53 protein-coding genes and 1 riboswitch are annotated in these 52,009 nt (G+C 72.5%); of the genes, 43 read left to right on the forward strand and 10 right to left on the reverse strand.

The features are described 5' to 3' along the window. The 6 genes from ACPZVR_RS17470 to ACPZVR_RS17495 form a co-directional block, all read left to right on the forward strand. A partial coding sequence (locus ACPZVR_RS17470; RefSeq protein ID WP_436700931.1) for a hypothetical protein occupies nucleotides 1–671 on the forward strand: 671 nt, incomplete at its 5' end. A 228-nt stretch (nucleotides 672–899) separates the two neighbouring features. After that, nucleotides 900–1,856: an NAD(P)/FAD-dependent oxidoreductase gene (locus ACPZVR_RS17475; RefSeq protein WP_436700982.1), complete on the forward strand. Its 957-nt coding sequence runs from the start codon at nucleotides 900–902 to the stop codon at nucleotides 1,854–1,856. A gap of 2 nt (nucleotides 1,857–1,858) precedes the next feature. Further along, the gene (locus tag ACPZVR_RS17480) at nucleotides 1,859–2,326 is read left to right on the forward strand and encodes a pyridoxamine 5'-phosphate oxidase family protein (protein WP_436700932.1); all 468 of its coding nucleotides are present in this window, start codon (nucleotides 1,859–1,861) and stop codon (nucleotides 2,324–2,326) included. Nucleotides 2,327–2,340: 14 nt separating this feature from the next. Then, nucleotides 2,341–2,541: a ferredoxin gene (locus tag ACPZVR_RS17485; protein ID WP_436700933.1), complete on the forward strand. Its 201-nt coding sequence runs from the start codon at nucleotides 2,341–2,343 to the stop codon at nucleotides 2,539–2,541. Continuing rightward, nucleotides 2,538–3,449: a 3-oxoacyl-ACP reductase gene (locus ACPZVR_RS17490; RefSeq protein ID WP_436700934.1), complete on the forward strand. Its 912-nt coding sequence runs from the start codon at nucleotides 2,538–2,540 to the stop codon at nucleotides 3,447–3,449. Before ACPZVR_RS17485 ends, ACPZVR_RS17490 begins: the two co-directional genes overlap by 4 nt. A 2-nt stretch (nucleotides 3,450–3,451) precedes the next feature. Then, nucleotides 3,452–4,219: a glucose 1-dehydrogenase gene (locus tag ACPZVR_RS17495; protein ID WP_436700935.1), complete on the forward strand. Its 768-nt coding sequence runs from the start codon at nucleotides 3,452–3,454 to the stop codon at nucleotides 4,217–4,219. A gap of 11 nt (nucleotides 4,220–4,230) precedes the next feature. On the opposite strand, the gene ACPZVR_RS17500 is transcribed toward ACPZVR_RS17495, so the two are convergent. After that, nucleotides 4,231–4,842: a TetR family transcriptional regulator gene (locus ACPZVR_RS17500; RefSeq protein ID WP_436700936.1), complete on the reverse strand. Its 612-nt coding sequence runs from the start codon at nucleotides 4,840–4,842 to the stop codon at nucleotides 4,231–4,233. A 149-nt stretch (nucleotides 4,843–4,991) separates the two neighbouring features. Between ACPZVR_RS17500 and ACPZVR_RS17505 the strand changes: the two genes are divergently transcribed. Genes ACPZVR_RS17505 through ACPZVR_RS17515 form a run of 3 tightly spaced genes read left to right on the forward strand, consistent with a single transcriptional unit; the run spans nucleotide 4,992 to nucleotide 8,189 of the window. Continuing rightward, complete coding sequence (locus ACPZVR_RS17505; RefSeq protein WP_436700937.1) at nucleotides 4,992–6,287, forward strand: glycosyltransferase family 4 protein; 1,296 nt, start codon at nucleotides 4,992–4,994, stop codon at nucleotides 6,285–6,287. A gap of 1 nt (nucleotide 6,288) precedes the next feature. After that, the gene (locus ACPZVR_RS17510; RefSeq protein ID WP_436700938.1) at nucleotides 6,289–7,038 is read left to right on the forward strand and encodes a class I SAM-dependent methyltransferase; all 750 of its coding nucleotides are present in this window, start codon (nucleotides 6,289–6,291) and stop codon (nucleotides 7,036–7,038) included. Further along, nucleotides 7,035–8,189: a prenyltransferase gene (locus ACPZVR_RS17515; protein WP_436700939.1), complete on the forward strand. Its 1,155-nt coding sequence runs from the start codon at nucleotides 7,035–7,037 to the stop codon at nucleotides 8,187–8,189. The genes ACPZVR_RS17510 and ACPZVR_RS17515 overlap by 4 nt, the downstream gene beginning before the upstream one ends. Here ACPZVR_RS17515 and ACPZVR_RS17520 read toward each other — a convergent pair. Then, the gene (locus ACPZVR_RS17520; RefSeq protein WP_436700940.1) at nucleotides 8,160–8,837 is read right to left on the reverse strand and encodes a class I SAM-dependent methyltransferase; all 678 of its coding nucleotides are present in this window, start codon (nucleotides 8,835–8,837) and stop codon (nucleotides 8,160–8,162) included. The genes ACPZVR_RS17515 and ACPZVR_RS17520 overlap by 30 nt on opposite strands. Nucleotides 8,838–8,928: 91 nt before the next feature. On the opposite strand from ACPZVR_RS17520, the gene ACPZVR_RS17525 reads away from it, so the two are divergent. Further along, nucleotides 8,929–10,959: an acyl-CoA dehydrogenase family protein gene (locus ACPZVR_RS17525; RefSeq protein WP_436700941.1), complete on the forward strand. Its 2,031-nt coding sequence runs from the start codon at nucleotides 8,929–8,931 to the stop codon at nucleotides 10,957–10,959. A gap of 12 nt (nucleotides 10,960–10,971) precedes the next feature. Here the strand turns inward: ACPZVR_RS17525 and ACPZVR_RS17530 are convergent, their stop codons facing one another. Further along, nucleotides 10,972–12,225, reverse strand: a complete 1,254-nt coding sequence (locus ACPZVR_RS17530) for an alpha/beta hydrolase fold domain-containing protein (protein ID WP_436700942.1) — start codon at nucleotides 12,223–12,225, stop codon at nucleotides 10,972–10,974. A gap of 67 nt (nucleotides 12,226–12,292) precedes the next feature. On the opposite strand from ACPZVR_RS17530, the gene ACPZVR_RS17535 reads away from it, so the two are divergent. Next, complete coding sequence (locus ACPZVR_RS17535; protein WP_436700943.1) at nucleotides 12,293–13,729, forward strand: WS/DGAT/MGAT family O-acyltransferase; 1,437 nt, start codon at nucleotides 12,293–12,295, stop codon at nucleotides 13,727–13,729. Here ACPZVR_RS17535 and ACPZVR_RS17540 read toward each other — a convergent pair. Then, complete coding sequence (locus tag ACPZVR_RS17540) at nucleotides 13,683–14,606, reverse strand: alpha/beta fold hydrolase (RefSeq protein WP_436700944.1); 924 nt, start codon at nucleotides 14,604–14,606, stop codon at nucleotides 13,683–13,685. The two genes, ACPZVR_RS17535 and ACPZVR_RS17540, sit on opposite strands and share 47 nt — an antisense overlap. A 33-nt stretch (nucleotides 14,607–14,639) precedes the next feature. On the opposite strand from ACPZVR_RS17540, the gene ACPZVR_RS17545 reads away from it, so the two are divergent. The 5 genes from ACPZVR_RS17545 to ACPZVR_RS17565 are packed head-to-tail and all read left to right on the forward strand — an operon-like array spanning nucleotide 14,640 to nucleotide 19,264. Beyond that, the gene (locus ACPZVR_RS17545; RefSeq protein ID WP_436700945.1) at nucleotides 14,640–16,799 is read left to right on the forward strand and encodes an acyl-CoA dehydrogenase family protein; all 2,160 of its coding nucleotides are present in this window, start codon (nucleotides 14,640–14,642) and stop codon (nucleotides 16,797–16,799) included. Continuing rightward, nucleotides 16,796–17,320 carry an FAS1-like dehydratase domain-containing protein gene (locus ACPZVR_RS17550; protein WP_436700946.1) on the forward strand — a complete coding sequence of 175 codons (525 nt, stop codon included), beginning with the start codon at nucleotides 16,796–16,798 and terminating at the stop codon, nucleotides 17,318–17,320. The genes ACPZVR_RS17545 and ACPZVR_RS17550 overlap by 4 nt, the downstream gene beginning before the upstream one ends. Further along, nucleotides 17,317–17,706 carry a Zn-ribbon domain-containing OB-fold protein gene (locus ACPZVR_RS17555; protein WP_436700947.1) on the forward strand — a complete coding sequence of 130 codons (390 nt, stop codon included), beginning with the start codon at nucleotides 17,317–17,319 and terminating at the stop codon, nucleotides 17,704–17,706. Before ACPZVR_RS17550 ends, ACPZVR_RS17555 begins: the two co-directional genes overlap by 4 nt. Then, on the forward strand, nucleotides 17,703–18,095 hold the full coding sequence (locus tag ACPZVR_RS17560; RefSeq protein ID WP_436700948.1) for a MaoC family dehydratase: 393 nt from the start codon (nucleotides 17,703–17,705) through the stop codon (nucleotides 18,093–18,095). Before ACPZVR_RS17555 ends, ACPZVR_RS17560 begins: the two co-directional genes overlap by 4 nt. Then, nucleotides 18,092–19,264, forward strand: a complete 1,173-nt coding sequence (locus tag ACPZVR_RS17565) for a lipid-transfer protein (protein ID WP_436700949.1) — start codon at nucleotides 18,092–18,094, stop codon at nucleotides 19,262–19,264. Before ACPZVR_RS17560 ends, ACPZVR_RS17565 begins: the two co-directional genes overlap by 4 nt. A 59-nt stretch (nucleotides 19,265–19,323) precedes the next feature. Here ACPZVR_RS17565 and ACPZVR_RS17570 read toward each other — a convergent pair whose 3' ends face one another. Together ACPZVR_RS17570 and ACPZVR_RS17575 are read right to left on the reverse strand one after the other, a co-directional pair. Next, nucleotides 19,324–20,670: an HNH endonuclease signature motif containing protein gene (locus ACPZVR_RS17570; RefSeq protein ID WP_436700950.1), complete on the reverse strand. Its 1,347-nt coding sequence runs from the start codon at nucleotides 20,668–20,670 to the stop codon at nucleotides 19,324–19,326. 379 nt (nucleotides 20,671–21,049) lie between these two features. Then, nucleotides 21,050–21,541 (reverse strand): cupin domain-containing protein, encoded by a 492-nt coding sequence (locus ACPZVR_RS17575; protein WP_436700951.1) that lies wholly within the window; start codon nucleotides 21,539–21,541, stop codon nucleotides 21,050–21,052. A gap of 83 nt (nucleotides 21,542–21,624) precedes the next feature. Continuing rightward, a riboswitch (FMN riboswitch) is annotated at nucleotides 21,625–21,754 on the forward strand. 89 nt (nucleotides 21,755–21,843) lie between these two features. Here ACPZVR_RS17575 and ribD point away from each other — a divergent pair. Genes ribD through ACPZVR_RS17610 form a run of 7 tightly spaced genes read left to right on the forward strand, consistent with a single transcriptional unit; the run spans nucleotide 21,844 to nucleotide 26,918 of the window. Beyond that, nucleotides 21,844–22,914, forward strand: a complete 1,071-nt coding sequence (ribD, locus tag ACPZVR_RS17580; protein ID WP_436700952.1) for a bifunctional diaminohydroxyphosphoribosylaminopyrimidine deaminase/5-amino-6-(5-phosphoribosylamino)uracil reductase RibD — start codon at nucleotides 21,844–21,846, stop codon at nucleotides 22,912–22,914. Then, nucleotides 22,914–23,537, forward strand: coding sequence for a riboflavin synthase (locus tag ACPZVR_RS17585; protein ID WP_436700953.1), 624 nt, complete (start codon nucleotides 22,914–22,916; stop codon nucleotides 23,535–23,537). Before ribD ends, ACPZVR_RS17585 begins: the two co-directional genes overlap by 1 nt. Continuing rightward, complete coding sequence (locus ACPZVR_RS17590; RefSeq protein ID WP_436700954.1) at nucleotides 23,534–24,808, forward strand: bifunctional 3,4-dihydroxy-2-butanone-4-phosphate synthase/GTP cyclohydrolase II; 1,275 nt, start codon at nucleotides 23,534–23,536, stop codon at nucleotides 24,806–24,808. Before ACPZVR_RS17585 ends, ACPZVR_RS17590 begins: the two co-directional genes overlap by 4 nt. 1 nt (nucleotide 24,809) lies before the next feature. Continuing rightward, nucleotides 24,810–25,298, forward strand: a complete 489-nt coding sequence (ribH, locus tag ACPZVR_RS17595; RefSeq protein WP_436700955.1) for a 6,7-dimethyl-8-ribityllumazine synthase — start codon at nucleotides 24,810–24,812, stop codon at nucleotides 25,296–25,298. Nucleotides 25,299–25,343: 45 nt separating this feature from the next. After that, the gene (locus ACPZVR_RS17600) at nucleotides 25,344–25,607 is read left to right on the forward strand and encodes a phosphoribosyl-ATP diphosphatase (RefSeq protein ID WP_436700956.1); all 264 of its coding nucleotides are present in this window, start codon (nucleotides 25,344–25,346) and stop codon (nucleotides 25,605–25,607) included. Nucleotides 25,608–25,618: 11 nt separating this feature from the next. Next, nucleotides 25,619–26,461: an ATP phosphoribosyltransferase gene (hisG, locus tag ACPZVR_RS17605; RefSeq protein WP_436700957.1), complete on the forward strand. Its 843-nt coding sequence runs from the start codon at nucleotides 25,619–25,621 to the stop codon at nucleotides 26,459–26,461. A gap of 1 nt (nucleotide 26,462) precedes the next feature. After that, complete coding sequence (locus ACPZVR_RS17610) at nucleotides 26,463–26,918, forward strand: PH domain-containing protein (RefSeq protein WP_436700958.1); 456 nt, start codon at nucleotides 26,463–26,465, stop codon at nucleotides 26,916–26,918. Between the two features lie 84 nt (nucleotides 26,919–27,002). Here ACPZVR_RS17610 and ACPZVR_RS17615 read toward each other — a convergent pair whose 3' ends face one another. Both ACPZVR_RS17615 and ACPZVR_RS17620 read right to left on the reverse strand, forming a co-directional pair. Next, nucleotides 27,003–27,557 carry a uridine kinase family protein gene (locus ACPZVR_RS17615; RefSeq protein ID WP_436700959.1) on the reverse strand — a complete coding sequence of 185 codons (555 nt, stop codon included), beginning with the start codon at nucleotides 27,555–27,557 and terminating at the stop codon, nucleotides 27,003–27,005. Beyond that, nucleotides 27,535–28,773 (reverse strand): amino acid deaminase/aldolase, encoded by a 1,239-nt coding sequence (locus ACPZVR_RS17620; protein ID WP_436700960.1) that lies wholly within the window; start codon nucleotides 28,771–28,773, stop codon nucleotides 27,535–27,537. The genes ACPZVR_RS17615 and ACPZVR_RS17620 overlap by 23 nt, the downstream gene beginning before the upstream one ends. 34 nt (nucleotides 28,774–28,807) lie before the next feature. Here ACPZVR_RS17620 and ACPZVR_RS17625 point away from each other — a divergent pair, with 34 nt between their 5' ends. The 10 genes from ACPZVR_RS17625 to ACPZVR_RS17670 all read left to right on the forward strand — a co-directional run bounded on the left by ACPZVR_RS17625 (nucleotide 28,808) and on the right by ACPZVR_RS17670 (nucleotide 40,128). Next, entirely contained in the window at nucleotides 28,808–29,359 is a 552-nt protein-coding gene (locus ACPZVR_RS17625; protein WP_436700961.1) for an SseB family protein, read from the forward strand. A gap of 271 nt (nucleotides 29,360–29,630) precedes the next feature. Beyond that, a complete protein-coding gene (gene infC / locus ACPZVR_RS17630) occupies nucleotides 29,631–30,296 on the forward strand; it encodes a translation initiation factor IF-3 (RefSeq protein WP_408899614.1) in 666 nt (221 codons plus the stop codon). A gap of 27 nt (nucleotides 30,297–30,323) precedes the next feature. Then, entirely contained in the window at nucleotides 30,324–30,518 is a 195-nt protein-coding gene (gene rpmI, locus ACPZVR_RS17635; RefSeq protein WP_028654205.1) for a 50S ribosomal protein L35, read from the forward strand. 44 nt (nucleotides 30,519–30,562) lie between these two features. Beyond that, the gene (gene rplT, locus ACPZVR_RS17640) at nucleotides 30,563–30,961 is read left to right on the forward strand and encodes a 50S ribosomal protein L20 (protein ID WP_436700962.1); all 399 of its coding nucleotides are present in this window, start codon (nucleotides 30,563–30,565) and stop codon (nucleotides 30,959–30,961) included. A gap of 16 nt (nucleotides 30,962–30,977) precedes the next feature. Next, nucleotides 30,978–31,751, forward strand: coding sequence for a TrmH family RNA methyltransferase (locus ACPZVR_RS17645; RefSeq protein WP_436700963.1), 774 nt, complete (start codon nucleotides 30,978–30,980; stop codon nucleotides 31,749–31,751). After that, nucleotides 31,748–32,785, forward strand: a complete 1,038-nt coding sequence (locus ACPZVR_RS17650; protein WP_436700964.1) for a sensor histidine kinase — start codon at nucleotides 31,748–31,750, stop codon at nucleotides 32,783–32,785. Before ACPZVR_RS17645 ends, ACPZVR_RS17650 begins: the two co-directional genes overlap by 4 nt. Before the next feature lie 4 nt (nucleotides 32,786–32,789). After that, on the forward strand, nucleotides 32,790–33,389 hold the full coding sequence (locus ACPZVR_RS17655; RefSeq protein WP_436700965.1) for a DinB family protein: 600 nt from the start codon (nucleotides 32,790–32,792) through the stop codon (nucleotides 33,387–33,389). 47 nt (nucleotides 33,390–33,436) lie between these two features. Next, on the forward strand, nucleotides 33,437–34,561 hold the full coding sequence (gene pheS, locus ACPZVR_RS17660) for a phenylalanine--tRNA ligase subunit alpha (RefSeq protein WP_436700966.1): 1,125 nt from the start codon (nucleotides 33,437–33,439) through the stop codon (nucleotides 34,559–34,561). A gap of 1 nt (nucleotide 34,562) precedes the next feature. Then, the gene (pheT, locus tag ACPZVR_RS17665) at nucleotides 34,563–37,046 is read left to right on the forward strand and encodes a phenylalanine--tRNA ligase subunit beta (RefSeq protein ID WP_436700967.1); all 2,484 of its coding nucleotides are present in this window, start codon (nucleotides 34,563–34,565) and stop codon (nucleotides 37,044–37,046) included. Nucleotides 37,047–37,056: 10 nt separating this feature from the next. Continuing rightward, nucleotides 37,057–40,128: an ATP-binding protein gene (locus ACPZVR_RS17670; RefSeq protein WP_436700968.1), complete on the forward strand. Its 3,072-nt coding sequence runs from the start codon at nucleotides 37,057–37,059 to the stop codon at nucleotides 40,126–40,128. Nucleotides 40,129–40,143: 15 nt separating this feature from the next. Here the strand turns inward: ACPZVR_RS17670 and ACPZVR_RS17675 are convergent, their stop codons facing one another. Then, nucleotides 40,144–40,977, reverse strand: a complete 834-nt coding sequence (locus ACPZVR_RS17675; protein ID WP_436700969.1) for an ABC transporter permease — start codon at nucleotides 40,975–40,977, stop codon at nucleotides 40,144–40,146. Next, complete coding sequence (locus ACPZVR_RS17680) at nucleotides 40,977–41,996, reverse strand: ATP-binding cassette domain-containing protein (protein ID WP_436700970.1); 1,020 nt, start codon at nucleotides 41,994–41,996, stop codon at nucleotides 40,977–40,979. The genes ACPZVR_RS17675 and ACPZVR_RS17680 overlap by 1 nt, the downstream gene beginning before the upstream one ends. Nucleotides 41,997–42,097: 101 nt before the next feature. Here ACPZVR_RS17680 and argC point away from each other — a divergent pair, with 101 nt between their 5' ends. The 10 genes from argC to argH are packed head-to-tail and all read left to right on the forward strand — an operon-like array spanning nucleotide 42,098 to nucleotide 51,671. Continuing rightward, entirely contained in the window at nucleotides 42,098–43,153 is a 1,056-nt protein-coding gene (gene argC / locus ACPZVR_RS17685; RefSeq protein WP_436700983.1) for an N-acetyl-gamma-glutamyl-phosphate reductase, read from the forward strand. Then, the gene (locus tag ACPZVR_RS17690; protein WP_436700971.1) at nucleotides 43,150–43,551 is read left to right on the forward strand and encodes an ACT domain-containing protein; all 402 of its coding nucleotides are present in this window, start codon (nucleotides 43,150–43,152) and stop codon (nucleotides 43,549–43,551) included. Before argC ends, ACPZVR_RS17690 begins: the two co-directional genes overlap by 4 nt. Nucleotides 43,552–43,580: 29 nt before the next feature. Then, on the forward strand, nucleotides 43,581–44,741 hold the full coding sequence (gene argJ / locus ACPZVR_RS17695; RefSeq protein ID WP_436700972.1) for a bifunctional glutamate N-acetyltransferase/amino-acid acetyltransferase ArgJ: 1,161 nt from the start codon (nucleotides 43,581–43,583) through the stop codon (nucleotides 44,739–44,741). Further along, nucleotides 44,738–45,679 carry an acetylglutamate kinase gene (argB, locus tag ACPZVR_RS17700; RefSeq protein ID WP_436700973.1) on the forward strand — a complete coding sequence of 314 codons (942 nt, stop codon included), beginning with the start codon at nucleotides 44,738–44,740 and terminating at the stop codon, nucleotides 45,677–45,679. Before argJ ends, argB begins: the two co-directional genes overlap by 4 nt. Next, nucleotides 45,676–46,881 carry an acetylornithine transaminase gene (locus tag ACPZVR_RS17705; RefSeq protein WP_436700974.1) on the forward strand — a complete coding sequence of 402 codons (1,206 nt, stop codon included), beginning with the start codon at nucleotides 45,676–45,678 and terminating at the stop codon, nucleotides 46,879–46,881. The genes argB and ACPZVR_RS17705 overlap by 4 nt, the downstream gene beginning before the upstream one ends. Further along, entirely contained in the window at nucleotides 46,878–47,807 is a 930-nt protein-coding gene (gene argF / locus ACPZVR_RS17710; protein ID WP_436700975.1) for an ornithine carbamoyltransferase, read from the forward strand. The genes ACPZVR_RS17705 and argF overlap by 4 nt, the downstream gene beginning before the upstream one ends. Next, on the forward strand, nucleotides 47,807–48,331 hold the full coding sequence (locus tag ACPZVR_RS17715) for an arginine repressor (RefSeq protein ID WP_436700976.1): 525 nt from the start codon (nucleotides 47,807–47,809) through the stop codon (nucleotides 48,329–48,331). The genes argF and ACPZVR_RS17715 overlap by 1 nt, the downstream gene beginning before the upstream one ends. A 1-nt stretch (nucleotide 48,332) precedes the next feature. Continuing rightward, nucleotides 48,333–49,763, forward strand: a complete 1,431-nt coding sequence (gene argG / locus ACPZVR_RS17720) for an argininosuccinate synthase (RefSeq protein WP_436700977.1) — start codon at nucleotides 48,333–48,335, stop codon at nucleotides 49,761–49,763. A 1-nt stretch (nucleotide 49,764) separates the two neighbouring features. Beyond that, nucleotides 49,765–50,247 (forward strand): NUDIX hydrolase, encoded by a 483-nt coding sequence (locus ACPZVR_RS17725; RefSeq protein ID WP_436700978.1) that lies wholly within the window; start codon nucleotides 49,765–49,767, stop codon nucleotides 50,245–50,247. Further along, nucleotides 50,244–51,671, forward strand: coding sequence for an argininosuccinate lyase (argH, locus tag ACPZVR_RS17730; protein ID WP_436700979.1), 1,428 nt, complete (start codon nucleotides 50,244–50,246; stop codon nucleotides 51,669–51,671). Before ACPZVR_RS17725 ends, argH begins: the two co-directional genes overlap by 4 nt. Nucleotides 51,672–52,009: the final 338 nt, after the last annotated feature.

The raw sequence follows: 52,009 nt of genomic DNA on the forward strand, positions 1-52,009 counted from the left end.
AGCAGATCGACGCGGCGTCCGACCCGTCCGCCGACCCGCCCGCCGACCCGCCCGCCGCCCGGGAGCCCGGCCTACTGGCGCGCCCGCGCACGACCCGCGTCCTGATCGCGGTCCTGGCGCTGGTCACCCTCGCGCTGGTCGCGGAGTTCGCCCTGCTCCTCGTCGACCGGCTCGGCGACGACGACGAGCCGTCGGAGCGGGTCAGCGACACCACCGGCCTCAGCGTCCCGGACGGGCGCCCGGTCGTCGTGCCCGCCCTGCAGTGGCGCGACGGCGTCGAGGCGGCCGCGAAGGCCGCCCAGGAGCTGGTGTCGGTCGACTACAGCAAGTACGACGAGGAGGTGGCCCGGGCGGTCGAGCTGACCACCGACCGCTACGAGCAGGACTACCTCAAGACGATCGGCGACGTGAAGGAGCAGGGCATCGCCCAGGAGCTCAAGGTCCAGGCCAGCGTCGTCGCCCAGGGTGTCGTCCGCGCGAACCGGACCCGGCTCGAGGCGCTGGTCTTCCTCAACCAGGTCGTGGAGCGCAAGCGCGACGGGGAGAAGGAGACCGTCGTGACGCCGTACCGCGTGCTGGTCACGATGGTGAACACCGACCACGGCTGGCTCGTCGACCGACTCGACACCGACGACGCCACGGTGCCGGCAGAGCAAGACAAGACCGAATAGTCGTGTCTCCCACGCCCCCGCCTGCTACGCGACGTTTCCGACTCGATCTGGCTGCGTTGGCGTCGCTCGACGTGCGATCCAGCATGCCGTCGCTCCGCCGCCTTGCCAGATCGGCCGGAAACGCCGCTCGCTACGGCGGCGACGTGCGAGACACGACTAGGTAGAACACGTTACAGTTCCGTCGTGGCCACCTCAGGAGAGAGCATCGTCGAGTGTGATCTAGCCGTGGTGGGCGCGGGCCCGACGGGTCTGTTCGCCACCTACTATGCAGGATTCCGCGGGATGCGGGTAGCACTGATTGACTCGCTGCCCGAGCTCGGCGGCCAGATCACCGCCATGTACCCCGAGAAGGCGATCCTCGACGTCGCCGGCTTCCCGAGCGTCAAGGGCAGGGACCTGGTCGAGGGGCTCGCCGCCCAGGCGCTCAGCGCGAAGCCGGAGCAGCTGCTCGGCTGCACGGCCACGGACCTCACGCTCGACGACGACGGGCTGACGCTGCGTCTCGACGACGGCACCGCGGTCCGGGCCAAGGCCCTCGTCATCACCGCCGGGATCGGCAAGTTCAGCCCCCGGCCGCTGCCGGCCGCCGAGGGCTGGGTCGGCCGGGGCGTCGAGTTCTTCGTCCCGAGCTTCGAGCCCTACCGCGACCAGGACGTGGTCATCGTCGGTGGCGGCGACAGCGCCTTCGACTGGGCCGTCCATCTCGAGTCGATCGCGCGCTCGGTGACGCTCGTGCACCGGCGCGACGCCTTCCGCGCCCACCAGCGCACCGTCGACCAGGTCCGGGCCTCGTCGGTCGGCATCGTCACCAGGGCCGAGGTCGCCGCGCTGCGCGATGCCGACGGCGGGACCACGGGTCCGCTCGCCGAGGTCGAGCTGACCGTCGACGGCGAGGCGCGCCGGCTGCCCGCCCAGGCCGTCGTCGCCGCGCTGGGCTTCATCGCCGATCTCGGGCCGCTGCAGCAGTGGGGCTTGGAGACGCAGCGCCGCCACATCGTCGTCGACCCGTCGATGCGGACCACGCTCCCGCGGGTGTTCGCCGCGGGCGACATCACCGAGTACCCCGGCAAGGTCCGGCTGATCGCCGTCGGCTTCGGCGAGGCCGCCACCGCCGTCAACAACGCGGCGGTGGTCATCGACCCGACCGCCCACGTGTTCCCCGGACACTCCTCGGAAGGGAGCTGAGCATGAGCGCCGGCCGCGACCAGGTCAAGCTGACCGAGGAGGAGGTGCAGGGCCTGCTCCGCGAGAACCTCAAGGTGCAGGTGGCGGCCAACGGCCGCGACGGCTTCCCGCATCTCACGACCCTGTTCTACGTCGTGCAGGACGGGAGGATCGCGTTCTGGACCTACGGCCGCAGCCAGAAGATCCTCAATCTCGACCGCGATCCACGCGTCACCGCGCTGGTCGAGGACGGCACCGACTACTTCGAGCTGCGCGGCGTCTCCATCGAGGGCCGTGCCGAGATCGTGCGCGACCACGACCGCATCCTCGAGATCGGCAAGGCCGTGTCCGTGCGGATGTTCGGCGTCGACTCGTTCGAGGCCCTCGGCGAGATCGGGGCCCAGACCGTGGAGAAGCAGGCGACCAAGCGGGTGGGCGTGATCATCCACCCCGAGCGGGTCGCGTCCTGGGATCACCGGAAGATGACGTGAAAGGCAACGTGTCCATGAAGATCAAGGTCGACTTCGACCTGTGCGAGTCCAACGGCCTGTGCGAGGCGATGGCGCCTGAGGTGTTCGAGCTGGACGACGACGACTTCCTCCAGCTGCACACCGAGCACACCACCGACGAGAACATCGACAACGTCAAGCGTGCCGTGGCGGCCTGCCCGCGCGCCGCCATCACCCTCGTGGAGGACGACGCGTGAGCAGCACCAGCAGCACGAGCCTGGACGGCAAGGTCGCCGTCGTCACCGGCGCCGGCGCCGGACTCGGTCGCGCCGAGGCCGTCGCGCTGGCCCGCGCCGGTGCCCGGGTCGTCGTCAACGACCTGCCGGGCGCCGGGGACGAGGCGGCCGAGGAGATCCGCTCCTTCGGGGGAGAGGCGGTCGTCGTACCCGGGGACGTCAGCGAGCGCGCCACGGCCGACGCCATGCTCGCCGCCGCGGTCGAGCGCCTCGGCGGTCTCGACATCGTGGTCAACAACGCCGGCATGACCCGTGACCGGATGCTGTTCAACCTCGGTGACGACGAGTGGGACGCGGTCATCGCCGTCCACCTGCGCGGCCACTTCCTGCTCTCGCGCAATGCCGCCGCCTACTGGCGGGGCAAGGCCAAGGAGAGCGCGTCGGGCACGGTCTACGGCAGCATCGTCAACACCGCCTCCGAGGCCTTCCTCGGCGGCTCGCCCGGTCAGGCCAACTACGCAGCCGCGAAGGCCGGCATCGCGGCGCTGACCCTGTCCACCGCCCGCGGACTGGCGCGGATCGGCGTGCGCGCCAACGCGATCTGCCCGCGCGCCCGCACCGCGATGACCGCCGAGGTGTTCGGCGAGGACCAGTCCGGCAAGGCCGTCGACCCGTACTCGCCCGAGCACGTCGCGCCCGTGGTCGCCTACCTCGCCTCGCCGGCCGCCGAGCGGATCACCGGCCAGGTGCTCGTCGTGTACGGCGGGATGGTCGCCCTCGTCGCCGCCCCGGTGGTGGAGCAGCGCTTCGACGCCGCTGGCGACGTCTGGTCGGCCGACGACCTCGACAAACAGCTCGGCGGCTTCTTCGCCGACCGGGACCCGAACGTCGGCTTCGCGGCCGACTCGATCATGAAGCTGACGGTGTAGCCATGACCGACTCGAACGGACGGCTGGACGGCAAAGTCGCGATCGTCACCGGTGGCGCGATGGGTCAGGGCGCCGCGATCGCGCGGGCCTACGTCGCGGAGGGAGCCCGGGTCGTCATCGCCGACGTCGCCAAGGAGCAGGGCCAGGCGCTGGCCGACGAGTTGGGCGGCGCCGCCCACTTCGCGCACCACGACGTCAGCGACGCCGCCTCCTGGGCGAGCGTCGTGGACGACGCGAACGCCCGCTTCGGCGCGGTCGACGTGCTCGCCAACAACGCCGGGATCCTGCGCTTCGGTGACATCGAGCGGATGCCGGCCGACGAGGTCGAGCTGCTGTGGCGGGTCAACCAGCTCGGCTGCTTCCTGGGCATGCAGGCGGTCACCCGGACCATGCGCCGAGGAGGCGGCGGCTCGATCATCAACGCCTCGTCGGTCGAGGGCCTGGCCGGCATGCCGTCGTGCACCGCGTACGCCGCCACCAAGTGGGCGATCCGCGGCATGACCAAGTGCGCCGCGATGGAGCTCGGGCCCAAGGGGATCCGGGTCAACTCGGTGCACCCCGGGATGATCGACACCCCGATGACCCGGGTCCACGGCGGCGACGCCGCGATGGAGTACGGCGCCAGCAAGGTGCCGCTGCGCCGGGTCGGCACCCCCGAGGACATCGCGCCGGTCTACGTCTTCCTCGCCAGCGACGAGTCGTCGTACCTCAACGGCGCCGAGATCGCGGTCGACGGCGGCGTCACCTCGACCCACGCCTTCGGGGCCTGAGGGTCCCGGGATCAGTCGCGGAGGATGAGGTGAACGGCCGTCTCCATGTGCGCCGCGGTCTCCGCGGCCGTCGAGCGGCCGGTCACCCACGCCACCAGCGCGGAGAGCCACACGTCGCCGATGACGCGTGCGATGGCGACGTCCTCGTCGGTGAGCGCGCCCTCGTCGGGGACCCCGCCGTGCATCGCGTGGGTGACGATCGAGGTCATCGCCATGCCGACGACGTGGATCTCGTTGGTGACACTGCTGTCGGCGAACATGAAGGCCCGGGTGAGCGCCTCGGTGAGCTTGGGGTCGCCCTGCATGCCGCGGGCCATCCGCTTGAGGACGTAGAGCACCCGCTCGGCCTGCGTGTCGCCGGGGATGTCACGCTCGCCGAGACGCGCCGACGCCTCGTCGAACTGGCGGCCGAGGGCGGAGACCAGCAGGTGGATCTTCGAGGGGAAGTACCGGTAGAGCGTGCCGAGGGCGACGTCGGCCCGCTCGGCGACCGCCCGCATCTGGACGGCGTCGAAGCCGCCGGACTTGGCCAGGTCGTAGGTCGCGTCGAGGATTCGCTTGCGGCGCTCCCGCTGTGCGGCCGATCCGAGATCGTCGGACGTGGACGGGTTCGCGATGGTCACGAGAGGTCCCCCTGCGGTGCGGTGAAGAGTCGGGTCGATATGGACCCAGTGGATAGGCTACCGGCAAGTAGCGCATAATTTGGAACACGTTCCACTACGTTTTCGTTTCGGACTGCTCCCCGGGAGCAAGGCCTTGGGGAGAGGTACCTGTGCGGATCGCGATGCTGTCCTACCGCAGCAAGACCCACGTCGGCGGGCAGGGGATCTATATCCGGCGACTGACCCGCGAGCTCGCGGCGCTGGGTCACACGGTCGAGGTCTTCTCGGGCCAGCCCTACCCCGAGCTCGACGAGGGCGTCACCCTCACCAAGGTGCCGAGCCTGGACCTCTACCGGCCGGGCGACGAGTTCCGCAACCCGCGCCCGCGCGAGTTCCGCGACCTGGTCGACGTCGAGGAGTGGCTGCGGATGCGCAGCGGCGCCTTCCCCGAGCCGCTCACCTTCAGCAAGCGCGTCGTGAAGCTCCTCGAGGAGCGCCGCGACGACTTCGACATCGTCTTCGACAACCAGACGCTGGCGACCCCGCTGCTGGGTGTGGAGGACCGCGCGGGGGTCGGGCTGCCGCTCGCGGCCACCATCCACCACCCGATCACGATGGACCGCCGCATCGAGCTTGCGGCCGCGCCGTGGGCCAGGCGCAAGCCGCGTTCGCGGGTGCGCTTCGAGTTCCCGAAGGTCGGCGTGTGGCGCTGGTACTCCTTCCTCGACCAGCAGAAGCGCACCGCGCCGCGGCTGCGCCGGGTGATCGTGCCCTCGGAGTCCTCCCAGCGCGACGTCGTGCGCGAGTTCGGCGTCGACCCGGCGCGGATCGAGACGATCCTGCTCGGCGTCGACGACCGCTTCGTCCCGCCGAGCCGCCCGCGGGTGCCCGGTCGCATCCTGGCCATGGCCAGCGCCGACGCCCCGCTCAAGGGGATCTCGGTGCTGCTGGAGGCCTTCGCCAAGCTCGTCGTCGAGCGCGACCTGGAGCTGGTGCTCGTCACCAAGCCCAAGGAGGGCGGGGTGACGGAGAAGCTCATCGACAAGCTGGGCATCGCCGAGCGGGTCGCCTTCGCCAACGGCCTCACCGACGACGAGCTCGTCGCCCTGATGGGCTCGGCCGAGCTGGCCTGCGTCCCCTCGCTCTACGAGGGCTTCTCGCTGCCGACCGCCGAGCTGATGGCCTGCGAGACCCCGCTCGTCGTGTCCCGCGCCGGCGCGATCCCCGAGGTCGTCGGCCCGGACGGGCTGTGCGCGGACGTCGTCGAGCCCGGCGACGTGGGAGCGCTGACCACCGCCCTGGCCGGCCTGCTCGACGACCCCGAGCGACGCGCCGAGATGGGGGCCGCCGGGCGGCGCCGGGTCAAGGAGCTGTTCAGCTGGAGCGCCGTCGCGGTGAGCACCGCGGCCGTGCTGGAAGACGTGATCGCCGAGTACCACGCGGAGAGCAAGGCCGAGGAGAACTGAGATGCTGACTGTTGACTTCGACCGGCTGGGCCTGCAGCCCGGCGACCGCGTCCTCGACATGGGCGCGGGTGCCGGGCGGCACAGCTTCGAGATGTACCGCCGCGGCGCCGACGTGGTCGCCTTCGACCTCGACGCCGAGGAGCTGGAGGGTGTGCGCGACCTGTTCGTCGCGATGAAGGAGGCCGGCGAGGTCCCCGCGGGCGCGGAGGCCGACGTCAAGCAGGGCGACGCGCTCGCGCTGCCGTTCGCCGACGGCGAGTTCGACCGCATCGTGTGCTCGGAGGTGCTCGAGCACATCCATGACGACGTGGCGGCGATCCGCGAGCTGATCCGGGTGCTGCGACCGGGCGGCGCGCTCGCCGTGACGGTGCCGCGCTGGCTGCCCGAGGTGATCAACTGGCGGCTGTCGGCCGACTACCACAACGCCGAGGGCGGTCACATCCGCATCTACACCGACCACGAGCTGATCGACAAGGTCACCAAGGGCGGTCGGTTCAACGACGGCACTCCCGGCGACGCGATGCTGTTCGAGGGCAAGACCCACACCCACGGCCTGCACACGCCGTACTGGTGGATCAAGTGCGCGGTCGGCGTCGAGAACGACGACCACCCGCTCGCGAAGGCCTACCACAAGCTGCTGGTCTGGGAGATCATGAAGCAGCCCACGGCCCTGCGCTGGGCCGGCCGGGTGCTCGACCCGATGATCGGCAAGAGCATGGTCCTCTACTTCCGCAAGCCGGAGGTGGCATGAGCCGGGGCACGACGCCCGAGGTGGCGCTGAGCCGCCTGCCGTACGTCGACGGGGTGCTGTCGGCCCAGCAGGTGGCCGACACGGCGGCGGCGATCGCGGCCATGCAGGAGCCGTGGGGCGCCGTGCCGTGGACGACCGGCGAGCACGTGGACATCTGGAACCACGTCGAGGCGGCCATGGCCATGCTGGTCGGCGGGCAGGTCGAGGCCGCCGAGCGCGCCTACGCCTGGATCCCGACGATGCAGCGCGCCGACGGGTCGTGGCCGATGAAGATCGTCGGCGGCGCCGCGGAGGACGAGCGCGGCGAGGTCAACATGTCGGCGTACTTCGCCGTGGGACTCTGGCACCACTGGCTGGTGCGCCGCGACATCCGGTTCGTCGAGCGCTACTGGCCGTCCGTGCGGGCCGGCCTCGACTTCGTCGTCTCGCTGCAGGAGCCGTTCGGCGGCATCCGCTGGACCCCGGTCGACGACTTCTGCCTGCTGACGGGCAACTCGAGCATCTACCACTCGCTGCGCGCCGGTGTCGCGCTCGCCGACCTGATGGACGATCCGCAGCCCGAGTGGGAGCTCGCCGGCGGCCGGCTGGGCCACGCCGTGCGTACCCATCCGGACCGGTTCGCGGACAAGTCCACCTACTCGATGGACTGGTACTACCCGGTCCTCGGCGGCCCGGTGCGCGGCGACGCCGCGCGCGAGCTGCTCGCGCGCCGGTGGGACGAGTTCGTCGTTCCCGGCCTCGGCATCCACTGCGTCGACACCAACCCCTGGGTGACGGGAGCCGAGACCTGCGAGCTGGCGATGGCCCTCGACGCCCTCGGTGACCCGGAGTCGAGCCGCCGGGCGCTGGAACTCGTCGCTGACATGCAGCACCTGCGCGAGTCCGACGGGCGCTACTGGACCGGCTGGGTCTACGCCGATGCCGACCGGCCCGCGCCGGAGGGCGAGCCGCGCGACGTCTACTGGCCGCACGAGCACACCACCTACACCGCCGCCGCCGTCATCCTCGCCGTCGACGCCCTGGGGGAGACCTACGGGCACGCCACGCCGGGCTCCGGGATCATGCGCGGCACGTCCCTCGCCCCGCACTTCGACGAGATCGCGCTCGAGTGCGCGTGCCCGTCAGCCGAGCGGGTCTCCGGCCGCGCCTGAGACCCGCTGGAGGACCCGCAGCGATCCGACGACGTCGACCTCGGCGAAGGCGCCGCTGGCCAGGGCCGGCAGGTAGATCTGCTCGTACGGCGGTCGTCCGCCGTCCGCGGGGTCGGGGAAGACGTCGTGGATGGCGAGAAGGCCATCGGCCTGCACCCAGTGCGCCCACCCCCGGAAGTCGTCGCGAGCCGGCTCCTCGCCGTGCCCGCCGTCGATGAAGAGCAGTGACAACGGCGTGCGCCAGTGGGCGGCCACGGTGGTGGACCGGCCGACGATCGCGACGACGTGGTCCTCGAGGCCGGCCCGGGCGATGTTCTTGCGGAACTGGCCCAAGGTGTCCATCAGCCCGAACTCGGGGTCGACGACGCTGGCGTCGTGGTGCTCCCAGCCGGCCTGGTTCTCCTCGGAGCCGCGATGGTGGTCGACGGTGAAGACGACCGCCGCGGTGCCCGACGCGCGGGTGACCTGCCGCGCGGCGGCGCCGAGGTAGATCCCGGACTTGCCGCAGTAGGTGCCGACCTCCAGTGCGGGGCCGTGCGGGAGCCGCTCCAGCGCGATCCGGTGGAGCAGGGCGCCCTCGTCCTCGGGCATGAAGCCCTTGGCGCGCCGGGCGTGGTCCAGCAGGTCGGACGGCATGGTGTCGGGCATCCGGACACTCTAGTAGAGTTAGAACACGTTCTAGTTGGTGGTCGAGGCGCTGCCGCGGGACGAGTCAGCGTTTCGAGACCAGGGGGCATCCATGTCGATCGGCATCACCGACGAGCAGGTCGAGCTCGCCGACAGCCTGCGCAAGTGGGCTGCGAGCCTGTCTCCGGTGGCGGCGGTGCGGGCGGCGGAGGCCGACGCGCGCGCCGACTTCGCGGCGATCTGGTCGGCGGCCGAGGAGATGGGCGTCGCGGCCATCGCCGTCGCGGAGACCGCCGGCGGTGGCGGCGGCACGGTGCTCGACCAGGCGGTCGCGCTGGAGGCGTGCGCCCACGAGCTGGTCCCCGGCGGACTCCTCGGCGCCGCGATCGGCGCCCTGCTGACGGCCCGCCCGGGCCGGTTCGGCGTCCAGGTGCACCCCGACGGCGTCGTCTGGGACGGCGGTGCCGCCGACGAGCAGCTGCTGCTCGGTGCCGGCGGGGGAGCCGTCACCCCCGAGCCGGGCATCGACCTGAGCGCTCGGCACGGCCGGGTCGTGGACGGTCCGGCGGAAGCCGAGGCGGACGTCCGTCGCCGGCTGCTCGCCGTCACGCTGGCCGCCGCCGAGGCGGCCGGCGTGGCCCGCTGGTGTCTGGAGACGGCCGTCGACTATGCCAAGGTCCGCGAGCAGTTCGGTCAGCGGATCGGCGCCTTCCAGGCCGTCAAGCACCTGTGCGCCCAGATGCTCGAGACGGCCGAGGCGGTCACCGCCGCCGCCTGGGACGCGGCCGCCGCCGCGGACGCGGGTGACGAGGTGCAGTGGTCCTTCGCCGTCGACGTCGCCCACGTCACCTGCTTCGACGGCGCCGTCGAGGTCGCCAAGGCCTGCATCCAGGTCCTCGGCGGCATCGGGTTCACCTTCGAGCACGACGCGCACCTCTACCTGCGCCGTGCCCTCACCCTGCGTGCCCTCGCGGGATCGGCCGACGACGCGGCCGAGCGGGTGACCGCCGCCGCGGTGGCCGGCGTGCGCCGTCGCGTCGACGTCGACCTCGGTGGCCGGGACGCGGCGATCCGCCCGGAGGTCCGCGCCGTCGCCGAGCGGATCGGGGCGCTGCCGGAGGAGGAGCGGCGGGCGGCCCTGGTCGACGCCGGCTACCTGTCGCCGCACTGGCCGGCGCCCTACGGCCGGGGTGCGGACCCGGCGCTGCAGATCGTGATCGACCAGGAGCTGGCCCGCGCCGGTGTCGCACGCCCGGACCTGGTGATCGCGGGCTGGGCGGTCCCGACGATCCTCGCCCACGGGACCGACGCCCAGCGCGAGCGCTACGTCCGGCCGTCCCTCCTCGGCGAGCTCACCTGGTGCCAGCTGTTCTCCGAGCCCGGCTCCGGCTCCGACCTCGCCTCCCTGCGCACCCGCGCGGTCCGGGTCGAGGGCGGCTGGTCGCTGACCGGCCAGAAGGTGTGGACCTCCGTGGCCGAGCGTGCCGACTGGGGCATCTGTCTGGCCCGCACAGACGCGGACGTCCCCCAGCACAAGGGGATCACCTACTTCCTCGTCGACATGCGCTCGGCCGGCATCGAGGTGCGGCCGCTGCGCGAGATCACCGGCGAGGCACTGTTCAACGAGGTGTTCCTCGACGACGTCTTCGTGCCGGACGAGTGCGTGGTCGCGGAGCCCGGCGACGGCTGGCGGCTGGCGCGCACGACGCTCGCCAACGAGCGCGTCGCGATGGCGAGTGCTCGGCTGACCAAGAGCGTCGAGCGCGCTGTCGAGCTCGCCGGCACCCGCGACCTCGGGCCGGTCGACCGGGTGGCCGTCGGCCAGCAGGTCGCCCTCGCCACGGTCTGCGCGCTGCTCGGCATCCGCACCACCCTGCGCGCCCTCGGCGGCCACGGGCCGGGCGCCGAGTCGAGCGTCGCCAAGCTGCTGGGCGTCCGCAGCCGCCAGGACTCCTCCGAGCTCGTGGTCCGGCTCCAGGGCGACGACCTCGCCCTGCTCGGCGGCCTCGGCAAGGAGGCCGGCGACCCGCTGGCCGCCGACGTCTGGGAGCAGCTCAACACCCGCTGCCTGTCCATCGCCGGCGGCACCACGCAGATCCTGCGCAACGTCGCCGGCGAGCGGATCCTCGGCCTGCCGCGCTAGCCGTCGCCGGCCTCAGGTCGCGGCGGCGGGCTCGCGCTCGCGCCGCCACCCGTTCCAGTGCCAGTGCAGGAACCGGTCGGTCGCCCGGACGAGATGCTGGGAACGGATCGACGGGAAGATGTCGAAGGCGTGCTGCGCCCCCGGCAGCTCGGCGTAGGTCACCGTGCGCCGCGACGTCGCCCGCAGCGCCGCAACGAAGGCCCGCGCCTGCCCGGGGTCGACGAGCGTGTCCCGGGAGCCGTGCACGACGAAGAAGTCGGGCGCCTCGGGAGTGACGCGCAGCAGGGGGCTCGCCTGCTCGAAGACGGCCCGCTCCGAGCGGGGTGAGCGCTTGAAGACGATCGGGGCGAGGAACCTGTCCCGCATCAGCTCGGCGGTGCGCAGCCCGCTCGCGCCGGCGAGGTCGTAGACGCCGTAGTAGGGGACGGCGGCCTGGACGCTGGTGTCCGCCGACTCGAAGCCGGGCTGGAACTCCGGCGCGTTCGGCGTGACGGCGGCGAGCGCGGTCAGGTGGCCGCCCGCGGAGCCGCCGGTGATCGCGATGTAGCCGGGGTCGCCGCCGTACTCCGCGATGTGCTCCTTGATCCAGGCGATGGCGGCCTTCACGTCGACGATCTGGGCCGGCCACGGGTCGCGCGGTGCGAGCCGGTAGTTGATCGCGACGCACACCCAGCCCTTCGCCGCCAGGTGCTGCATCAGGGGCAGGCCCTGCTGGTCCTTGTTGCCGATCGTCCAGCCGCCGCCGTGCACCTGGAGCAGCACGGGCGCACCGGAGGCCGGCGTGACCTCGGAGGTGTAGACGTCCAGCAGCCCGCGGCGTCCGTACGGTGCGAAGGGGATGTCGCGGTGCACCTCGACGCCCGCCCTGCGCGCCGCGGCCCGGAAGGCGAAGGGGTTCGCGAGCCGCCGCCAGGGGGTGGCCAGCTCGGCCGGCGTGGGCTTCGCGTCGAGCTGCTCGACGTAGTCGACGCCCAGGCCGGCGACCAGCGCCTCCTCGGCGTCGGTGACGGCCTGACGGCTCTGCCGGATGAGGTGGATGAGCCCGGCTCCGGTCATGCCGGCGAGCGCGAGGCCCCGCCAGTCGCGCCGCGACCGGGTCGCGTGGGCCGCGGCGTCGGCGGCGGTGAGGCCGAGGAGGTGGGGCGCGAGCTCGCCGGTGAGCCAGCCGGCGAAGAAGGCCGGGATGCCGGCGCGGAAGCCGGGCAGCGGGCGGATGGCGTTGGCGGTCAGCGCCGCGGCGACGAGCTGGCGGCCCACGAATCCCATGACCGGAGCGTATCCGCCTCGTTGTGAGAAACTGGTACTCGTTCTAGTTTTTCATGGGGGTAGGCGGATGGATCGGCTGTCGGGACTGGATGCGAGCTTCCTCTACCTGGAGACGCCCGCCCAGCTGATGCACGTGTGCGCGGTGATGGTGCTCGATCCGGCCACCATGACCACGGCGTACTCCTTCGCCGCGATGCAGCGCGAGATCGAGATCCGGGTGCGCGACGTGCCCGGGTTCACGCGGAAGGTCCGTGGCGTGCCCCTCGGGCTGGACCACCCGGTGTGGGTGCGCGACCGGGACTTCGACATCGAGCGGCACGTGCACCGGTTGGCGCTGCCGACGCCGGGTGGGTACGCCGAGCTCATGGACCTGTGCGCCCACCTGGCCTCCCTGCCGCTGGACCGCTCCCGTCCGCTGTGGGAGATGTGGGTGATCGAGGGCTACCGACCCGACGGCGCGGAGGGCGGTGGGGGCGAGAAGGTCGTCGTGTTCGCGAAGATGCACCACGCGACGGTCGACGGCGTGTCCGGCTCCAACCTGATCTCCCACCTGTGCTCGCTCGAGCCCGACGCGCCGCCCCTGGTGCCCGAGAACGCGCCGCACCCCCGCGACCCGGGGCGCGGTGAGCTGCTGGGCCGGGCCGTGATCGGCACCGCCACCCGGCCCGTGACGCTGGTCAAGGTGCTCAAGCCGTCCGCGCAGCTGGTGACCAGGAGCATCGGTCGAGCCCGGAGGGGCACGGCGATGGCGGCACCGTTCTCCGCTCCGCGGACGTCCTTCAACGGCACCATCACCTCCCACCGGTCGATCGCGGTGACGGATCTCGACCTCGACGAGATCCGGCGGATCAAGAAGGTCACCGCGACCACGGTCAACGATGTCGTCCTCGCGATCTGCGGTGGGGCGCTGCGGGCCTACCTCCACGAGCGCGACGAGCTGCCCGACTCCTCGTTGCTGGCCACGGTCCCCGTCAGCGTCCGCGACACCTCGCGGCGCGCGACCGGCGCCAACAAGGTCTCCGCGCTGTTCACCAAGCTCGGCACCGACCTCGAGGACCCGCTGGAGCGCCTGCGCATGCTCGCCGAGCGCAACCGGCATGCCAAGGAGCACCACAACGCGATCAGCGCCGACGCGCTCCAGGACTGGGCGGAGTTCGCCGCGCCCCGGACCTTCGGCCTCGCCGTGCGCACGTACGCCAACCTGCGCCTGGCCGAGCGGCATCCGGTCGTGCACAACCTGGTGATCTCCAACGTGCCCGGACCGCCGATCCCGCTCTACTTCATGGGGGCGCGGATCGACGCGCTGTGCCCCCTCGGCCCGGTCTTCCACGGTGCCGGGCTCAACGTCACGGTGATGTCGAACGCCGGCCAGATGCACGTCGGCGCGATCGCCTGCCGCGAGTCGATGCCCGACACCGACGCGCTGGTGCGCCACTTCCCGGCCGAGCTGGCGCGGCTCACCGCGGCGGTGGACGCCTCGGGAAGTCCCGCCGCCGCGCGTTGACGGTCGCGGCCGCCTCCACGAAGCGCGGCACGAACCTCTCGGCGCCGAGCACGCATCCGGCGTGTCCGTCGTCGACCTCGTGCACGGTCGCTCCGGGGATCGCCCGGGCGAGCGCGAGCTGACGGGCCGTCGGGATCACCCGGTCGCGCATCATCGCGACGACCGCGGTCGGCACGTCGATGCGCCCGAGCCAGGGGCGCGAGTGATGCTGTCCCAGCGCGGCCAGCGCCTGCCCGACCGCCCAGGGACTGGTCGAGCGGAACTCCCGCAGTGCCCACGCGTGCAGGTCCGACGGCTCGAGGTCGACACCGCGGGCGGCCGCCCGGGCGGCCCGCAACGCGGTCCGGGACCGCGACACGCCACGCAGGGCGAGCATCGTGCTGCCCATCCCGAGGAAGAACCCGCGTTCGGCGGGGGTGAGCTGGAAGCGGTCGGTCGTGGCGGCGAGCACCAGGCCCTGGACCCGCTCGGGATGCTGGCGCCAGACCCGCTGGGCGACGATCGACCCCATCGAGTAGCCGCCGACGATCACGTCCGGCAGGCGCAGGAGGTCGATCAGCGCCGCCACGTCGTCGGCGCAGTCGGCGAGACGGAAGGCCTCGCTCTGGATGCCCCGGCCGTGCCAGCGCTGGTCGAGCGTGACCACGCGGAACCGCTCCGAGAGCGGTCCGATCGCGGGGAACCAGGTCAGCAGGCCGGTGGTGCCGAGCGCATGGAGCAGCACGATCGTGGGCGCCTCGGGGTGCGGTCCCGCCGTGTCGGTGATGTAGGTGGCGCCGCCCCGCCCCGGCAGCTCCACCATCCGTCCCGCAGGGATCGGGGTGGACGGCAGCCGGACGCGGTGGCGCGCCACGTCGAGCAGTGAGACGGCCCCCATGCGGGCAACACTAGAACACGTTACAGTTTCGCTGTGGATGCAGAGGCGATCAACGCAGTCCGCGCCGTCGTCGGCGAGGTCCTGGAGCGCGAGTCCGACGCCCGCGAGTGGTCCGCCTGGGCCGCCGCCGGGCTGACCTCCCTCCCCGTGCCGGAGGAGCAGGGCGGCGAGGGGCTGGGGCTCGACGCGGTGGCGGTGCTGCTGCGCGAGGCCGGCCGGCGGGCCGTGCGGGTCCCGGTCTGGGAGACGCTGTGCTGCGGCGCGCTCACCCTGGCCGGCCACGGCACCGATGCCCAGCGCAAGGAGCTGCTGCCGGCCATCGCCGCGGGCGAGCTGCTCGTCACGCCCGCCCTGCGCGGCGAGGCGACGTACGCCGACGGCGCGGTCAGCGGGCGCAAGCTCGCGGTGACCTTCGCCGAGCGCGCCGAGCGCCTCCTCGTGGTCGCGCGGGACGGCGACCGCGAGGTCGTCGTCCTCGTCGACCCCGCCGGTCCCGGAGTCACCCTGGCGCCGGCGAGCACGTCCGGCGCGGTGCCGCAGCACACCGTCGTCCTCGACGGCGCGCCGGCCGAGCCGCTCGCCGACGGCGCGGCGGGCCGCCTGCGCGAGCTGGCTCGTGCCGGTCTCGCGGTCACCGCCGCCGGAGTCCTCGCCGGTGCCCGTGACCTGACCGCCGACTACGTCAAGGGACGCCGGCAGTTCGGCCGCGCGCTGGCCGAGTTCCAGGCCGTCTCGCTGCAGATGGCCGACGTCTACGTCACCTCGCGCACCCTCGACCTCGCTGCCGACAACGCGGTGTGGCGCGTCGCCGAGGGCCTGCCGGCCGCCGACGACCTCGCGGTCGCCGGCTACTGGGCGAGCCAGGTGGCGCCGTACGCCTTCCGCACCTGCCACCACCTCCACGGCGGCATGGGCGTCGACATCACCTACCCGCTCGTCGCGCTGACCACCTGGGGCACCGACCTCGCTCACGCCCTCGACACCACGGCGGCGCAGGTCCCGGTCGAGAGTGCCGGCGCCAAGAACCTGGAGCTCACCGACGACCAGCGGGCTCTCAAGGAGCGGCTGCGCGCCTACTTCGGCGGGGTCGCGGCCGAGTTCGACGGCATCCACGACCCGGATCCGGTCGAGGGGGCGTGGAACCGACACGGGCCGACGTACGAGCGGATGATCCGCCGCCTCGGCGACGACGGCTGGATGGGCGTCGGCTGGCCGAAGGAGTACGGCGGTCACGGGCTCGGTGAGGTCGAGCAGACGATCTTCGCCAACGAGGCGCAGTACGCCGACGTGCACCTGCCGTCGGTCACGCTGCAGACCGTCGGGCCGACGCTGATCAGGTACGGCACCCAGAAGCAGAAGGACCTCTTCCTCGAGCGCATCCTCAAGGGTGACGTGCACTTCGCGATCGGCTACAGCGAGCCCGACGCCGGCACCGACCTCGCCTCGCTGCGCACGACGGCCAGGCGGGACGGCGACCACTACGTCGTCAACGGCCAGAAGATGTGGACCACCGGCGGCCACCAGGCCGACTACCTGTGGCTCGCGGTCCGCACCGATCCGGACGCCCCCAAGCACAAGGGCATCTCGATCCTCATCGTGGACACCAAGGACCCCGGCTACAGCTGGACGCCGATCATCACCGCCGACGGCTCCCACCACGTCAACGCCACGTACTTCAACGAGGTCCGGGTCCCCGTCGACATGCTGGTGGGCGAGGAGAACCAGGGCTGGAAGCTGATCACCACCCAGCTCAACCACGAGCGGGTCATGCTCGGTCCCGCCGGCCGGATCGAGGGCCTGCGCGACCGGGTGGTGCGCTGGGCCGACGCGGCGGGCGTTTTGGACCGTCCCGACGTGCGCGACGTGCTGGGACGCACGACGGCCGTGTTCCGCATCAACGAGCTGCTCAACTGGGAGGTGGCGCGTGCCGCGGCGGCCGGCGAGATCAAGGTGGCCGACGCGTCGTCGTCGAAGGTGTTCGCCTCCGACCAGGTGCAGCACCTGCTCGCCGATCTCATCTCGCTCGTGCACCGCCACGGGGACGCCGGGGAACAGGAGACGAAGACCTTGCTCGACTACCTCGACGCGCAGGCCAAGCGGAACCTCGTGCTCACCTTCGGTGGCGGGGTCCAGGAGGTCCAGCGCGAGCTGATCGCGATGTTCGGCCTCGGCCTGCCGCGGGTGCCGCGATGAGCACCCAGCTGGTGGACCCCGCCGTCCACGAGAAGGTGATGGCCGAGGCCGAGCGGATCAAGGGCTGGGGCGAGGCCGCCGAGCGCGTCGCCCGGGACGAGGTGAACCAGCCCACGATCAACAACTGGCTCGAGGCGATGGGTCTCGACAACCCGCGCTTCCGGGCCGGCGAGGCGCCGCCGTCGATGGCGCAGGTCTGGACCATGTACGGGCTCGGCGGGAAGCCGTCGGAGGACGACCCGTTGCACTCCATGATGCGGGTGCTCACCGACGCCGGCTTCACGGCCGTTCTCGGCACCAACTGCGAGCAGTCCTACGACCGTTACCTGCGGGTGGGGGAGCGGCTGCGCGTCACCACCGCGCTCGACTCGGTGGTCGGCCCGAAGGCGACCGGCATGGGGGTCGGCTACTTCGTGACCTCGCGCAACACCTGGTACGTCGAGCACGAGGACGGCACGAGCGAGAAGGTCGCCACCATGCTGTTCCGGGTGCTCAAGTTCATCCCGAAGGGCGCGTCGTGAGCGGCCCGGTGCGCCCGGTCGTCAACCGGGACAACGCCTACTTCTTCGAGGGTACGGCGAAGCGCGAGCTGCGGATCCAGAAGTGCAACCGGTGCGGCGTGCTGCGCCACCCGCCCGGCCCGGCCTGCCCGGAGTGCGGTGCCTTCGACCGCGGCTACGTCGTGGCCGCCGGCACCGGCACCGTCTTCTCCTATGTCGTCCACCACGCCCCGCAGGTCCCGGGCAAGGAGTTGCCGCTGGTGATCGCGCTGCTCGACCTCGACGAGGGCGTGCGGATGGTGGCCGAGATGACCGGACCCGTCGAGATCGGCGACCGCGCGACCGTCGGCTGGAACGTGGTCGACGACGATCTGACCCTCCCGATCTGGACGAAGGTGGACCGATGAGCGCCGTACTGAACGTGGGGGACAAGCTGCCCGAGTGGACCCTCCCGATCACGCCGACCCTCGTGGTGTCGACGGCGATCGCGACCCGCGACTTCCAAGACGTCCACCACGACCGCGACATCGCCCAGGCGGCCGGTTCGAAGGACATCTTCGTCAACATCCTCACCTCGACGGCGCTGTGCGAGCGCTACGTCACCGACTGGGCGGGGCCGGACGTGCAGATCCGGGGCATCGCGATCCGGCTCGGCGCGCCGGCGTACCCCTACGACACATTCACGTTCACCGGCGAGGTGACCGAGGTCGAGGACGGCGTCGCGACGATCAAGGTGGTCGGCGCGGTGTCGCTCGGCGACCACGTGATCGGGACCGTGAAGGTGGCCGCCGCATGAGCGAGCGCTCCCTGTCCGGCAAGGCCGCCATCGCCGGCATCGGCGCGACAGAGTTCTCCAAGGAGTCCGGCCGCTCCGAGCTCCAGCTCTCCGTCGAGGCGGTCCGCCACGCCCTCGCCGACTGTGGGCTCACGCCCGCCGACGTCGACGGCCTGGTCACCTTCACCATGGACACCTCGTCCGAGATCGCCGTGGCCCGCGAGCTCGGCATCCCCGAGCTGCGCTTCTTCAGCCGGATCAACTACGGCGGCGGCGCGGCCTGTGCCACGGTCCAGCAGGCGGCCATGGCCGTCGCCACGGGCGTCGCGGACGTCGTGGTCGCCTACCGCGGCTTCAACGAGCGGTCGGGCGACCGCTTCGGCCAGGTGTCCAACTGGGCCGCCGCGCAGGTCAACACCAACGGCCTCGACAACGCCTGGACCTATCCGCTCGGCCTGTCCACCCCGGCGGCGACGGTCGCGATGCAGGCGCGGCGCTATATGCACGAGTACGGCGCGACGTCCGCGGACTTCGGCGCCGTCGCCGTCGCCGACCGCCGCCACGCCGCGACCAACCCGGCCGCCTTCTTCTACGGCAAGCCGATCACCCTCGAGGACCACCAGGCCTCCCGGATGATCGCGGATCCGCTGCACCTGCTCGACTGCTGCCAGGAGTCCGACGGCGCCGTCGCGCTCGTCATCGTGTCGGCAGAGCGGGCGCGCGACCTCGCCCAGCCGCCGGCGTACCTCGCCGCGGCCGCCCAGGGCTCGGGCCGCGACCAGTTCGTGATGACGTCCTACTACCGCGACGACATCGGCATCCCCGAGATCGGCGTCGTCGGGCGTGAGCTGTGGAAGCAGTCCGGGCTGACGCCCGCGGACATGCCCATGGCGGTCCTCTACGACCACTTCACGCCGTACGTCCTGATGCAGCTGGAGGAGCTGGGGTTCTGTGGTCGCGGCGAGGCCAAGGACTTCGTCAAGGACGGCGCCATCGAGGTCGGTGGCCGGCTCCCGATCAACACCCACGGCGGCCAGCTCGGCGAGGCCTACATCCACGGGATGAACGGCATCGCCGAGGGCGTGCGCCAGATCCGAGGCACCTCGGTCAACCCGGTCGCCGACGCCCACCACGTGCTGGTGACCGCCGGCACCGGCGTCCCGACGAGCGGGCTGATCCTCTCGGCCTGACCCGCCCGACCGCGAGCACGCCACGATCCCCGCCGGGAGGCGGGTGTGGGGCGGGGTGGCTACTCGTCCGGTGGCGGGGTGGCGCGGAGGGGGTGGGTGCCGCGGTGGTCGACGCGGAACCGGTGGCCGTGCGGACTGGTCCACAGGTAGGTGCCCGGCATGAGGGTGTCGTAGTGCCAGGCGGAGTGCGTTTTCGCGCGATGGTGGCGGCGGCACAGCGGCACGAGGTTGCACGGGCAGGTGGCTCCGCCGTCGGCGTGGGGTCGGGCGTGGTCGAGGTCGCAGGCTCGGGCGGGGCGGGTGCAGTGGGGGAACCGGCAGGTGTGGTCGCGCAGGATCACGCGGGTGCGGTGGCGGTCGGGGATCTCATACGAGCCGACCGGGACATGGTCGCCGAGGTCGATGACCGGGCGGACGATGATGGTGGTGTGCCGGGCGCGGAGCCATTCGCGGATCTGGGCCGAGGTGATCGGGCAGCGGCCTTCCTCCCACCGACCCACCGGGTTCGCGAACGGGTTCCAGCCCGCCAGGTCGTCGGCCGGGCTGTCGCCGGCCAGGGTGGTGTCGGTCAGGGTGGTGTCGGTGACGTGGACGTTGAGCACGACCTTGCGTCCTGGGACCGTGTCGACGACTTCGCCGGTGTCGTGGTCGGGGATGAGCAGGTCGAGGGCGAGGTCGTGGCGGGCGAGCTCGGCAGCAGCCTTGGACCGCCGCACATCCAACGACGAGTCGTCCCCGAGGCGGGCGAGGGTCTCGGCACGGCGGGCGACCGCTTGGTTCAGGTCGTGCCCATCCGCAGCATCCAGCACGCCGTCGAGGTGGACCAGGCCGTGGTCGTCGACCTCACCAATGTCGAAGTGCCGGTGGTCGGCAGCCTCGCGTCGTTCGGCCTCCGCGTGTTCGGGGTCGAACCGCAGCACCGCCTCGGTGACCAACCTCTCGAGCTGGGCCCACCCCACCCCGGAGGCATCCCACAGCTGCCGGTCCACGAACGCCGCCGCCTCGGCGGAGAGGGGTCGGGTGAGGTCGGCGATCCGCTCGGCCCGCCACGGCGCCAACCGCCCCGCCACGACGGCGTCGTAGACGTGGGGTAGCCGCCAGGCGCACTCGATGACCCGCCCGACATACGCCCGCCCACCATCCGGGGTGCGGCCGAGGACCGCGATGAGCTCCATCAACGCGAACTCCGACACCAGGGGTGCACCCGCACCGGCGATCGGGACACCCGTGTCGAGGTAGCCCTCGGTGAGGGTCGCGACCCCCTCGGGACCAGCGATGACGTGGTCGCTCGCCCACTCCACGATCCCGGCCCACTCCTCGACGAGGAGCTGATTGCGGGCCTCGATCCCCGCGCTCAGCCGCGACAGCAGGACTGCTGTCGACGGGGCGCGGGTTCCGAGATCCATGACCGGATCCTCCCACCGGGCTACGACACAACCCGAGCGTCGCAAACCCGCCTGTGCACAAGGAAAACCCCCTCAACCGAGGCGCCGAAAGGGAGGTCTCGACCAGCCAGATGAGCCCGTGACACCTACGGCAGGTCAGCGACCCACGCCGACCTGCCGTACGTGTCACCGGCGTACGCCATGCCCCCGACCGTCGCCAACGACAGCCGACCACCGAACCCAGCCCCCTCCCGACCCTCGTCGTCGCTGCCTTTCGGAACGAAACCACCCACCCGACCGCAGCCCACGAGCAGCCCCCACAGCACGACCAGGAACAAGGAACGACACCAGGCCGACCCGTCCACCGGACGAGCGGGCGCCGGACGAGCCGAGCGGGCGCCTACTCCTCGACCCAGATGTTGTCGTGCTCGCGCATGAACGCGTCGTACTCCTCGGGCGTCCACTGCTCGCCGCGGGCGAGCCGGTCGAGTCCCTCGAAGTAGGGCTCGCGCGGGGCGCCGGGAGCGAAGTGCAGCAGCATCGAGGCCGGGGCGCCCGACTCGTTGCGGAACCCGTGGATGCCGCCGGGCGGGACGTGCAGGAAGTCGCCCGGACGCGCGGTGGTCCAGTCGGTGCCGGTGTGGATCCGGACCTCGCCCTCGAGGATGTAGAAGGACTCCGCGATGCTGCGGTGGAAGTGCGGGCTCGGGCCGCTGACCGCCTCGGAGAACTCCCAGCGGTAGAGCCCGAACAGCCCGCCGGTCGCCTCGCCCCGGGCGAGGTAGTGGACCCGGTTGCCGTTGGGGTAGACGAGGTCGGGGCCGTCGCCGTCGGGCCGGACCCAGGCCGAGACCTCGCCGGCGCCGTCGTACAGGGGAGGGGGATACGACATGCGGCGACGCTACTCAGCACATCCCAGTGACCGGACCCACAGCGCGCGGCGTGTCGCGATGTGCCACCATGGGCGCCAAGAGCTCGCGTGCTCTGGGGTCGGTGAAACTCCGAACCGGCGGTGACAGTCCGCGACCCGATCGCAGCCAGTGATCGGTTGACCAGGTGGAACTCCTGGACCGACGGTCAAAGTCCGGATGGGAAGTGCACGCACGAGTGTTCGACGGACGGCCGCCGCAGGCCGCCGTCGCACGCCAGGCAAGCCCCGGAGTCCGCGTCGAGGACGACGAGAGGCGGTGGCCGATGGCGGAGACCTTCACCCGCGAGTACGACGCGATGCGTCGCGCGCTCGCGCTGGCGGCGACTCCGGGGGTGCCGCTCCACCCGAACCCGCGGGTCGGCTGCGTGCTGCTCGCGCCCGACGGATCGGTCGTCGGCGAGGGCTACCACCACGGCGCGGGCACGCCGCACGCCGAGGTCGAGGCGTTGCAGATGGCCGGCGACCGGGCCCGGGGGGCGACGGCGGTGGTGACGCTGGAGCCGTGCAACCACACCGGGCGGACCGGGCCGTGCGCTCAGGCGCTGATCGCGGCGGGCGTCGCCCGGGTCGTGATCGCCCAGCGCGACCCCAACCCGCAGGCGGCGGGCGGCATGGAGACGTTGCGGGAGGCGGGCGTCGAGGTGGACGCCGGACTGCTCGCCGACGAGGCCGCCGAGGTGAACCGGGCCTGGACCTTCGCCCACGGCGCCGGGCGTCCGTTCGTCACCTGGAAGTTCGCCGCCACGCTCGACGGGCGCAGCGCCGCCAGCGACGGCACCTCGCGCTGGGTCTCGTCCCCGGCCGCCCGGCGCGACACCCACGTGCTGCGCGCGCTGTGCGACACGATGCTCGTCGGCACCAACACCGTCGCGGTCGACGACCCGCAGCTCACGGTCCGCGACGCCGACGACCGAGCCCTGCCCCGGGCGGCCCAGCCGCTGCGCGTGGTGCTGGGGGAGCGGGACCTGCCGACGGATCGCCGGGTCTTCGACGACGCCGCTCCGACCGTGCACCTGCGCACGCACGACCCGGCGGCCGCCCTCCGCGCCCTGTACGCCGACCACGGCCGCCACCACGTCTTCCTGGAGGGCGGGCCGACCGTCGCCGCGGCCTTCCTGCGGGCAGGCGTGGTCGACGAGGTCGTCACCTACGTCGCCCCGATGCTCCTCGGCGCCGGCCGCTCGGCCGTCGGGAAGCTCGGAATCCGCACCATCGCGGACGCGTTGCACCTCGAGCTCGTCGACAGCACCGTCGTCGGCGTGGGCCCCGAGGCGAACGTCCGCATGATCATGAGACCCACCAGGGAAGGAAGCACCATGGGAGGAACGGCCTGATGTTCACCGGCATCGTCGAGGAGCTCGGCACCGTCACGGCCGTCGAGGACCAGGGGGACGCCATCCGGCTCACCATCGCCTCCGACGTGACGCTGTCCGACGCCGGCCTCGGAGACTCGATCGCCGTCAACGGCTGCTGCCTGACCGTCGCGGAGCGCAGCGACACCACCTGGACGGCCGACGTGATGGCCGAGACGCTCGCCAAGACCAGCATCGGCGGCCTCGCCGTCGGCGACCGGGTCAACCTGGAGCGCGCGGTCACCGCCGAGAAGCGACTGGGCGGCCACATCGTGCAGGGCCACGTCGACGCGGTCGGCGAGATCGTCTCGCGCACCCCGAGCGAGCCCGGACCCGACAAGCACTGGGAGGTCGTCGAGATCGCGATGCCCCCCGAGCTCGGCCGCTACCTCGTCGACAAGGGCTCGATCACCGTCGACGGCATCTCGCTCACGGTCGTCGAGGCCGGCCCCACCAGCTTCACCATCAGTCTGATCCCCGAGACCCTCGCCCGTACGACGCTCGGCTTCCGGGCCGCCGGCGACCGGGTGAACCTCGAGGTCGACGTCATCGCCAAGCACGTCGAGAAGCTCCTCGGCGCCTACACCCAGGAGAAGACGGCATGAGCGAGAAGGTCCGGCTGGACCCCGTCGAACGGGCGATCGCCGACATCGCGGCGGGCAGGGCCGTCGTCGTCGTCGACGACGAGGACCGCGAGAACGAGGGCGACATCATCTTCGCCGCCAGCAAGGCCACCCCGGAGCTGATGGCCTTCACGATCCGCTACTCCAGCGGCGTCATCTGCGCGCCGATGCCCGGCGCGATGCTCGACCGCCTGGAGATCCCGCTGATGACGCCCCACAACAAGGACGCCTACCGCACGGCGTACACGATCTCGGTCGACGCGCGTGACGGCGTGAGCACGGGCATCTCCGCCGCGGACCGCGCCCACACCGTCCGGGTCCTGGCCGACTCGGCCACCGAGCCGTGGGAGCTGACCCGGCCGGGCCACGTGTTCCCCCTGCGCTACCGCGAGGGCGGCGTGCTGGTGCGCCGCGGGCACACGGAGGCGGCGGTCGACCTGTGCCGCCTGGCCGGACTGACACCGGCCGGCGTGCTGGTGGAGGTCGTCAACGACGACGGCACCATGAAGCGCGCACCCGAGCTGCGGGCCTTCGCCGACGAGCACGGCCTGGCGATGATCTCGATCGAGGACCTGGTCCGCCACCGCCGGCGGGTCGAGCGCCACGTGGTGCGCGAGGCGGAGACCCGGCTCCCCACCAGTCACGGCGACTTCACCGCGATCGGCTACACGATCACCGTCGACGGCAGCGAGCACGTCGCGCTCGTCTACGGCGACCCGGCCACGCTCGGCGACGACGGCCCGGTCCTGACCCGGGTCCACTCCGAGTGCCTGACCGGTGACGTCTTCGGCTCCAGTCGCTGCGACTGCGGCCCGCAGCTCAACGAGGCGATGGACCGCATCGTCGAGGAGGGACGCGGCGTCGTCGTCTACCTGCGCGGCCACGAGGGCCGGGGGATCGGCCTGGTCGCGAAGCTGCAGGCCTACCAGCTCCAGGACGGCGGCCGCGACACCGTGGACGCCAACCTCGACCTCGGCCTGCCCGCCGACGCCCGCCACTACGGAGCGGCGACCCAGATCCTCAGGGATCTCGGTGTCGCCGAGGTCCGGCTGCTGACCAACAACCCCGACAAGGTCAGCTCCCTCGAGGACTACGGCGTCCGCGTCGCGGAGCGGGTGCCCCTCACCCCCCACCCCAACGGCCACAATCTCGCCTACCTGCTGACCAAGCGGGACCGGATGGGCCACGACATTCCCGACCTCGACATCGACCAGCGGGTCGGCGCCGACGCCGACCTCGAAGGAGTCAACTGACATGGCCGGACACGGCGCCCCCGACATCGCTCCCGTCGACTGCCACGACCTGCGGGTCGCGGTCGTGGCGGCGAGCTGGCACACCGAGGTCATGGACGGCCTGATCGCCGGCGCGCAGCGAGCGTTCGCCGACCACCGGGTCGAGGCGCCCGTCGTGGTCCGCGTGCCCGGCACCTTCGAGCTGCCGGTCACGGCGGCCGTCCTCGCGCCGTCGTACGACGCCGTGGTCGCGCTCGGCGTGGTCATCCGCGGCGGCACGCCGCACTTCGAGTACGTCTGCAACGCCGCGACCGACGGTCTCACCCGGGTGTCGCTCGACCACCACACCCCGATCGGCTTCGGCGTGCTCACCTGCGACACCGAGCAGCAGGCCCTGGACCGCGCGGGCCTCGAGGGCTCGAACGAGGACAAGGGCTACGAGGCCGCCTCGGCCGCCCTGCAGACCGCGGCCACGCTGAAGCGGATCCGCAGCCGCGGCTACACGGGCTGAGACCGGCGCGGGTCGGTCCGCGGCGACGCCGTAGGCTGACCTCCCGTGAAGACGTTCGACGAGCTGTTCGCAGAGCTCAGCGACAAGGCAGCCACGCGACCCGAGGGATCCGGCACCGTCCGGGCCCTCGACGCGGGCGTCCATGCGATCGGCAAGAAGCTGATCGAGGAGGCCGCCGAGTCCTGGATGGCCGCCGAGCACGAGGGCAAGGACGCCACCGCGCTGGAGATCAGCCAGCTGCTCTACCACGCCCAGGTCCTCATGATCGCGAGCGGACTCACGCTCGACGACGTCTACGCACACCTCTGAGGAAACTCACCATGCTCAAGATCGCCGTCCCCAACAAGGGGGCCCTCTCCGAGGCTGCCTCGGGCATGCTGCGCGAGGCCGGCTACGCCCAGCGCTCGGACTCCAAGCAGCTGACCAAGATGGACCCCGACAACGAGGTGGAGTTCTTCTACCTCCGCCCCCGCGACATCGCGCTGTACGTCGGCGAGGGCACGCTCGACGCCGGCATCACCGGTCGCGACCTGCTCCTCGACTCCCACGCCACCGCCACGGAGGCGCTCCAGCTCGGCTTCGGCCGCTCGAAGTTCCGCTTCGCGGCCCGGCCCGGCACCGCCGAGAAGGTCGAGGACCTGGCCGGCAAGCGGATCGCGACGTCGTACGACGGCGTGGTGAAGCGCTACCTCACCGAGCGGGGCATCGACGCGTCCGTGGTCCGCCTCGACGGAGCCGTCGAGACCAGCATCCAGCTCGGTGTGGCCGACGCGATCGCCGACGTGGTCGAGACCGGCAGCACGCTGCGCAACGCCGGCCTGGAGGTCTTCGGCGAGGTCATCCTCGAGTCCGAGGGCGTGATGATCACCCGCGAGGGGGCCGACCCCGGCGCGCTGGAGGTCTTCACCCGGCGGCTGCAGGGCGTCCTCGTGGCGCGCGCCTACGTGATGATGGACTACGACATCCGGGCCGAGAAGGTCGAGCAGGCCATCGCCCTCACGCCCGGCATCGAGAGCCCGACCGTCAGCCCCCTCCACCGCGAGGGCTGGGTCGCGGTCCGCTCCATGGTGCAGCGCGCCACCGCGCAGCGGGTGATGGACGAGCTCTACGCGCTCGGGGCCCGGGCGATCCTCACGACCGACATCCACGCCTGCCGGATCTGACGTGGCGACCAACGACAGCGAGCTGCCCACCATGCCCCGCACCTGGCGGCCCCTGGGGCCGCGGATCGCCGCGGCGGTCTTCGGCGTGGTCCTCGTCGGTGCCTTCGCCTGGCTGTGGATCCAGTTCGACGACGAGACCAGGGCGCGGGTCAACAACCTGGAGAAGGCGACGGTGATCATCATCGTCGGCTGCGGGCTGCTCCTGCTCAACGGCCTCGCCCGATCGCGGGTCGTGGCCCGGGCGGACGGCCTGACCATCGTCAACGGCTACCGCACCCGGCGCCTCGCCTGGGCCGAGGTCGGCACTCTCCGGATGCCGCAGGGCGCTCCGTGGCCGCACCTCCAGCAGGGTGAGGACCAGCGGATCGCCCTGCTCGGCATCCACACCTCCGACGGCGCCCGCGCCGCCACCGCCGTCCGCGAGCTGCGGGCACTCGTCGCCGCGCACCGGCCCTGAGCGCTGGGCCGAGGACGTGCTGCTCGCCGGTGGGTGCGGTCACGGCCGCCAGCCGAGGCGGCCCGGACGGTCAGACCCGGACCGTCAGGTCCGGACGACCAGGTCGGCCCGGGCCCGGGTGTCCTCCCGGGCGTGCAGTGCCTCCTCGTCGGCCAGCCAGGCGTCCCAGTGCGGTCGCATGCCCTCGCCGTCGCGCTCCAGCCAGCGGGCCAGGCGGACGTCGAGCTCCGCCTCCACCCAGACCAGCAGGGTCACCAGGTCCTGGTAGGCCGCGGCGGCGCTGCCCACGCCCTCGAGCACCAGCAGCGGACCCGGATCGACGGTCCGGGTCTCGGCCCAGGCGTCGGCGTACCAGTCCCAGCGGCGCCAGTGCCCGGGTCGGCCGGCGGCGAGCGGTCGCAGCAGTGCCTCGACGGAGTCGCCGAGCGCCGGGAGCCCCCGCCAGCCCTCGAGCATCTCGTCGGTGCCGAGCACGACCGCCTCGGGCGCCAGTGCGGCCAGTCCGCGCGCGAGGGTGGTCTTGCCCGACCCGGCCAGGCCGTCGATGCACACCAGGCGGCCACCGCCCAGCGTCGGTGGCCGCGCGGAGGCGGTGGCCAGGACCTGGGCGGCGAGGTCAGAAGGCGAGGCCGTGGCCACGGTAGGTCGCGACCTCCTCGACGAACCGGTCGCCCTGGAGCAGCAGCACGCGGCGCCCGTGCTCGAAGGGCTCACCGGACTTCGCGTGCCGGAACCACACCAGGTCGCCGATCGCGAGCGCGGCCGCGCTGGCACCGACGAGGGGGGTCTGCACCTCGCCCGCGCCCTCGAGCCCGGTGAGGGCGAGTCCGGCCGGTGCCCACGGCGTCGGCGCCCGGTCGGCCCCGGTCGGACCCGAGGCGATCAGCCCGCCGCCGTGCACCGTCGCCACGGCGGCGGAGGGTCGGCGGGTCACCGGCAGCCCGAAGAACGCCGCCGGAGCGGGGGAGAAGGCCTCGTAGTGGTCGAACAGGGTCGGCGCGAGGAGTCCCGAGCCGGCCGTGACCTCGGTGACCACGGGGTCGGCGGCCGACGACTCGATCGAGCCGGAGCCGCCGGCGTTCCAGAACTCCAGGCCGGTGAAGTCGCCCTGTCCCTTCACGACGTCCAGCGCCTCCGCGATGGCGGTACGGCGCACGTGGAGCTGGGCCACCGAGAGCTGCTTGAGCTTGCGCACGATCGCCGACTTCGCGCGCTGGCGCGGCACCGCGTCGGGGACACCGGCGACCTGGCCCTCGTAGGTCATCACGCCGACCAGCTGGAAGCCCGGCCGCTCGATCACCGCGCGGGCCAGCGCCGTGACCGCGCCGACGTCGTACAGCGGGGAGCGCTTCGGTCCCACGGCCTGACCGCCCCAGCGCAGCCCGGCGTCGACGTCGATCGCGATCCGGACCGGCACCGCGGTCGACGCGCGCAGGCTGTCGACCAGGTCGAGATGGGCGAGGTCGTCGACCATGATCGTCACCCGCGACGCGGCCCGCGGCGACGCGACCAGCGCGGACAGCGCGGCGCGGTCGACGCTCGGGTAGGCGACCACGATGTCGTCGCAGACGTCCTGGTCGGCCAGCCAGAGCGCCTCGGCGAGCGTGTAGGCCAGCACGCCGGCGAACCCGTCGGCGGCCAGGGCCCGCCCGACGAGCGACGGGACCCGGATCGACTTCGACGCGACGCGGATCGGCGTGCCGCCCGCGCGTCGGGCCAGGTCGGCGGCGTTGGCGTCGAAGGCGTCGAGGTCGACGACGAAGACCGGGGTGGACAACGGCTCCGGCCAGGCCGCGACGGCCTCCCGCAGGCGCGCGGCGAGCCGGTTGCGCGCGACGGACGAGTGGTGCTGCACCACGCCATCGTTCCACGGATGGGATGATCGACCCGTGAGCGCATCGCCGAACGAGCGTCCCGACGCACGCCGACTCCAGGGCTCGGAGTACGTCGACGACGACGGCGCGGCGGATGCCGCCCTGGCGCGGGCGTTGCGGGACCACGACGCCGGCGCGGCGTCGTACCCGGAGGTGCTCGCCGCGCTGGGCCCGGCCCGCCTCCTGGTCCCCGTGGTGGCGATCCTCGGCGAGGCCGAGGTCGGCGAGGACGGTCTGGCCCGGGACAAGTCCAGTGACATGGCGGCGGTGCTGCTCACCGGCGCCGACGGCCGCCTGGCGCTGCTCGCCTTCACCGACCTCGCCTCCCTGGCGGCCTGGGACCCGCAGGCGCGGCCGGTGCCCGTCGCCGCCCATCTCGCCGCCGCGACGGCGGTCCAGGAGGGCGCGCACGCGCTCGTCGTCGACGTCGCCGGCCCGCACACCTTCGTCCTGGCCGGTGACGACCTGCAGCGGGTCGCCGCCCGGTGGACGCCGGTGCGGATCGAGGACGGCGGCTGGGGCTGGCTCGGCGCCGCGGATTGGCGCTCCCGGGAACAATCCGGGTAGCATCCTGCGTTGACCGATCCGTCATGCCCGCGCGAGTGGGGATGGCAGATCCACAAGCGGGGACCAGCACCATCGTCTCCCACCCGCAGCGGCCGCCAGGTCGCCGGGTCCGGTCCATGGAGAGCCCCGCCGGGGTCGTCGCGCGACGACACCGGGCCCCGGGGCTCGTGACTGGCTTCCGCTTGGACTAGCGGGAGCCTCTTCTCATTTTGCAGGTTCGAAGACCTCCCGACCGACCGAGTTTGGAGGACATATCAGCACCGAGCTGCGCATCAACGAGCGGATCCGGGTTCCCGAGGTCCGGCTCGTGGGACCCAACGGAGAGACCGTCGGCATCGTCCCCACCGACCAGGCACTCAAGCTCGCGCAGGAGGCCGACCTGGATCTGGTGGAGATCGCGCCGATGGGGAAGCCCCCTGTCTGCAAGCTCATGGACTACGGGAAGTTCAAGTACGAGAACGCCCAGAAGGCCCGTGAGGCGCGACGGAACCAGACCAACGTCATCATCAAGGAGATGAAGCTCCGGCCCAAGATCGACGCGCACGACTACGAGACCAAGAAGGGTCACGTCGTTCGCTTCCTCAAGGCCGGCGACAAGGTCAAGATCACGATCATGTTCCGTGGTCGCGAGCAGCACCGCCCCGAGCTGGGCTATCGCCTGCTCCAGAAGCTGGCCGAGGACGTGCAGGAGCTGGGCTTCGTGGAGTCCAACCCCAAGCAGGACGGCCGCAACATGACCATGGTCATCGGGCCGCACAAGAAGAAGGCCGAGGCCAAGGCCGAGGTGAAGGCGGCCAAGGAGGAGCGTCGCGCCGAGCGCGAGGCGGAGGCGGCAGCCGACGCCGCCGCGCAGGCCGAGCGGGTCGCCCAGAAGCCGGCCGCGCAGAAGAAGGAGCGGGGTCGCTCGGAGAACCTCGATCCCGAGATCGACGCCTGAGACCGACCGAAGATAGGAAGAGACGAGATGCCGAAGAACAAGACGCACTCCGGTGCCAGCAAGCGGTTCAAGGTCACGGGCAGCGGCAAGATCCTGCGCGAGAAGGCCGGCAAGCGCCACAACCTCGAGAAGAAGGCCTCCAAGGTCACCCGCCGCCTGACCGGCACGGTCGAGGTCGCCAAGAACGACGTCCCGCGCGCGAAGAAGATGCTCGGTCTCTGACCGGCCGTCGTCCGCACCTGAGCTAAGCAACAAGGAGTTAGAAGATGGCACGCGTCAAGCGCGCAGTGAACGCGGCGAAGAAGCGTCGTACCACCCTCGAGCGGGCCAGCGGCTACCGCGGCCAGCGTTCGCGGCTGTACCGCAAGGCCAAGGAGCAGGTCACCCACTCCCTGGTCTACAGCTACAACGACCGCAAGAAGAACAAGGGCAACTTCCGCCGCCTGTGGATCCAGCGGATCAACGCGGCCGCCCGCGCCGAGGGCCTGACCTACAACCGGTTCATCCAGGGCCTCAACCTGGCCGGCATCGAGGTCGACCGCAAGATCCTCGCCGACCTCGCGGTCAACGACGCGCCCGCCTTCGCCGCGCTGGTGGCCCAGGCCAAGGCCGCGCTGCCCGAGGACGTCAACGCGCCTCGCGAGTCTGACCAGGTCTCCGCCTGATCCTCGGACCCTGGGCATGACGCCTCTGACCGCGGGCAACACCCGCGTCAAGGAAGCACGCAAGCTGCACCGCCGCTCGGCTCGTTCCGAGCGGCGGTGTTTCCTTGCCGACGGCCCGAAGGCCGTCGAGGGCGCGCTGGGGGTGCCCGGGTGCGTCGTCGAGGTCTTCGCGACCCCCGCCGCCGCAGCCGAGTACGCCGACCTGCTCGGTGCCGTCCCGGTCACCCTCGTCGACGACCGGGCGATGAGCGGCCTGAGCGACAGCGTCAACCCGGCCGGCCTCGTGGCCGTGTGCACCTTCCTCGACGGGCGCATCCCGGCGGGTCCCCGGCTGCTGTCGATCTGCGCCGACGTGCGCGACCCCGGCAACGCCGGCACCGTCGTCCGCACCAGCGACGCCGCCGGCGCCGACGCGGTCGTCCTCGCGGGCGACTCGGTCGACGCCTACAACCCCAAGACGGTCCGGGCCAGCGTGGGCAGCCTGTTCCACCTCCCGGTCGTCCTCGAGCGGGACCCGGCGACCGCCGTCCGCCGGGCCCAGGAGCTGGGCCTCACGGTCCTCGCCGCCGACGGCGGGGGAGAGGTCGACCTGTTCGCCGCCGACGATCTGCTGGCGCGGCCCACCGCCTGGCTCTTCGGCAACGAGGCGTGGGGCCTGCCCGACGACCTCGCGGGGCTCGCCGACCACCGGGTCCGCATCCCCATCCTCGGTGGTGCCGAGTCCCTCAATCTCGCCACCGCCGCGGCGGTCTGTCTCTACGCCAGCGCCCGCGCCATGATGAGGGCGTGAACCACACCCTCGACCTCCTGCCGGACGGCGTCGTCGTCGCTCGCGCCGACGGACGGGTCAGTGCCGTCAACGCGGTCGCGGCGAGGATGCTCGGCCTCGGCCCGGCGGCCGAGCTGGTCGGTCGACCGCTCGACGAGGTGCTCGCGCTCACCGACCACGACGCGCGCACGTGGTACGACGCGAACGCGCCCTACGACGGGCTGTCCACCCGCACCGGCGTGCCGGAGCAGTCCTGGCTGCTGCCCGACGGCACCGAGGTGCTCGTCACCGCGCGCCTGCACCGCGCCGAGCGCAACGGCCCGGTGAGCGCCGTCGCCGTCGACCTGCGCTCCGGACGCGGCCGTGCCCGTCTCGACCGGGACCGCTCCGACCTGGTCGCCACCCTGGCCCACGAGCTGCGCTCACCGCTCACCGGCGTGAAGGGCTTCGTGCAGGCCCTCCTCAACCGCTGGGACAAGCTGACCGACGAGCAGAAGCGGCTCATGCTCACCACGGCGAGCGCCGACGCCGACCGGCTGAGCCGGCTGATCGCCGAGCTGCTCGACGTCGCCCGGATCGACACCGGCCGGCTCCAGCTCCACCGCCGACCGACCGACCTCGCCCGCAAGGCCACGCTGGTCCACGAGTCCATCACCGTCGTCACGTCCACGCCGATCGAGCTGGAGATCGAGCCGGACCTGCCGCCGATCGACGCCGACCCCGACAAGGTGATGCAGGTCCTCACGAACGTCGTCGAGAACGCCGTGCGCCACGGCAGCGGGACCGTCCGGATGCACGTCGGCCGCTGGCGCGACGACGCCGGCCACCTGGCCGTCACCGTCACCGACGAGGGGGCCGGCATCGCCCCCGAGCTGCGGCAGCGGATCTTCACGAAGTTCTGGACCGAGGGCACCGGCGGCGGGTCGGGTCTCGGTCTCTACATCGTCCGCGGCCTCGTCCGCGCCCACGGCGGCAGCGTCGTCGTCGACGATCGCCCGGGCGGCGGCGCGCGGATCGTGACCACCTGGCCGTGCGCCGCCGCCGTGGCACCATGAAGCCATGACCGACGCCGACCAGCCCGTCGACGTGCTGCGCCACTACCTGAGCGGTGCCCGCGAGGCGCTGCTGTGGAAGCTCGAGGGTCTCGGCGAGCGGCAGGTGCGGCTGCCGGGCACGCCCACCGGCACCACGCTGCTCGGCATGGTGCTGCACTGCGCCAACGTGGAGATCGGCTACTTCGGCCCGACCTTCGGGCGCACCTGGGGCGAGCCGGACCATCCCGCGGTGATCGCCATGGACGCCTACGACACCGACCCCCAGGCCGACTGGACGGTCCCCGCCGACCTCCCGGCGGCCGAGCTGATCGCCTTCTACGGGCGCGTCGGTGCGTTCGCCGACGCGGCCCTCGCGGAGCTCCCGCTCGACACCCCGGGCCGCGTGCCGTGGTGGCCCGCCGACCGCGCGGCGACGACCCTGCACGAGATCGCGGTGCACGTCCTGTGCGATCTCCAGCGGCACGCCGGCCAGGCCGACATCCTCCGCGAGCAGCTCGACGGAGCGGCCGGGATGCGCCCGGCGCTGAGCAACGTCCCCGACGGCGTCGACTGGCCGGCGTACGTCGCCCGGCTGACGGCGATCGCCGACACGTTCGCCGACTGAATACCGGTTCGCTGTCCCGGGGTCCGGGTTCCTAGACTGGCGCCGACATGTCTGGCCCGAACACTGACTACGACCCCGTGGAGGTCGCCGCCGTGAGCCCTGCCGAGGTCGAGGCGGCGCGCGACGCAGCGCTGGCCGCCATCGCCGCCGCCACCGACCTCGAGCAGCTCAAGGCGGTGCGCTCCGAGCACGCCGGCGACCGCTCGCCGCTCGCCCTCGCCAACCGCGAGATCGGGGCGCTGCCACCGCAGGCCCGCAAGGAGGCCGGCCAGCGCGTCGGTCAGGCCCGCGGTGCCGTCAACCAGGCGCTCGCCGCCCGCCAGGAGGTGCTCGAGGTCGAGCACGAGGCGCGGATCCTCGTCGAGGAGGCCGTCGACGTGACGCTGCCGACCGACGAGCTCCCGCTCGGCGGGCGGCACCCGCTCACCACCGGCGCCGAGCTGATCGCCGACATCTTCGTCGCGATGGGCTGGGAGGTCGCCGAGGGGCCGGTCATCGAGGCCGAGTGGCTCAACTTCGACGCGCTCAACCTGGGCCCCGACCACCCCGCGCGCACCATGCAGGACACCTTCTGGACCGAGCCAGCCGACCACCACGTCGTGCTGCGCACCCACACCAGCCCGGTCCAGGCGCGCACCATGCTCACCCGCGGCGTCGCCGAGGGCGCGCCCATCTACGTCGTGTGCCCCGGCCGCGTCTTCCGCACCGACGAGTACGACGCCACCCACTCGCCGATGTTCCACCAGGTCGAGGGGCTGGCCATCGACGAGGGCATCTCGATGGCCCACCTCAAGGGCACCTTGGACCACTTCGCCGCCCAGATGTTCGGCGACGGAATCACGACGCGCTTCCGGCCGTCGTACTTCCCCTTCACCGAGCCGTCCGCCGAGGTCGACCTCACCTGCTTCGTCTGCCGCGGGAGCGGGCTCAAGGACGACGGTCCCGACACCTGCCGGACCTGCCGCGGCGAGGGCTGGATCGAGTGGGGCGGCTGCGGCATCGTCAACCCGCGCGTCCTGCAGGCCTGCGGCGTCGACTCCGAGCGGTTCTCGGGCTTCGCCTTCGGCATGGGCATCGACCGGACCCTGATGTTCCGGCATGGCCTCGAGGACCTGCGCACCCTGTTCGAGGGCGACGTGCGCTTCACCACGGCATTCGGAAGCGAGCTCTGACATGAAGGCCCCTGTCTCCTGGATCCGGGAGCTCGTCGACCTGCCCGAGCACGTCACCACCGAGGTGCTGACCGACCGGCTGACCGCGCTCGGTCTCAAGCTCGAGGGCGTCCACGCCGCGGGCGCCGGGATCCGCGGCCCGCTGGTCATCGGCAAGGTGCTCACGATGGAGCCCGAGCCGCAGAAGAACGGCAAGACGATCAACTGGTGCAGCGTTGATGTCGGTGGCGCCAACGGCACGGGTGAGCCGCAGGGCATCGTCTGCGGCGCCCACAACTTCGCGCCCGGCGACCTCGTCGTCGTCATCCTGCCCGGCGGCGCGCTGCCCGGAGGCTTCGAGATCTCCGCGCGCAAGACCTACGGCCACGTCTCGGCGGGCATGATCTGCTCGGTCCGCGAGCTCGGCATCGGCGACGACCACGACGGCATCCTCGTGCTGCCGCCCGACGCCGGACAGCCCGGCGACGACGTCTTCGGGCTGCTCGGGCTCGACGAGGAGGTCATCGAGTTCGAGATCAACCCCGACCGGGCCTACGCGCTGTCGCTGCGCGGCGTCGCCCGCGAGGCGGCCCTGGGCTTCGACCTCCCGTTCACCGACCCCGCCGAGCGCGAGCTCCCCGACGTCGACGGGAAGGCCTGGGAGGTCGTCGTCGACGACCCGGCCGGCTGCCCCGTCTTCGCCGCGCGCCTGGTCAGCGGCTTCGACCCGGCGGCGCCCACGCCGGAGTTCATCAAGCGGCGTGTCGAGCAGGCCGGCATGCGCTCGATCTCCTTGGCCGTCGACGTCACCAACTACGTCATGCTCGAGCTCGGCCAGCCGATCCACGGCTACGACGCCGACAAGGTCGCCGGGGCGCTCGGCGTCCGCCGCGCGCGGCAGGGCGAGCAGCTCACCACCCTCGACGACACCGTGCGCACGCTGTCCACCGAGGACCTCGTCATCACCGACGACTCCGGGCCGATCGGCCTGGCCGGCGTGATGGGCGGCGCGACGACCGAGATGTCCGAGACCACGACCCGGATCCTGATCGAGGCGGCGCACTGGGACGCGGTGTCCATGTTCCGCACCGGCCGGCGTCACCGGCTGACCTCGGAGGCCGGCAAGCGCAACGAGCGCGGCGTCGACCCGCTGCTCCCCGGTGCCGCGGCCGACCGGGTCGTCGAGCTCCTCGTCGAGCACGGCGGCGCGACGGCCGAGCCGGGCTTCACGCTGGTCGGCACCGCTCCCGAACGGCCGGCGATCACCATCGCGACCGACCTGCCCGCGCGGCTCAGCGGCATCGACATCACCGCGATGACCACCGTCGAGTGCCTGCGGGCGATCGGCGCCACCGTCGTCGAGCAGGACGCCGGCACCATCGAGGTGACGCCGCCGACCTGGCGCCCCGACATCAACGACCCCTACGACCTGGTCGAGGAGGTCGTCCGGATCGTCGGCTACGACCAGGTGCCGAGCGTGCTGCCGCGCCGGGCGACCGGTCGCGGCCTGACCCGCACCCAGCGCCTGCGCCGCCGTGTCGGCCGCACCCTCGCCGGCGCCGGCCTGGTCGAGGTGGTCAGCTTCCCGTTCGTCGGCGAGGCGACCTTCGACAAGCTCGGCCTCGCCGCCGACGACCCGCTGCGCGCCACCGTCGGCCTGGCCAACCCGCTCTCCAGCGAGGAGCCCGCCTACACCACCACGCTCCTGCCGGGACTGCTCGAGGCCGCCGGGCGCAATGTCGGCCGAGGCGCCCCGGGCGTCGCCCTGTTCGAGACCGGCACGGTCGCGTTCCCGGCCGACAACGGCCCCGCACCGATCTACGGCGTCCACACGCGTCCCAGCGAGGCGGAGCTCGAGAAGCTGCTCGAGGCGCTGCCCGTCCAGCCGCAGCACCTCGCCGTCGTCCTGGCCGGTGAGCGGCGCCGCGCCGGCTGGTGGGGACCGGGCACCGACGCGGGATGGACCGACGCGCTGGCCGTCGTACGACGCCTGGCGGCCGATCTCGGTGTGCGGGTCGACGTCGCCGCGGCGTCCCGGATGCCGTGGCACCCCGGGCGGTGCGCCCTGCTCAGCGTCGAGGGCGTCCAGCTCGGCCACGCCGGTGAGCTGCATCCCCGTGTGTGCGCCGCCTACGGCCTGCCGGCGCGCAGCGCCGCGGTCGAGGTCGACCTCGACGCGCTGATGGCCGCCGCGACGGAGGTGACGCCCGGGCCGGACTTCTCGACGATGCCGCTCGCCAAGGAGGACGTCGCGCTCGTCGTCGACGCCGAGGTGACCGTCGCCGCCGTCGAGGCGGCGCTGCGCGAGGGCGCCGGCGAGCTGCTGGAGTCGATCCGGCTCTTCGACGTCTACACCGGCGAGCAGATCGAGGAGGGGCAGAAGTCGCTGGCCTTCGCACTGCGCTTCCGCGCACCCGACCGGACCCTCACCGAGGCCGAGACCGGCGCCGCCCGCGACGCCGCCGTCGCCCGCGCCGCCGAGCTGACCGGAGCGGTGCAACGCTGAGCCTGGAGCCGTGGTGAGTCCGCGACTGCGGCTGGCCGACGAGGTCACCTGGGACGGCTCCACCGTCCCGGGTGCGCGGACCCGCGTCCTCCTCGCGGTGCTCGCCGACGCCCGGGGCAAGGTGGTCGGCGAGGACACCCTGATCGAGGAGATCTGGGGCGACGAGCCGCCGGCCAACCCGACCAAGGCACTCCAGGTCGTCGTCTCCCGGGCCCGCTCGGCGACCGCGTCCGACGTCGTCGAGCGCGCGGGTCACGGCTACCGACTGGCGCTCGACACGGCGGACGTCGACGTCTGGACCCACGACCACGCGGTCGAGGCCGCCCGCCGGGCCGCCGCGGCCGGCGCCTGGACCGAGGCGGCCGCGCTGCTCGACCACCTCGACGGCGAGCCGGCCCTCGCCGGCCGGATCCTGTCCGGACTGGGCCGCCATGACGATGCCCTGCCCCTCCTCGAGGCCGCGGGCGCCGCGCGCGACGACGCCTGCCTGCTGGCGCTGCTGCGTAGTGAGGCGGCGGTGCGCGGGGTGCCGGCCGCGCTCGCCCGCTACGAGGCACATCGTGCGGAGCTCGCGGACCGGCTCGGCGTCGACCCCGCCCCCGAGCTCCAGGCGCTGCACCACGAGCTGCTGCTGCGCGATCGTCCCGTCCGGTCCGGGCTGAGCCACTACGCCAGCAGCCTGGTCGGTCGCGACGACGACCTCGTCCGGCTGCGGGCGCTGGTCCGGACCCACCGGGTGGTGTCGATCGTCGGCCCCGGCGGCCTGGGCAAGACCCGCCTCGCCCAGCTGGTCGCCACCGAGGCCGAGCAGCCGGTCGTCCACGTGGTCGAGCTGGTCGGTGTCGTCGATCCCGCCGACGTCGTGTCCGAGGTCGGGTCGGTGCTGGGTGTCCGCGACTCAGTGCACGGTCGCGCCGCGCTGACGCCGGCGCAGCGGCGCGACGTACGCTCCCGGATCGCCCAGCACCTCGACCGCGCGCCCGCACTGCTGGTGCTCGACAACTGTGAGCACCTGGTCGAGGCGGTCGCCGACCTGGTCGCCTTCCTGGTGGCGGCCACGCCGTCGCTCCGCGTGCTCACCACCACGCGGGCGCCGTTGGCGATCGCGGCCGAGCACGTCTTCGAGCTGAGCCGGCTCGGCGCCGCCGACGCGAGGGATCTGTTCCGGCAGCGGGCGCTCGCCGCGCGACCCGGTGTCGTGCTGCCCGCCACCGCGGTGGCGGAGATCGCCGAGCGCCTCGACGGCCTTCCCCTGGCCATCGAGCTCGCGGCCGTCAAGGTCCGCGCCATGTCCGTCCACGACATCGCGTCCCGGCTCGAGGACCGGTTCGCGCTCCTGCGTGGCGGCGACCGCAGCGCGCCCGACCGCCACCAGACACTGCTCGCCGTGATCGACTGGTCCTGGAACCTGCTGGCCGAGCGCGACCGCCGCGGACTGCGCCGCCTCTCGGTCTTCCACGACGGGTTCACCCTCGAGGGCGCCGAGTCGATCCTGGGACCCGACGCGCTCGCCACCGTCGAGGAGCTCGTCGCGCAGTCGCTGCTCACCCTGGTCGACGCCGGCACCGGCGCACCGCTGCGCTACCGGATGCTGGAGACGGTGCGCGAGTTCGGGCGCAGGCAGCTGATCGCCGTGGGGGAGGAGCCCGACGCCCAGCGCGATCACCGTGACTGGGCGGTGGCGGTCGCCGACCGGCTCGGCGCACGCCTGTTCAGCCGCGCGCAGGTCGCCACGGTCGACGCGATCGCGACCGAGGAGAACAACCTCGCCGACGCCCTCCGCCGGGCGCTGGCGTCGGCCGACGCGGATGCCGTCGTCTCCCTGCTCGCCGCGCTCGGTGGCTTCTGGAGCATCCGCGGCGAGCACGCGCGGGTGATCATGCTGTGCGAGGCGGTCGCCGCCGTGCTCACCGAGGTGCGCGCCGCGCCGGAGCGGGCCGACCAGGCCCGGGCGGTGCTGTGCCTGACCCTGGCGAACTCCTGGATCGCCCAGCTCGACGTGCTCGAGGACCTGCTCGGCGAGCTGGCCCGCCTCGGCCCGGGGACGACGAGCCCCCGGGTCGCGGCCATGACCACGGTGGTCCTGGGGGCGGGCGGCCCGTCCGCCAGTCCGCTGCTGTCGCCCTCCGACCACCTCGTCGACGACCCGGACCCCCTGGTCCGCGGCGTCGCGCTGCAGTGGCGCAGTCACGAGCGGGAGAACATCGGGGACCCCGTCGCCGCGATCGCGGCGGCGGAGGAGGCCCTGGCGATCGCCACCGAGGAGGGCGGGCCGTGGACCCTCGCGGTGCTCCATGCCCAGCTGGCCGGGCTCTACGGCCAGGTCGGTCGGCTCACCGACGCCGAGCCGCACGCGCGGGCCGCCGTGCCGGTCCTGGTGCGGCTGGGCGCCCACGAGGACGCCCTCCAGGCGATGACCGTCTCGGCCGTTGCGTGGCTCGAGCGCGGCGACCCCGATGCGGCCGAACGGGTCCTCGACGACGTCCTCGCGCACACCGACCTCGCGGCGGGCGGCGGGGGCTACAGCGCCAAGGGCACACTGCTGGTCACCCAGGCCGAGATCGCGTTCGCGCGCGGCCAGGTCGACGAGGGCCTCCGGCTCGTCGAGCAGGCGGCCGCCGAGATGGCGGCGGTCCGCTTCCCCGGCATGGGCGCCGACGTCGACATCGCGCCCTGGCGGATCTACGGCAACACGGTGGCGATCCTGGCCTTCGCGCTGCATGATCGTCCCGCCCGCGGGCGCGAGCTCCACGAGTGGCTGGTGGGTGCCGTGCCGCGCGTCATCGACCGCGACCGCGCCTTCGTCGACGTGCCGGTCGTCGGCCTGATGCTCTTCGCGCTCGGCACCTGGGCGCTGCGCTTCGGCACGCTGCCGCCCGCCGAGGCCGTCCGCCTGCTGGCGCTGGCCGAGCGGCTCGCCTACCCGCGTTTCGTGCCGTCGCTCTCCTGGGACCGGGCCGCGGCCCGCTGCGAGGCGGCGGCGCCGGGCGAGCTGGACCTCCTCGCCGCCGAGTACGGCGAGCGCCGCGGGCCCGACCTGCTGGACGAGGCCCGCGACGTCGTCGCGCGCCTGTTCGGATGACCGGCGCGGCCGGGCTCAGACCTTGCGTGCGTAGGACCGCACGGCCAGGGGCGCGAAGACCGCGACGACCGCCGCGCAGCCCAGCAGGGCCCAGCCGACCTCGGCGGTGACCCGGCCCTCGTTGATGAGGTCCCGGCACGCGGTGACCACGTGCGACACCGGGTTGACCTTGACGAACGCCTCGAGCCAGCCGGGCAGCGTCTCCGCCGGGACGAAGGCGTTGGAGAGGAAGGTCAGCGGGAACATGATCATCATGGAGATGCCCTGCACCGCCTGTGCCGAACGGGCGACGGTGCCGAGCCAGGTGAAGATCCAGGCCAGCGACCAGGCGGCCACGATGGTCAGCAGCCAGCCACCGAGGGTGCCCAGCACGCCGCCGCCGGGGCGGTAGCCCATCGCGATCCCGACCAGGATGGTCAGCGTCGCCGCGATCGTGTAGCGGATCACGTCGGCCAGAGCCGGACCGGCCAGCGGCGCGATCCGCGCGATCGGCAGCGACCGGAAGCGGTCGAAGGTGCCTTTGTCCATGTCCTCGCGCAGCTGGGTGCCCATCGCCATGCAGGTGGTGAGCGCCGTCTGGGCCAGGATGCCCGGGATGATCAGGGGGAGATAGTCCTGCACGCTTCCGGAGATCGCGCCGCCGAAGATGTAGGCGAACATGGCGGTGAACAGCAGCGGCTGGATGGTGACGTCGAAGAACTGCTCCGGGTTGCGGCGCATCTTCTTCGTCGCCCGCCAGGCCATCGCCAGGGTCTGGTCGACCGTGTCGCGCAGGGTGGGGCGGGCGGGCAGCTCCGCCGGCGACAGGGGTACGGCGCTCGCGGCGTGCGTGTCGATGAGCGCGGTCATCACGCCACCTCCTCGGTCTCGTCGTGGTGGTCCGGCTCGCTGTGGTGCCCGGTCAGCGCCAGGAACACCTCGTCGAGCGTGGGCTGGCGCACCGTGGCGGTGGTGATCGCCAGGTCGGCCTGGCGCAGCGCGATGAGCACGTCGCCGGCCTGGTCGGCGTTGCCGAGCGGCACGTTCAGCCCACCGGCCTCCGGGGTGAGGACGGGCGGCTCGCCGAGAGCGCGCTCGACGACCGCGGCCGCCGCCGGGGTCTGGGTGCGGTCGGCGAGGCGCAGGTGCAGGGTGGACGAGCCGACCCCGGACTTGAGCTGCTCCGGCGTACCCTCGGCGACCTTGCGGCCGGCGTCGATGACCGCGATCCGGTCGGCGAGCTGGTCGGCCTCGTCGAGGTACTGCGTCGTGAGCAGGATCGTCGATCCCTGCGCGACCAGCTCGCGGATGGTGTCCCACATCTGACCGCGGGTCCGCGGGTCGAGGCCGGTGGTCGGCTCGTCGAGGAAGATGAGAGGCGGGCGGGCGATGAGCGACGCAGCCAGGTCGAGCCGGCGACGCATGCCGCCGGAGAAGTTCTTGATCTGCCGAGTGGCGGCCTCGGTGAGGCCGAACCGCTCCAGCAGGTCGGCGGCGATCCGTCGGGCGGCAGGCGGCCGGTGGCCGAGCAGCCGCGCGAAGAGCACGAGGTTCTCGGTGGCGGTGAGGTTTTCGTCGACCGACGCGTACTGGCCGGTGACGCCCAGCAGCTGCCGGACGCGGTGCGGCTCCGAGGCGACGTCGACCCCGAAGATCGACGCCCGGCCGCCGTCGATGGGCAGCAGCGTGGCGAGCATGGAGAGCGTGGTGGTCTTGCCGGCGCCGTTGGGGCCGAGCACGCCGAAGACCTCGCCGCGAGCGACCTGGAGGTCGACGCCGTCGACGGCGCGCACGTCCGTCGACCCCTTCACGGCGAAGGTCTTGACCAGGCCCGTCGCGTCGACGGCGAGATCGTCGCCCGGCGCGGGGGAGGAGAGGATGTGGTTCATGGGCCTAGGGTGGGAGGCCCGGGTTTCAGTTCGGCTTCACCGGGTCCGGACCCGGTTTCAGGGGCCGGCGATAGCGGTTTCATGCAGGGTCCTGTATGTTTATGCACATGAGCAGGGTCAAGGCCGCCGTCGCAGGCGCCAGCGGGTACGCCGGAGGCGAGGTGCTGCGCCTGCTGCTGGGTCATCCCGGCGTCGAGATCGGTGCCGTCACCGCGGGCAGCAACGCGGGGGAGCGGCTCGGGGCGCTGCAGCCTCACCTCGTCCCGCTCGCCGAGCGGGTGCTCGAGCCCACCACGGTCGAGGTCCTCGCCGGCCACGACGTCGTCTTCCTCGGCCTGCCCCACGGGCAGTCCGGCGCCCTCGCCGAAGCGCTCGCGGCCCACGACCCGGACGTGGTCGTCATCGACTGCGGTGCCGACTTCCGGCTGGAGGACGGCGCGGCGTGGGAGCGGTTCTACGGAAGCGCCCACGCCGGCACCTGGCCCTACGGCCTCCCGGAGCTGCCCGGTCACCGCGACGCGTTGCGCGGGACGAAGCGGGTCGCTGTCCCCGGCTGCTATCCCACGATCTCCTCCCTCACGCTGGCCCCCGCGGTCGCCGCCGGCATCGTCCTCCCCGACGTGGTGGTCGTCGCCGCGTCCGGCACGAGCGGTGCCGGCAAGGCGGCGAAGCCGCACCTGCTCGGCAGCGAGGTGATGGGCAACGTGAGCGCCTACGGTGTCGGCGGGGTCCACCGGCACACGCCGGAGATCACGCAGAACCTCGGCCGGCTCGTGGCCGGCGGCCCGGCAGGCGTCAAGGTCAGCTTCACGCCGCTGCTGGTCCCGATGCCGCGCGGCATCCTCGCCACGTGCTCGGCCCCCCTGGCCGGTCCGCTCAGCGCCGAGGAGGCGCACGCCGTCTACGCCAAGGCCTACGCCGACGAGCCGTTCGTCCACGTCCTGCCCGCGGGCCAGTGGCCGCAGACCCAGGCGGTCCTCGGCTCCAACGCCGTGCACCTGCAGGTGACCGTCGACGAGGCGGCCGGCCGGCTGGTCGCCGTCGGGGCGGTCGACAACCTCGCCAAGGGCACCGCCGGCGCCGCCGTGCAGTGCATGAACCTCGCCCTCGGGCTCGACGAGACCACGGGCCTCACCACGGTGGGACTGGCGCCATGACCGAGCCGACGTACTCCCTGTCCCGCTACCCGGAGACCCTGGCCGTCGTCCGGCTGCCAGCCGGTGCCGAGATCCCCGAGTGGGCCGAGTCCTCCTCGATCTTCTCGATCACCGCCACGGCGACCGAGACCTCGCTGATCTGCGCCGGCCGGAGCGTCCCGAAGAAGGCCCGCCACCACAAGCCGCTGACCGCGTTCTGCGTCGACGGCGTCCTCGACCTCGGCGCGGTCGGCGTCCTGGTCGGCCTGCTGGCGCCGCTCGCCGAGGCCGAGATCCCGGTCTTCACGCTGTCCACCTTCGACACGGACTGGATCCTGGTCCCGACCGGCCTGGCCGACCGGGCCGAGGAGGCGTGGCGACGATCGGGGCAGACCGTCGCCCCCGCCGTCCCCGCCTGACCCCCTCCACCGAAGGAACACCACCGCACATGAGCGTCACCCACCCTGCCGGCTTCGTGGCCGCCGGCACCGCCGTCGGCCTGAAGCCGAGCGGCGCGAAGGACCTCGCCCTCGTCGTCAACCAGGGCCCCACGTTCGACTCCGCGTCCGTCTTCACCAGCAACCGCTGCAAGGCCAACCCGGTGCTGTGGAGCGAGCAGGTCGTCAAGGACGGCGTCGTGCGCGCCGTCGTCCTCAACTCCGGCGGCGCCAACTGCTACACCGGTCCCGAGGGCTTCCAGACCACCCACCAGGTCGCCGAGCGGGTCGCCGAGCTCGTCGGCATCGCCGCCGGCGACGTCGTCGTCTGCTCGACCGGACTGATCGGCCTGGTGAACGACCGCCAGGTCCTGCTCGACGGCGTCGGCACCCTGCACGCGCAGCTCTCCGCCGACGGCGGCGGCGACGCGGCCGAGGCCATCATGACGACCGACACGGTCAGCAAGCAGGTCGTCGTCGCCGGCCCCGACGGGGCGGCCTGGTCCATCGGCGGCATGGCGAAGGGCGCCGGCATGCTCGCGCCGGCGCTCGCGACGATGCTCGTGGTCATCACGACCGACGCCGTCGTACCCGCCGCCGACCTCGACACCGCGCTGCGTGCCGCCACCCGGGTCAGCTTCGACCGGCTCGACTCCGACGGCTGCCAGTCCACCAACGACACCGTCACCGTCATGGCGAGCGGCGCCTCCGGCCTGACCCCGAGCCTCGCCGACTTCACCGCCGCGCTCACCGAGGTCTGCAGCTCGCTCGCGATCCAGCTGCTCGCCGACGCCGAGGGCGCCGACCACGAGATCGCGATCACGACGGTCAACGCGGCCAGCGAGGACGACGCGGTCGAGGTCGGACGCAGCGTCGCCCGGAGCAACCTCTTCAAGGCGGCGGTCTTCGGGAAGGACCCCAACTGGGGCCGCGTCCTCGCCTCCGTCGGCACCACCGCCGCCGTGTTCGACCCGGCCGACCTCGACGTCGCGATGAACGACGTCTGGGTCTGCCGCAACAGCACGCCCGCCGAGGACCCGGCACTGGTCGACCTGTCCGGTCGGAAGGTCACCGTCACGATCGACCTGAAGTCCGGCGACGCGCAGGCGACCGTCTGGACCAACGACCTCACCCACGCCTACGTCCACGAGAACAGCGCCTACAGCTCATGAGCCAGATCCCGACCGAGACCCACGAGCCGGGCAAGCCGGACCGCTTCAAGGCCGAGACCCTCGCCGGCGCGCTGCCGTGGCTGAAGGCCTACCACGGCAAGATCGTCGTCATCAAGTACGGCGGCAACGCGATGACCGACGACACCCTCAAGCGCGCGTTCGCCGAGGACATCGCGTTCCTCCGCTTCGCCGGCTTCCGGCCGGTCGTCGTCCACGGCGGCGGGCCGCAGATCTCCCAGATGCTCGACCGGCTCGGCATCGAGTCCGAGTTCCGCGGCGGCCTGCGGGTCACCACGCCCGAGGCGATGGACGTCGTGCGGATGGTCCTGGTCGGCCAGGTCCAGCGTGAGCTGGTCGGCCTGATCAACGAGCACGGCCCGCTCGCGGTCGGCCTGTCCGGCGAGGACGCCGGTCTCTTCACCGCCGAGCAGACCGGCACCGTCGTCGACGGCGAGGAGGTCGACCTCGGCCTGGTCGGCGAGGTCGCGCAGGTGCGTCCCGAGGCCGTGCTCGACCTCATCGAGGCCGGCCGGATCCCCGTCGTCTCCAGCGTCGCGCCCGACATCGACGGCGTCGTCCACAACGTCAACGCCGACTCCGCGGCCGCGTCGCTGGCTGCCGCGCTCGGGGCCGAGAAGCTGCTCGTGCTCACCGACGTCGAGGGTCTCTACCTCGACTGGCCCGACCCCGAGGAGGTCATCGGCGAGATCAGCCCGGAGGCGCTCGAGGAGATCCTGCCCTCGCTGGCCAGCGGGATGATCCCGAAGATGAGTGCCTGCCTGCAGGCGGTCCGCGACGGCGTCAAGCGCGCGACCGTCGTCGACGGCCGCCAGGCGCACGCCGTCCTGCTCGAGCTGTTCACCGACGAGGGCGTCGGCACCCAGGTGCTGCCCGGCGTCACCACCAAGACCCGCAAGGCCAGGGAGGCACTGAAGTGACCACCGCCCCGACGACCACCAGCGCGTGGACCGAGCGGTACGCCGGCGCGCTGATGAACACCTTCGGCGCGCCCAAGACCGTCCTGGCCCGGGGCGAGGGCGCCCATGTGTGGGACGCCGACGGCCGTGAGTACGTCGACCTGCTCGGCGGGATCGCCGTCAACGCGCTCGGTCATGCGCACCCGCGTCTGGTCGCCGCGGTGACCGAGCAGCTGCAGACCCTCGGTCACGTCTCCAACTTCTTCGCCAGCGCGCCGCAGATCACGCTCGCCGAGCGCCTGGTCGGCCTGCTGGGGACCGACGCGCGGGTGTTCTTCACCAACTCCGGCACCGAGGCCAACGAGGCGGCGTTCAAGCTCACCCGCCGCACCGGCCGGACCCGGATCGTCGTCACGGAGGGCTCCTTCCACGGCCGGACGATGGGCGCCCTCGCGCTCACGTCGAAGGAGGCCTACCGGGCGCCGTTCGAGCCGTTGCCGGGCGAGGTCGTGTTCGTGCCCTACGGCGACGTCGCGGCGCTCGAGGCCGTCGTCGACAACGACACCGCGGCGGTCCTGGTCGAGCCGGTCCAGGGCGAGGCCGGGGTCATCGTCCCCCCGCGCGGCTACCTGCCCGCAGCCCAGCGGATCGCGCACGACAACGGCGCCCTGCTCTGGCTCGACGAGATCCAGACCGGTGTGGGGCGCACGGGCACCTGGTTCGCCCACCAGAACCCGGCGCTCGTCGACGCGCCGGTCGCCCCCGACATCGTCACCCTCGCCAAGGGCCTGGCCGGTGGCATCCCGATCGGCGCCTGCCTGGCCACCCACGGATCCGGCAAGCTGTTCGACCCGGGCAACCACGGCACCACCTTCGGCGGCAACCCGGTGGCCGCTGCGGCGGCGCTCGCCGTCCTCGACGTCCTCGACGAGGACGACCTGCTGGCCCGGGCGATCACGCTCGGTGCCCGGCTCCAGGAGGGGGTCGGCGCCGATCCCCGGGTGCGGGAGACCCGGGGATCGGGGCTGCTCGTCGGACTCACCCTCGCCGAGCCCAGGGCCGCCGAGGTCGTGGCCGCGGCCCAGGACGCCGGCTTCATCGTCAACGCGGCCACGCCGGAGCGGATCCGGATGGCGCCCCCGTTCGTCCTCGCCGACGCCGACGCCGAGGCCTTCCTCGGCACGTGGCCCGCGATCCTCGACCAGGCAGGAGTCCGCGCATGACCTCGCGCTCGTTCCTCCGCGACGACGACCTGACGCCGGCCGAGCAGGCCGAGGTCCTCGACCTCGCGGCCACGCTCAAGGCCGAGCCCTACGGGCACCGGCCGCTGGCCGGCCCGCGCACGGTCGCGATGATCTTCGACAAGCCGACCCTGCGCACCCAGGCCTCCTTCGCCGCCGGCATCGCCGAGCTCGGCGGCCACCCGATGCTCGTCGACGGCACGCTGGCCGGCATCGGCAAGCGGGAGTCGGTCGCCGACGTGGCCCGGGTGCTCGGCCGCCAGGCCGCCCAGATCGTCTGGCGGACCTACGCCCAGGCCAGCCTCGACGAGATGGCGGCCTACGCCGGCGTCCCGGTCGTCAACGCGCTGACCGACGACTTCCACCCCTGCCAGCTCCTCGCCGACCTGCTCACGATCCGCGAGCACAAGGGCGCGCTGCCGGGGCTGACGGCCGCCTTCCTCGGCGACGGCGCCTGCAACATGGGCAACTCCTGGCTGCTCGCCGGCGCGACCGCCGGGATGCACGTGCGGATCAGCGGCCCCGAGGGCTACGTGCCCGCCGCCGCGATGTTCGACCGGGCCAACGAGATCGGCGCCGCCACGGGCGGCTCCGCCGTCGCCGTCGCCGACCCCGCCGCGGCCGTGGCGGACGCCGACGTCGTCATCACCGACACCTGGGTGTCGATGGGCAAGGAGGACGAGGCGTCCGAGCGCCGCGCCGTGTTCGGGCCCTGGTCGGTCACGCCCGAGCTCGTCGCGGCGGCGCGGCCCGACGCGATCGTGCTGCACTGCCTGCCGGCCTACCGCGGGATGGAGATCGCCGCCGAGGTGCTCGACGGCCCGCAGAGCGTCGTGTGGGACGAGGCCGAGAACCGTCGCCACGCCCAGAAGGCCATCCTGACCTGGCTCGAGGGCACGCGGTCCTGATGCACGAGCACGCCCTGACCCCGATGACGAAGAGCGCCCGCCAGGCGCTCGTCGCCGAGCTGCTGGAGACCCGCGAGGTGCGCTCCCAGCCCGAGCTCGCCGAGCTGCTCGGCGGTCGGGGCGTGCACGTCACCCAGGCCACCCTCAGCCGCGACCTGGTCGAGCTCGACGCGGTCCGGGTGCGCTCGGCGAGCGGTGCGCTCGTCTATGCCGTCCCCGCCGAGGGGGGAGACCGCTCGCCCGTCACAGGCGAGAGCGCCGCCTCCCAGCATCGGCTGTCCCGGCTGGCGTCCGAGCTGCTCGTCAGCGCCGAGGCCAGCGCCAACCTCGTCGTCCTGCGGACGCCCCCGGGCGCCGCGCAGTTCCTGGCCAGCGCCATCGACAAGGTCGAGCTCTCCGATGTGCTCGGAACCATCGCCGGCGACGACACTGTGCTCGTGATCGGGCGCGACCCCGCCGGGGGAGACGCCCTGGCCCACAAGTTCACCGCACTCGCCGAAGGCGACACCCGAAAGGAACCATGAGTTGAGCAAGGTCCTGACCTCCCTTCCCCGGGGGGAGCGCGTCGGCATCGCCTTCTCCGGCGGCCTCGACACCTCCGTCGCCGTGGCGTGGATGCGCGACAAGGGCGCGATCCCGTGCACCTACACGGCCGACATCGGTCAGCCCGACGAGCCCGACATCGCCGGCGTCCCCGCGCGTGCGAAGCAGTACGGCGCCGAGATCGCGCGCGCCGTCGACATCAAGCCGCAGCTGGTCGAGGAGGGCCTGGCCGCCCTGGCGTGCGGCGCCTTCCACATCCGGTCCGGCGCGAAGGCCTACTTCAACACCACCCCGCTCGGCCGCGCCGTCACCGGCACCATGCTGGTGCGCGCGATGCAGGCCGACGACGTCAACATCTGGGGCGACGGCTCGACCTACAAGGGCAACGACATCGAGCGGTTCTACCGCTACGGGCTGATGGCGAACCCCGAGCTGCGGATCTACAAGCCCTGGCTGGACGCCGACTTCGTCAGCGAGCTCGGTGGCCGCAACGAGATGAGCGAGTGGCTGGTCGCCCACGGCCTGCCCTACCGCGACTCGACCGAGAAGGCCTACTCCACCGATGCCAACATCTGGGGCGCGACCCACGAGGCCAAGACCCTCGAGCACCTCGACGTGTCGCTGGAGACGGTGGAGCCGATCATGGGGGTGAAGTTCTGGGACCCCTCCGTCGCGATCGAGACCGAGGACGTCGCGATCAGCTTCGAGGCCGGCCGTCCGGTCGCCATCAACGGTCGCCGGTACGACGACCCGGTCGCCCTCGTCGTGGAGGCCAACACGATCGGCGGGCGCCACGGACTCGGCATGTCCGACCAGATCGAGAACCGCATCATCGAGGCGAAGTCCCGCGGCATCTACGAGGCGCCCGGCATGGCGCTGCTGTTCGCGGCGTACGAGCGGCTGCTCAACGCCATCCACAACGAGGACACGCTGGCCAACTACCACCTCGAGGGCCGCCGGCTCGGCCGCCTGCTCTACGAGGGCCGTTGGCTCGACCCGCAGGCGCTGATGCTGCGCGAGTCGATCCAGCGCTGGATCGCCTCGCTGGTGAGCGGCACGGTCACCCTGCGGCTGCGCCGTGGCGACGACTACACGATCCTCAGCACGGACGGCGACAACTTCTCCTACCACCCCGAGAAGCTCTCCATGGAGCGCGTCGAGAACGCCGCCTTCGGCCCGACCGACCGCATCGGTCAGCTCACCATGCGCAACCTCGACATCGCCGACTCGCGCGCCAAGCTCGAGGCGTACGCCGGCCAGCCGCTCGACCAGGGCACCGTCCTCGTCGAGCACGGCACCCTCTTCGGCGAGCTGCCGGCGGGCGGCTACGACCGGATCACGGCCAACCCCGACGGCGGCGACGAGGGCGAGGCGATCCTCGAGGAGGCCGCGATGGAGCTCGGGACCGACTGACATGCACGACGAGCCGACCCGGCGCACGGTCGCCCGGGTGCTCCCGGTCAGCGGCGAGGGCAGGGTCCTCCTGCTGCTCGGCTGCGACCCGGCGCAGCCGGAGGTGCGCTACTGGTTCACCGTGGGAGGAGCGGCCGACGCGGGGGAGTCCCTCGCCGAGGCCGCCGCCCGGGAGCTGCGCGAGGAGACCGGCGTCGTCGTGGCTCCCGAGGCGCTCGGCGAGCCGTACGGCACCTTCGAGGTGTCGTTCTCGTGGGACGGACGCGACTACGTCAACGACTCGACCCTCTTCGCGGTGGCGCTCGAGGAGTCGGATGCAGGAGCGATCAGCTTCGCGGGCCTGGACCAGCTGGAGTCGCAGTCGATCTTCGACGCGGCCTGGTGGACCCCCGAGGAGCTCGACCGTGACGGCCGCGCGGTGGACCCGCGGCTGATCGACCAGATGCGGGCGGCGATCGCGCACGTCCGAGGAGGAGTGTCATGAGCACCAACACCGGCAAGCTGTGGGGCGGCCGTTTCGAGGGCGGCCCGTCGCCGGAGCTCGAGGCGCTGTCCCGCTCGACCCACTTCGACTGGCGCCTGGGCCTGTACGACATCGCCGGCTCCCACGCGCACGCGAAGGCCCTCGCCGCCGCCGGCCTGCTCACCGCCGCCGAGGAGGCCGAGCTCCACCGGGGGCTCGACACGCTCGCCGCACGGTTCACGGACGGCTCGCTGCGCCCCGACCCGTCCGACGAGGACGTCCACGGGGCGCTGGAGCGACTCCTCATCGCGGAGGTCGGCACCGAGGTCGGGGGCAAGCTGCGGGCCGGGCGCTCGCGCAACGACCAGATCGCGACGCTGTTCCGGTGCTACCTCCTCGACCACGGGGACACCGTCGCCGGGCTCGTGCTCGACCTGATCGACGCGCTCGCCGCCCAGGCCGAGCAGCACCTCGGCTCGGTCGACGGAGGACCGGCGATCATGCCGGGGCGCACCCACCTGCAGCACGCGCAGCCCGTCTTGCTGTCCCACCACCTGCTCGCCCACGCCTGGGCGCTGCTCCGCGACGTCGAGCGCCTGGGCGACTGGCGCCGGCGGGTGGCCGGCGACTCGCCGTACGGGTCCGGGGCACTGGCCGGCCAGAGCCTGGGGCTCGACCCGGAGCTGGTCGCCCGCGAGCTCGGGTTCACCGGCTCGACCGCCAACTCCATCGACGGGACGGCGTCGCGCGACTTCGTCGCCGAGTTCGCCTTCGTCGCCGCACAGATCGGCATCGACGTCAGCCGGATCGCCGAGGAGGTCATCCTGTGGGCGACCAAGGAGTTCGGCTTCGTGACGTTGCACGACTCCTGGTCGACGGGGTCGAGCATCATGCCGCAGAAGAAGAACCCCGACATCTCCGAGCTCGCGCGGGGCAAGGCCGGGCGCCTGGTGGGCAACCTGACCGGGCTGCTCACCACGCTCAAGGCGCTCCCGCTCGCCTACAACCGCGACCTGCAGGAGGACAAGGAGCCGGTGTTCGACTCCGTCGACACCCTCGAGGTCCTCCTTCCCGCGTTCACCGGCCAGGTCGCGACCCTGGTGTTCGACACCGACCGGATGGGGGAGCTCGCGCCCCAGGGCTTCTCGCTCGCCACCGACATCGCGGAGTGGCTGGTCAAGCAGGGGGTCCCGTTCCGGATCGCCCACGAGCTCGCCGGCGCCTGCGTGCGCGCGTGCGAGGACCGCGGCATCGAGCTCGACGAGCTCACGGACGAGCAGTTCGCGGCCATCTCACCGCGGCTGACCCCCGAGGTGCGCACTGTGCTCAGTGTCGCCGGATCGGTCGCGTCCCGCGACGGACGGGGCGGCACCGCACCGGCGCGCGTCGCCGAACAGCTCGCTGACCTGCGCAAACGCGTTCAGGAGGCCCGCGCCGGGCGCTGAGGGGCACCCCGATTTGCAACGAGGGGGACAGGTGCTGTTAATGTTCTTCTCGTTGCGGGGAACGCAGCGAAAACCTCCGGGGCAAGGCCCCAAAGCCGAGGTTTCACTGTGTCCGATAGCCGTCCTCGACGGTGTCCGCAGCAGGGTTCAGACTCCGGTCTGAGGCTCCGGGAGACCGGAGTTGACGAGCGGGGAGCGAACCAGTAACGTTTCACAGGTTGCCCCGCGACCGACGGCCCGATCCGGGTCGGAGGCGCGAGCGCGTGTGATGTTTGAGAACTCAACAGTGTGTCATGCATAGATTGTTGTGACGTTTGTGTGCATCTGATCCTTTTGTG

Source organism: Nocardioides segetis (assembly GCF_051390595.1).
Lineage (GTDB): Bacteria > Actinomycetota > Actinomycetes > Propionibacteriales > Nocardioidaceae > Nocardioides.

What these genes read in the sequence shown, in the direction of transcription:
- ACPZVR_RS17480 (WP_436700932.1), top strand. Translation starts at nt 1,859, where the DNA reads ATGAGCGCCGGCCGCGACCAGGTCAAGCTGACCGAGGAGGAGGTGCAG.
- ACPZVR_RS17485 (WP_436700933.1), top strand. Translation starts at nt 2,341, where the DNA reads ATGAAGATCAAGGTCGACTTCGACCTGTGCGAGTCCAACGGCCTGTGC.
- ACPZVR_RS17495 (WP_436700935.1), top strand. Translation starts at nt 3,452, where the DNA reads ATGACCGACTCGAACGGACGGCTGGACGGCAAAGTCGCGATCGTCACC.
- ACPZVR_RS17510 (WP_436700938.1), top strand. Translation starts at nt 6,289, where the DNA reads ATGCTGACTGTTGACTTCGACCGGCTGGGCCTGCAGCCCGGCGACCGC.
- ACPZVR_RS17515 (WP_436700939.1), top strand. Translation starts at nt 7,035, where the DNA reads ATGAGCCGGGGCACGACGCCCGAGGTGGCGCTGAGCCGCCTGCCGTAC.
- ACPZVR_RS17520 (WP_436700940.1), bottom strand. Translation starts at nt 8,837, where the DNA reads ATGCCCGACACCATGCCGTCCGACCTGCTGGACCACGCCCGGCGCGCC.
- ACPZVR_RS17525 (WP_436700941.1), top strand. Translation starts at nt 8,929, where the DNA reads ATGTCGATCGGCATCACCGACGAGCAGGTCGAGCTCGCCGACAGCCTG.
- ACPZVR_RS17530 (WP_436700942.1), bottom strand. Translation starts at nt 12,225, where the DNA reads ATGGGATTCGTGGGCCGCCAGCTCGTCGCCGCGGCGCTGACCGCCAAC.
- ACPZVR_RS17535 (WP_436700943.1), top strand. Translation starts at nt 12,293, where the DNA reads ATGGATCGGCTGTCGGGACTGGATGCGAGCTTCCTCTACCTGGAGACG.
- ACPZVR_RS17540 (WP_436700944.1), bottom strand. Translation starts at nt 14,606, where the DNA reads ATGGGGGCCGTCTCACTGCTCGACGTGGCGCGCCACCGCGTCCGGCTG.
- ACPZVR_RS17550 (WP_436700946.1), top strand. Translation starts at nt 16,796, where the DNA reads ATGAGCACCCAGCTGGTGGACCCCGCCGTCCACGAGAAGGTGATGGCC.
- ACPZVR_RS17560 (WP_436700948.1), top strand. Translation starts at nt 17,703, where the DNA reads ATGAGCGCCGTACTGAACGTGGGGGACAAGCTGCCCGAGTGGACCCTC.
- ACPZVR_RS17565 (WP_436700949.1), top strand. Translation starts at nt 18,092, where the DNA reads ATGAGCGAGCGCTCCCTGTCCGGCAAGGCCGCCATCGCCGGCATCGGC.
- ACPZVR_RS17570 (WP_436700950.1), bottom strand. Translation starts at nt 20,670, where the DNA reads ATGGATCTCGGAACCCGCGCCCCGTCGACAGCAGTCCTGCTGTCGCGG.
- ACPZVR_RS17575 (WP_436700951.1), bottom strand. Translation starts at nt 21,541, where the DNA reads ATGTCGTATCCCCCTCCCCTGTACGACGGCGCCGGCGAGGTCTCGGCC.
- ribD (WP_436700952.1), top strand. Translation starts at nt 21,844, where the DNA reads ATGGCGGAGACCTTCACCCGCGAGTACGACGCGATGCGTCGCGCGCTC.
- ACPZVR_RS17585 (WP_436700953.1), top strand. Translation starts at nt 22,914, where the DNA reads ATGTTCACCGGCATCGTCGAGGAGCTCGGCACCGTCACGGCCGTCGAG.
- ACPZVR_RS17590 (WP_436700954.1), top strand. Translation starts at nt 23,534, where the DNA reads ATGAGCGAGAAGGTCCGGCTGGACCCCGTCGAACGGGCGATCGCCGAC.
- ribH (WP_436700955.1), top strand. Translation starts at nt 24,810, where the DNA reads ATGGCCGGACACGGCGCCCCCGACATCGCTCCCGTCGACTGCCACGAC.
- hisG (WP_436700957.1), top strand. Translation starts at nt 25,619, where the DNA reads ATGCTCAAGATCGCCGTCCCCAACAAGGGGGCCCTCTCCGAGGCTGCC.
- rpmI (WP_028654205.1), top strand. Translation starts at nt 30,324, where the DNA reads ATGCCGAAGAACAAGACGCACTCCGGTGCCAGCAAGCGGTTCAAGGTC.
- rplT (WP_436700962.1), top strand. Translation starts at nt 30,563, where the DNA reads ATGGCACGCGTCAAGCGCGCAGTGAACGCGGCGAAGAAGCGTCGTACC.
- ACPZVR_RS17645 (WP_436700963.1), top strand. Translation starts at nt 30,978, where the DNA reads ATGACGCCTCTGACCGCGGGCAACACCCGCGTCAAGGAAGCACGCAAG.
- ACPZVR_RS17655 (WP_436700965.1), top strand. Translation starts at nt 32,790, where the DNA reads ATGACCGACGCCGACCAGCCCGTCGACGTGCTGCGCCACTACCTGAGC.
- pheS (WP_436700966.1), top strand. Translation starts at nt 33,437, where the DNA reads ATGTCTGGCCCGAACACTGACTACGACCCCGTGGAGGTCGCCGCCGTG.
- pheT (WP_436700967.1), top strand. Translation starts at nt 34,563, where the DNA reads ATGAAGGCCCCTGTCTCCTGGATCCGGGAGCTCGTCGACCTGCCCGAG.
- ACPZVR_RS17675 (WP_436700969.1), bottom strand. Translation starts at nt 40,977, where the DNA reads ATGACCGCGCTCATCGACACGCACGCCGCGAGCGCCGTACCCCTGTCG.
- ACPZVR_RS17680 (WP_436700970.1), bottom strand. Translation starts at nt 41,996, where the DNA reads ATGAACCACATCCTCTCCTCCCCCGCGCCGGGCGACGATCTCGCCGTC.
- argC (WP_436700983.1), top strand. Translation starts at nt 42,098, where the DNA reads ATGCACATGAGCAGGGTCAAGGCCGCCGTCGCAGGCGCCAGCGGGTAC.
- ACPZVR_RS17690 (WP_436700971.1), top strand. Translation starts at nt 43,150, where the DNA reads ATGACCGAGCCGACGTACTCCCTGTCCCGCTACCCGGAGACCCTGGCC.
- argJ (WP_436700972.1), top strand. Translation starts at nt 43,581, where the DNA reads ATGAGCGTCACCCACCCTGCCGGCTTCGTGGCCGCCGGCACCGCCGTC.
- argB (WP_436700973.1), top strand. Translation starts at nt 44,738, where the DNA reads ATGAGCCAGATCCCGACCGAGACCCACGAGCCGGGCAAGCCGGACCGC.
- argF (WP_436700975.1), top strand. Translation starts at nt 46,878, where the DNA reads ATGACCTCGCGCTCGTTCCTCCGCGACGACGACCTGACGCCGGCCGAG.
- ACPZVR_RS17715 (WP_436700976.1), top strand. Translation starts at nt 47,807, where the DNA reads ATGCACGAGCACGCCCTGACCCCGATGACGAAGAGCGCCCGCCAGGCG.
- ACPZVR_RS17725 (WP_436700978.1), top strand. Translation starts at nt 49,765, where the DNA reads ATGCACGACGAGCCGACCCGGCGCACGGTCGCCCGGGTGCTCCCGGTC.
- argH (WP_436700979.1), top strand. Translation starts at nt 50,244, where the DNA reads ATGAGCACCAACACCGGCAAGCTGTGGGGCGGCCGTTTCGAGGGCGGC.